Here is a 57,363-nt window from a genome sequence, read left to right as displayed (position 1 = left end):
TGATTGTGGTGGCGCAGGCAGGTTGCCCAATTCCAAAATGCAGTGGTCCAGACGGTGATATCTGGATGGGGCCGTTCGTCTTCAGCTTCATCGGCATTCCGGCTATTCTGCTTTTAGCTTTGATGATTTTTATCAGCCGGCGGCGTTGAGAAGACGGGAACGTCAACGGCAGCAATTAGCTTTGGTGGATGCGCCAAGGCTCTCACTTTAGTGTCTTAGTCATCGGATAACCGGAATTCGTTCCGAAAACGCCGCTTGATGCACCCACTTCAAGATACCCATTCGACCGATAGAATTGACGAGCGGTTTCGGTGCTGGTCAAATTGCACCGGGTATTTCCGCGCTCGCCCGCTCTCTTTTCAAGAGCGCTGAGCAAGGCGCGACTAACCCCTCGAAACCGGGCGTCCGGGGAAACGTAGTTCAAGCTGATGGTTCCAGCATCTGTCACAGCGCCCACCGCGAGAATTTCGCCGTGCTCGACAGCAACGAGAAGCGAGCTGTCGGATCGATTGATCCAAGCCACAAAATTGTCGACCGTCTTGTTGCCGAGCCAACCTGCCAGAATTGCCGGATCGTTCTTGTGGTCCGCCTCGCACAGCTCTGAAATTGACCGCCTCAAAACAATGCAGCCAGCCACGGCATCCTCCGGTATGGCGTCTCGTATTTCCATGCTTCAAAAGACCTTTCGGAAAAAGACGCGTTCCTTGCCCCTTGGATAATCTTGCAGACTGCCGAAGCGCTCATACCCCTGCTTTTCGTAGAACCCCGGAGCCTGGAAACTGAACGTATCCAGCCAGACGCCGACGCAACCCTTCTCCCTGGCGATTTGCTCTGCTTGCGTAAGGAGTGTGGATCCCAATTTTTCACCCCGAAGACTTTCCGGCACGAAGAGCAATTCGACAAATAGCCAATCGTAATAGAGCTTCGCCCATAGCCCGCCGATGGCTTCGCCCGCCTCATCGCGCAGCATAATGCCTATCGGCTCATATCTGTCGTCGCCCGTTTTCGCGTCGTTGAACGCCAGCAGAGGATTAGCTATCGCCTGGCGATCGTCGTCCGATGGATTGTCGAGAATGGAGACGGTAACAGGTGACATGTTGGTTCCCTTGCATAATCGTGATGTTGTAACGAACGGACGGTCGCAGTGCAGACTGCTGGTGCAATCTTAACGGTAGATCTGGACGGTTGTTAAGCGCCCGGCCTTTCAAGATGCAGACGGCGATGAGACTCTCATCGACGCCTCGACGAGGTACTTGGTCCCGTCAGCTATTATTGCGGCCATCGCGGACCATGGCGCGCAACTGATCGAGATCCCGGCGCAACGTCTCGACGAGATCGCCGAGGTCGGCATCGAAGCCGGTTTTCATGGCGCAGGCCAGTGCGAATTCGCCGGAGCGTATAACGTCACGCCAGCGGGGTTGGAGCGGCAAGGTTTCGAGCAGCAGATATTTTTCCAGCGTTCGCGCCTGCAACGAAGAGCGGTCGAAGTTCACGCGCCAGATACCGCTGCTCTCCGCGAAGTCGATTTTGCCTTTGCCGGTCATCCGTTTCCAGAGCTCCAGGCTCTGTTTCATGACGTCGATGACGATCAAACGAAAGGCGCGTTGCTGTTCGGGCTCGCCCTGTGGTTCGATGGGTGAGGTATCAGCGCGTTCCGGCTCAGGTGCCAAAAGGGCCAGGTTGGCGCCGGCGCTGTCGATCGCTCCCAATACGTGGTGGACCATTCGGTCCCTGCGGGGCATGTCGCCAGCCGAAACTGCCGAGACTGGTTGAATAACAAGAGCAAGCCCTCCGCCGGTTCCGATGTCGAACTCGAAGACGTTGAGAGCAAACGCGTGGCCGCCGAGGCGAACGCTTGACAGGTAAAACTCTCCGTCCCGCTTCACGGCCTGATACATGCGTTCCGCGAGCTCGGTGCCCGTCAACGATGAAAGCGCTGTTTCATGCGCGATGATTGGCATGCTTAACATGCCAAGGGCAGCCTGGTTTGTGTAGATGATGCGGTGCTGGCGATCGGTGCAGAGAATTGCCACCTCGAAAATATCGAGAAGCCTCGCCATACGTTGCTGCGACAGCCGAAGCGCATCCTCGACTTCGACCCGCCGCTCGATTTCCGCCCTGAGCGAGCTATTCTCACGGAGCTGGCCGCGTGCACGCGCAGCCTCCAGCAGCGTCGCCACGCGGGCCAAAAGCTCGTCCTTGACGAAGGGTTTGACGACATAATCATTTGCGCCATGTTCGAAGCCAGCGATCACATCGCGCGTCCGGCTGCGCGCCGTCACCATGATGATCGGCACATCGAGCAAGTCGTAGCGCTCGCGGATGGCTTTGGCGACTTCTAGCCCGCTCATGCCCGGCATCATCACGTCGAGCACGACCAGATCGGGTTTCAGTCGATCGATGAAAGCCAGTGCATCCGCCCCGTTTTCGACCGCGCGCACGACATAGCCGACCGGCTGCAGGACATTGCGCAGCACCTGGATGTTGATCGGCTCGTCGTCGACCACAAGGATCAGCGGTACGCCGGGCGCCATCGGCGCATCGGTGGCGATCTGGCTGCGAGCGATCATGTCTACCGTCTCGTGCAGCCGTTTCTGATCGAGTTCCTCGCCGAAATAATCGACATAGGACGGCTCGACTGCCGCAGCGGGCAGGACGAGCGTGAAGCGCGATCCTTCGCCCAGCACGGAATGAGCAGTGAGTTTGCCATTGAGGAAGGTTGCGAGCTGACGGGCGATCGTCAGCCCCAGACCGGTGCCGGCAGGCGGCCGCGTGCCATCCCCGAAACCCGCCTGCTCCAAAGGTTGGAAGATGCGTTCGAGGCTATCGCTGGCAATGCCGACGCCCGTGTCCTCGACGCTGATCGCAACATTCATCCCGGCTGGCGTGGTCACGACGCGGATCGTGCTCTGGCCGGCATATTTGATGGCGTTTCCGAGGAGATTATAGAGGATCTGCTCGAAGCGCACGGGGTCGGCCATCACGAAGGGGATGTCCTCGGGAATGTCGACCTCGAGGGCCACCGGCTCGCCGCGCAAGAGCGGTTCGCACATTTTCAGCACGCTGCTCACGCTGGTTGCAATGTGCACAGGATGGATGTCGAGCCGCATGCGGCCCTGGCGGATGCGGTAGAGATCGAGGAGATCGTCCACGAGGCGCGAAAGCCGCCGGGCGCTGAAGCTGATGAGCTGAAGCTGGTTGCGCTGGGCTGTCGTCAATTCCCCGGCAACGCCCGCCACCAATGTTTCGGAAATGCCGATGATGCCGTTGAGCGGGGTGCGCAGTTCATGCGACGTGTTGGCGACGAAGGCATCCTTCATCCGGTCCGCCTCTTCGAGCGCCTTGTTCTTCTCCTCAATCAGGCCGACATGCTTTTCCAGCTCGGCATTCTTCTGATTGATGAGGTTGAGCTGCTCGCTGACAGCATCGCGCATGCGCGTGAAACTCGCCGTCAGCCTGCCGAGTTCGGACGGGTTCTTGATTGTCGGCATGGCGTGATCGAGATTGCCATCGGCAATCGCGCCTGCCGCGTCGGTCAGGCGCTGCACGGGCCGGGTCATCGTGCCGGAGAGATAGAAGACCAGGGCGGTGAGCACTGGCAGCAGAACCAGAGCCAGCGTGATGACGATTTGCCGAAGCGAATTGCTGTTTGCGAAGGCGACCGAGTCCGGCACTTCGGCAACGAGGCTCCAGGGAACGGCGCCAAAATGCAATTGTGTGCCTGCCGCGAGCGCAGGAACGCCGCCAAGCCCATCCTCTACGAGCGCTGCGCTAGAAGGCGCGCCGTCGGCGCCGGTAGCCGCGGAATTGCTGGGCATGCCCGGTTTGCCGCCTTCCGGCGCCGAAATGTAGAGACTATCGGAATTGAGGAGATAGAGGCTGCTGGTCCCGCCCTGCTGCGATTGAACGATCCGGTTGAGCCCTTTGGGACCGAGGCGGAAGATGACCATGCCGCGCACCTTGTTGTAGAAGGCGACGCGGACGGCGACGTAGGCGGCGAACTTGCCGGTGACCGGATCGGTGGTGAAATCGCCCACCAACATGGTCTGGTCCGGCGACGCTTCCGTCATGGCGCGCGACAGGCGGGAGAGGGGCGTCGCCGCAACCAGCGTCTTCAGGTCCGTACCGAGATAGCGGTCCTTCTCGACCGAATAGACGACACGCTGGTCCGGCGTGATGAGGTAGAGGTTCTCGAATTCGGACGTGGTGACGAAGCTGACGAAATCATCGTGAAACTGCTGATGGGCGTTGGCATATTCCAGCGCCGAGCGCAGCATGGCGTCATTGTCCTTCGGCAGCAGCGCTTCACCGCCGCCATCGCGATCGATTCCGAACATTTGATGCAGGATAGCGGTCGCCCGCTCCGGGGACGGGTCGATCTTCCGGAACGCATAGGCAAAGCCATAGAAATCGCCGATCGAATAGCGCACGGCATTCGACTGGCTGAGGCTTTCCGCCTGCCTTGTGGCAAAGGTCAGATATTGTTCGATCTCGCTGCGCTTGGCGTCGCGAACGAAAGCGAGCTTCGCGAAGGTTTCTGCCGTGACGCTGCGATTGAGGATGTAGAAGAAGGCGGAGGCGGTGGCCAGCAGCGGCAGGAGGCTGATCGCCAGAAGGATGAGCAGAAGGCGGCCGCGAAATCCGGATGGCGATAACACTCTCAGCATCGGCAGCATTTCCGCATCATCTCTGGCACCCGCTCCTCCCGCTCTCCCCATGGCGGATAATTCCGGCCAATCTATACAATTGCGGAAAAAGGGGAGTGGGTTTTTTCGATATGATCGGAATTTCCGGTTTTGACGATTTTGCCGCAACTCCTGCCGGAATTGTCGGGTGACTTTGCCGTTCGCCTCGCGCTGATATGACGTTGCCAACCGGGCCGGGCTAGAACCTGCGCCGTGATAAATGGGGAACGGAAATGAACATCAAGACTATTTTGAAGGCCGCGCTGGTTGCCAGTGTCATGGTGCCGGCATCAGCGCGTGCAGAGGTGACGTTGACTGCACTGCCGGACGAATCGACGGCGTGGGTGGAGAATTTCAATCCTTTCAACACCACGACCCGCGTGCCATCGGTGGAAGACTTCATGTATGAGCCGCTGATTGTCTTCAATGCGCTCAAGGATGGCGAACCGAATTATCGGCTGGCGGAATCCTTTGCCTATTCGGACGATCTGAAAAGCGTCACCTTCAAGCTCAGGAACGCGAAGTGGTCTGACGGCAAGCCGTTTACCGCGAAGGACGTGGTCTTCACATTCAATCTGATCAAGGAGCACAAGGCGCTCGATCTGCAGGCGATCTGGGATCAGATCGATGGAATCGAGGCACCTGACGATCATACGGTGAAGATCAACTACAAAAGCCCGAACAGCGGCCTGATCTTCAAGATCGTGCAGATTTACATCGTTCCGGAACATATCTGGGCGTCCGTCAAGGATCCGGTCACGTTCACCAATCCCAATCCGGTCGGCAGCGGCCCGCTCACAGAAATCCGCCGCTTCACGCCGCAGGAATATGTCCAGTGCCGCAACCCCAATTATTGGGACAACGCCACGCTGAAGGTCGATTGCATGCGTTTCCCGCAGGTCGCGGGCAATGATCAAACGATCGCGCTTGCCGCCAAGGGCGAACTCGACTGGTTCGGCTCCTTCCTTCCGGACATTGAGAAGACTTATGTCGGTACGGACCCCAAACATCATGGCTACTGGTTCCCGGCCGGTTCCATGGTCGCCTTCACCATGAATTTCGAAACGACGAATCCTGGCAATCACGAGGCATTCAACAACCTCGCCTTCCGCCGCGCCTTCTCAATGGCGCTGGATCGCCAGGCGATGGTCGACATTGCCGGCTATGGCTATCCGACGCTCAACGAATATCCCTCCGGCCTCGGACGGGCTTTCCATTCCTGGAATGATCCGAAGGTGGATGAGAAATACGGGGCCTTCTCGAAATATAATGTCGAGGCCGCCAAGGCTGAGCTGGCGAAGGCCGGCTTCAAGGATGTCGATGGCGACGGCTTCGTCGAAAATCCGGATGGCAGCAAGATCAGCTTCGACATCATCGTGCCGAATGGCTGGACGGACTGGGTGAACACCTGCCAGCTTGCGATCGAAGGACTGACGGAGGTCGGCATCCAGGCAAAGCTCGCAACCCCGGATGTCCCCGGCTGGACCGATGCGCTGATCACCGGCAAATACGACGTGGCGATCAACTCTTTCCGAACCGGCATCACGCCGCAGTTCATGTATGACGAGGCGCTCAACTCCAGCAACAAGGGCAAGACACGCTTTGCGTCGGCCCACTACAGCAACCCAGAACTCGATGCATTGCTGAACGAATTCTACACCACCAATGATCACGGCAAGCAGGTCGAGATCATGAACAAGATCCAGGACATTATCGGCGCGAACCTGCCTTTCGTTGCGGTTTACAACAACCCGCTCTGGTACGAATACAACACCAAGCGCTTCACCGGTTGGTTCAGCGCCGACAACCCGGTCGCCCGCCCGGTCGTCTATGGCGGCGTGCCGGAACGGCTCCTGCAGCTTCTGGCATTGCGGCCAGTCACGCAGTAATCGCGCGTCCGACTCTCCCTCTCTGTTTGGACGCACGCATTCGGTTCAGGCGCTCAGCCTGAACCGAATTGATCGCGGACATCCGCCCTGCTCGGTCGCTGCCGGAGACAAACCGATGACCTTCATCTTGCGAAGAGTGATCTTCTATATTGCCGCCTTCTTCACCGCGGCCACGATAAATTTCTTCATACCGCGGCTGATGCCGGGCAATCCGGTGGACGTGATGTTCGCCAAGATGAATTCCTCGCTGCCGCCCGAGGCCAAGGCCGCCTTGATCGAAACCTTCGGCTTCGCCTCGGGGCCGCTTTATCTGCAGTTTCTCGACTACATGAAAAGCGTCTTCACCTGGGATCTGGGGCCATCTATCAAATTCTATCCGCTGACCGTGGGGCAGGTGCTCGGTCATGCGCTTCCCTGGACGCTGACGCTCGCCGGCACGGCCTCGGTCCTCGCCTTCGCAACGGGTTCATGGCTCGGGGTTTCCGCGGCCTGGCGGCGCGGCGGCGTCCTCGATACGATTGCTTCTCCCGGCGCGCTTGCGCTCCAGTCCATCCCCGCGGTCGTGGTGGCCCTGACCGGGCTCTATGTTTTTGGTTTGATCCTCGCCTGGTTTCCGACGAGTTTTGCCTTCGACCCGCAACTCGATCCCGGGCTGACGCCGAGCTTTCTCTCCAGCGCGCTTTACCACGCCGTCATGCCGGTGGTGTCCCTCGCCTTCGTTCATATCGGCGGCTATCTCGTCACCATGCGCAACAACATGATCGGCCAGCTCGGCGAGGATTATGTCGTCATGGGCATGGCCAAGGGCCTTTCCGATCGACGCGTGATGTTCAACTACGCAGCGCGCAATGCCTTGCTTCCGAGCGTGACGGCTTTTGCCATCACCCTCGGCGCCGTGATGGGCGGCTCGCTGGTGACCGAGGTGGTGTTCAACTATCCGGGTCTCGGCCATCTCCTCTATCTCGGCATCGTCGCGCGTGACTATCCGTTGATCCAGGGCCAGTTGCTGATCATGACGCTTGCCATGCTCTCGGCCAATCTCATTGTGGACCTCATCTACGTGCTGCTTGACCCAAGATTGAGGAAGGCCTGATCCATGCAGAGGACCCTCCTTCCCATTCTCAGCAACCGCAAGGCGCTCATCGGCCTTGCCATCGTCCTCCTTTACGTCGCTGTCGCCTTGCTGGCTCCCGTGCTGACCGGTCATGAGCCGATCAAACGGGTCGGCCGGCCGCATGAGGCGCCTTCATTGGACCACATCCTCGGCACCACCCGGATGGGTCGCGACGTCTTCACCCAGTTGATCTGGGGCACGCGTACGTCGCTGTTCATCGGGCTTCTGGCCGGTTCGATCGTCACCGTGATCGGCGTGATCCTGGGCGTCACCGCCGGCTATTTCGGCGGCTGGATCGATGAGGCGATCAACTTCATCACCAATATCGCTCTCGTCATTCCGCAATTGCCCTTGCTGCTCGTCATCGCCGCTTTCGTCGGCGAGGCGAGCCCCTTGGTGATCGTGCTTATCATCGGGCTGACCTCCTGGGCCTGGGGTGCAAGGGTCACGCGGGCGCAGACCATGACGCTCCGGCAACGCGATTTCATCCTCGCCTCGGAGCTGATCGGCGAGCCGAAATGGCGGATGATCGTCGTCGAGCTCATGCCCAATCTGCTTTCGATCATCGGCTTCAATTTCATCGGCTCGGTCATCTATACGATCATCACCGAGGCAACGCTGGAGTTTCTGGGGCTCGGCGATCCGCTCGCCGTTTCCTGGGGCACCATGCTCTATAACGCCCAGACCGCATCGGCGATGAGCGTCGGCGCCTGGTGGGAGGTGTTCGCGCCGGCAACCGCGATCGCCGTTATCGGCATCGGTCTCTCGCTGATCAATTTTGCCGTCGACGAGATTTCCAATCCCCGGCTGCGCACGCTCGGGACAGTCAACGCGGCTGTCAGAAAACAGCGCAAGCTCGATCGCGCCCGGACCGTAGCACACGGACAGGAGGCTTGAAATGAACCTCTCCTCCAATCTCGTGGAAGTGCGTGGGCTGCAGGTGGATTTCCTGACCCAAAACGGTCTCTTCACCGCCGTCAAGGGTGTGGATTTCGACATAAAGCGCGGCGAAGTGATGGGGCTTGCCGGCGAAAGCGGCTGTGGAAAATCGACCATAGCCTTCGCCCTGATGCGGCTGCATCGCCCGCCGGCGATCATCTCGAAGGGCGATATCCGTATCGACGGGACCGATGTGCTCGCGCTTTCCACCCGCGCCCTGGAGCAGTGGCGCTGGCGCAAGGCGTCCATGGTGTTCCAGAGCGCCATGAGCTCTCTCAATCCGGTGCTGACGATCTTCGAGCAGTTCAGGGACGTGCTGTCCAGGCACGACGGAATGGGGAAGGACGAGGCACGGGCGCGCGCCGAGACGCTGATGCGGCTCGTCTCCATCTCCTCTGACCGACTTGACGACTATCCGCATCAATTGTCCGGCGGCATGCGCCAGCGTGTCGTGCTCGCCATCGCGCTCGCGCTCGAACCGCAGCTCGTGATCATGGATGAGCCGACGACTGCACTTGACGTGGTCGTTCAGCGGGAGATCCTGCAGGAGATCGTCACGCTCAAGGAAACGCTCGGCTTTTCCATCCTCTTCATCACCCATGATCTGGCGTTGATGGCACAGTTTGCCGATCGGATTGCCATCATGCTGAAGGGGGAAATCGTCGAAACTGCGCCCGTCGCGGATATCGTTGCCGCACCCCGGCATGAGTATACGCGTCGCCTTTGGGAGGCGATGCCGCGGCTCGGGCACGCGATGGAGGTGGTATGACGGACGATAATTTCTCACCGCTGCTCGAACTCAAGAACGTCAGCAAAACCTTCTTGCTGAAGCCGTTGTTCGGGCAGGAAAAGCGGGTCGATGCGCTTCGGAACGTGTCTTTGAAACTGGAGGCGGGAAGGGCGCTGGCGATCGTCGGCGAATCCGGGTCCGGAAAATCGACCGTGGGACGAGCAGTCACCCGGCTCTTCCAGCCGACATCGGGCAACATCCTGTTTGCGGGTCGGGATATCGGCGGCCTCACCACGGCAGCCGACCAGATGAGTTACCTTCGCATGGTGCAGATGGTGTTCCAGGACCCCTTCGCGGCGCTCAATCCGGCACACAGGATCCGCCATCACCTCTTCCGCCCTCTCATCTTGCATCAAGGCTTAAAGGGCGATGCGTTGAAGGCGGCTGCGCGTCAGACGCTCGCCGATGTCGAACTCGATCCCAACGTGACGCTCGATAAATATCCGCATGAGCTTTCGGGAGGACAGCGCCAGCGTGTCAATCTCGCCCGCGCGCTTGCAGTCGATGCACGGTTGATCGTTGCGGACGAGCCGACATCCATGCTCGACGTCTCGATCCGCCGCTCCGTGCTGGACCTCATGCGCCGGCTGAAGCTCGAACGTGGCATCGGCTTCCTTTACATCACCCACGATATCGCGACGGCGCATTATATTGCCGAGGATACGGCCGTGATGTTTGCCGGTCAGATCGTCGAATATGGCCCGTCGGCCAGCGTGATCCGCAATCCGCAGCATCCCTATACGCGGCTGCTGCTCTCGGCCGTGCCCGATCCGGCCGTCAGGATCGCGGGCCGTAGCGGCGAACAGGGGCAATCATTCTCCACGCATGCCGAGACGGTGCGCGACGCATCTCGCAGGCCGGTCGGGCAATCGGTGGAGGTTACGCCCGGCCATTTCGTCTTTCATCATATCGACATGAACCCATCGACAGGGGAGGCCGCGTAGCATGTCTGATCTTCTGGTCCGTCTTTACGACCTGCCGGCCTATGACGACGCGAAAGTGCGCGCGCATGGCATCGAGATACGCCGGGCGCTGACGCCGGAGCGCAGCCTGGTGCTCGGCTGGATCGAAAAGCATTTTGGCTTGAAATGGGCCGCCGAAAGCGAAACGGGCTTCGGCAGCCATCCGATCACGACCTGGATTGCGGTCAAGGATGGCGAGATGTTGGGCTTTGCCTGCGGCGACGCGATTGCCAAGGGCTTTTTCGGGCCGACTGGGGTCGCGGAGGACCAGCGCGGCAAGGGCGTCGGCGAAGCGCTGTTGTTTGCCGTGCTCTATGGCCTGCGCGAGGCCGGGTATGCCTATGCCATTATCGGCGATCCGGGCCCTGTCGAATTCTACCGCAAGCGCCTCGACATCCTCGAAATCCCCGGATCATGGCCCGGTATCTATCGCGGCATGCTCCGCACTTCCTCCTGACATTCCGCAAGCATTGTTTCGCCCTCACCGAAATCTGAAAGCACCACCATGACGTCAGCACCATGTCATCTCGAAGCCTGCTGGGAACCTATCGAAGGCACGACCGGCCGTTTCGAATTCACGCTCTTCAATTTTACCGATGAGACCCTCACCGGTTTCCGCCTTGCCTATACGTCGCTCACCCGCACGGCCGACACTCATGTGTGTCAGGGCGCGACGCTGCTGCGCCGCAATGCCAATTTTCACGAATATGCGCCGCCGGCCGAGCTTGCGCTCGCACCGGGCGAGCAATGGACCTTTCGTGTGTCCGGCCTGACCCGTCCGGCGAAACATTGCACCGACGGTGTGAAATCCGCCTATATGACCTTGAGCGATGGACGCGCCCTGCCGGTCACATTCGGCGATCTGATGCTCAAAGGCCGAAAGAGCACGGCCGCACCGGCGCTTCTTCCGGAAGGACGGCTCGACCAGCCTTTCTCGCTCTTGCCCTGGCCAGCCGAATGCCGTCTGACGGCAGGCGGTGAGGTGCCGGTGGCGCTCTATCCCGCACCGGGGAGCGGACCTGTGCATCGCAAGACGATGGTGGCCGTGCTCCGGCTTTTCCAGCGGCTCTTTCCCGCCGCGAACGTGCCCTTCAGCCTCACCGCCGTCGAAGGCGGCGTGCCGGTGATATTCGCGTCGTCATCGCTTTCCAAGGAAGGCTACGCGCTTGATTTCTCGCCGGGCGGCATCCGCCTGACAAGCTGGGATGCAGCCGGCCTGCAATATGGGCTGACCACGCTTGCGCAGATGCTGCATGGCGCCCGGACCGAGCCTGCAAGATTCAAATTTCCGGTCGCCGGGCGAATTTCCGACCAGCCGCGCTATGCCTGGCGCGGCTGCCATCTCGATGTCTCCAGGCAATTCTATCCCGCGGCCGATATCTCCCGCCTTCTCGATATCCTGGCCTGGAACAAGCTCAATATCTTCCATTGGCACCTGACCGACGACGAGGCCTGGCGCATCGAGATCAAGGCCTATCCGGCGCTGACCACGATCGGCGCGCGGCGCGGCCCGAATGAAATCCTGGTGCCGCAACTGGGCGATGGCGCCGAGGTTCGCGAGGGGCACTATTCGCAGGAGACCGTCCGGGAGATCGTTGCGCATGCCGCTGCGCTCCATATCGAGATCATCCCGGAAATCGATATTCCGGGCCATTGCACGGCAGCCCTCATGTCCATTCCCGAACTGGCCGATGGCCAGGAGGCGCCCGACAGCTACCGCTCGGTTCAAGGCTATCCCAACAATGCGCTTAACCCGGCAATTCCCGCCACATATGAGTTTCTCGGCAAAGTCTTCGACGAACTGATCGAGCTTTTTCCCTCCGACTACGTCCATGTTGGCGGCGACGAGGTCGCTAATGGCTCATGGCTCGCTTCGCCGCTCTGCCGCAAATTGATGGATCAGGAAGGCATAGAAGGAACGTTCGGCCTCCAGTCCTATTTTCTGGGCAAGGTCAAGGCGATGCTCGATGCGCGCGGCCGAAAGCTCGCCGGCTGGAACGAGGTCGCCCATGGCGGCGGCGTCAATGCGGAAAACACGCTGCTCATGGCATGGGAGAACCAGAAGGTCGGCATCGAGCTTGCCCATGAAGGCTATGACGTGGTGATCACGCCCGGCCAAGCCTATTATCTGGACATGGTCCAGGCCGAGGATTGGCAGGAGCCCGGCGCGAGCTGGGCGGGCACCGTGCCTCTTCATTATACCTACACCTATGAGGCGGAAGGCGATTTCCCGGATGAGCTTAAACATAAGCTCAAAGGCATTCAGGCCTGCATCTGGAGTGAGAATTTCATCTCCAAGGCCTATTTCAACCATCTCGTCTTTCCTCGTTTGAATGCGATTGCGGAAGCGGCCTGGACTCCCAAGCCTCAGAAAGACTGGGAGCGCTTTGCCGCGATAACGCGGCTCAGTCCCTTGCTTTGATTGAATTGGTAGGGATTGCCAGCCGTTCAATGCATAACGATATATGGAAACGATACCACATTTATTGACTCGCAGTCCTGACCCGCATATCCTCCCGTATGGAAACGTTACCATATGGGAGGAAGCGAATGAAATCCGCGCGGCTCAACCGCCTTTTTGGCGTGTCTGGAAATTGCTTCGACGTCGCCATCGATCACGGCATGTTCAACGAGCGGACTTTTCTCGCTGGGATCGAGGACATGAAGACGGCCATCAAGGTGATCGCCGATGCCGCGCCCGATGCCATTCAGCTTCCGCCCGGCACGGCGCCTCTGCTGCAGGCAATCCCCGGCAAGCAGCGCCCAGCATTGGTGCTGCGCACTGACATTGCCAATATCTACGGCAATCCGCTGCCTTCGACGCTGTTTTCCGAAATGATCGACCGGGGCGTCGAGCAGGCCGTGGCGCTGGATGCCGCCTGCGTCGTCGTCAATCTTCTGATGCTGCCGGACCAGCCCGAAGTCTATCGTGCCTGCGTGCGCAACGTGAATAGTCTGAAGCGTGAATGCGAGATCTACGGCATGCCGCTGATGGTCGAACCGCTGGTCATGCAGGACAATTCAAAGGGTGCCTACATGGTCGACGGCGCGATCGACAAGATCCTGCCGCTGGTGCGTCAGGCAGCCGAACTCGGCGCTGACATCATCAAGGCCGACCCATGCGACAATGTCGCGGAATATCATCGCGTCGTCGAAATCGCTCAGGGTCTTCCGGTGCTGGTGCGCGGCGGCGGCCGCGTTTCGGATCAGGAAATCCTGACCCGGACAAAGCAGTTGATGGAACAGGGCGCCCGGGGCATCGTCTATGGCCGCAACGTCATTCAGCACAACAACCCCGCAGGCATGACACGGGCGCTGATGGCGATCGTCCATGACGGGGCTTCGGTCGAAGATGCCTCCCGGCATCTCGCCTGACGCATCTTGGGAGGAGGAGGCATGACAAAAATATTCCGCTTCGGCGTCATCGGCTGTGGTCTGATGGGGCGCGAGTTCGCGAGCGCTGCGGCGCGCTGGCTGCATTTGGCCGATATGAAGGCGCGGCCAGAAATCATCGCCGTCTGCGACACCAATACGACGCTGCTCGACTGGTTCAGGGACAATGTGCCGACGGTTCGGCAATTCACCGCCGACTATAAGGAGCTTCTGGCCAATCCCGAAGTCGATGCGGTCTATTGCGCCGTCCCGCATGTGCTGCACCAGGACTTCTATATCGATGTCCTGAAGGCCGGAAAGCATCTTCTCGGCGAAAAGCCGTTCGGCATGGATGCCGCCCAGAACCGAGCGATCATGGCGGTTCTCGCCGAGCATCCCGAACTCCTGGTCCGCTGCTCGTCGGAAATGCCTTTCTTCCCCGGCGCACAGAAGGTCATCGCGCTCGCTAAAAGCGGTGAGATGGGGGATATCCTCGAAGTCGAGGCGGGCTTCCTGCATTCCTCGGATATCGACCGGCAGAAGCCGATCAACTGGAAGCGCATGGCGGATATCAACGGTGATTACGGCTGCATGGGCGATCTCGGCATGCATGTGCTGCATGTGCCGCTGCGCCTTGGCTGGCGTCCGCAAACCCTGCATGCGCAATTGGTCAAGAAGGTCACCGAACGTCCCGACGGCAAGGGCGGGATGCTGCCTTGCACTACCTGGGACAATGCCACGATCAGCTCCCGCGTGCGCACCGGGGATCAGGATTTCCCCATGGTGTTGAAAACCTGGCGCATAGCGCCGGGTGAATCGAATACCTGGTACATTCGCATTCTCGGCATGAGGAAGAGCGCATTCTTCAGCACAAAGTCGCCGCGCCAGTGGCAGTGGATGGATTATAATGGCGGCGCGCAGGCCTGGAGCACCGAGGATCTCGGATATGGTTCGCTGTTTCCGGCAATCACCGGCAAAATCTTCGAATTCGGCTTTGCCGATGCCATACAGCAGATGTGGGCGGCCTTCGTCGATGAGCTTGCCGGAGGAAATGCCAACGGTTTTGGCTGCGCCACGCCGGCGGAGGCGCAGGCACATCATGCGGTGCTGACGGCCGCTCTCAAATCCGGCCGCGAGGATGCCGTCGTTTCGGTCAACTATGACGGAGCGGCAGTCTGATGAAGCGCTCCGAAATCAACGCCGCGCTGCGGCGCGCAAGCGAGACCCTTGAACGCTGGCATTGGTCTCTGCCGGAGTGGGGCTTTTGGTCGGCGTCGGAATTTGCCTCCCATCCGGAGGCATCGGCCTATCTGCGCGCCCATCAGCTTGGTTGGGATGTCACCGATTTCGGCTCCAACCGCTTCGCCGAATGCGGTCTCGTGTTGTTCTGCCTGCGCAACGGCATTGTTGGTGCCGAGGGCGAGCGCACCTATGCCGAAAAGCTGCTTTTCGTCGAGGAGGGTCAGGTGACGCCGACGCATCGGCACGCGGCGAAGATGGAAGACATCATCAATCGCGCTGGCGGCGATCTCGTCATCAAATTCGCCGCTGCCGATGCTGATGGCAATGCGCTGCAGGATGATGTGATGGTTCCGGTGGATGGGCTGCCGCGCCGGCTCGCCGCATGGGAACCGTTGGTTCTTGCGTCCGGCCAGAGCGTGACGATCCGCACCGGGCTTTATCATCGCTTTTACGGCAGGAAAGGGGGCGGGCCTGTGCTTGTCGGCGAGGTCAGCCAGGTCAACGACGACCATAGCGACAACTTCTTTCTTGAGCCGATCGGGCGCTTTGCCGCGATCGAGGAAGATGAGCCGCCGCTCAGGCCCCTGTGGAACGAGGGAGGAGGCTGATGCGATCGGGGGAGGAGGCTCACGGTGGCGACAGTCAGCAGGGCGGCATCGTCTGCGCGGGAAACTTCATCGTCGATCGCGTCCACACCCTGTCTTATTGGCCCGAACAGGGTAATCTTGCCTACATCGTGCATCAGGATTTGGGTGTCGGCGGTGGGGCGGCCAATGTCGTCACCGACCTCGCCTCGCTCGGGTTTTCCGGAAGGCTGGCGGCGGCGGGATGCATCGGTGCTGATCAGGACGGAGAGATCGTCAAGGCCCGCCTTGCGAATGCCGGCATCAATGTCGAGGGACTTCTGGCGCTCGCAGATCGGGTGACGGCTCACACGCATGTCATGAACGTGCCGGGTCAGAACCGCACCTTCTTCTATCATGGCGGCGCCAACGATGCGCTCACAGATACGCTCATCTCGTCTGCGACCTTTGCTAACGCCGGCTATCGGCTGTTCTATCTCGGCTATCTGATGCTATTGCCCGGGCTCGACCAGATCGGCCCAGACGGTCGTTCGGGGGCATCACGCCTGCTGGAAGCCGCTCGCAGCGCGGGGCTCACGACCTGTGTGGATTTCGTGTCGAGCGAAGATCCGGAATTCGCCGCCAAGGTGGGCGTCGCTCTGCCTTTCTGCGATTTTCTGATCATCAACGAGATGGAGGCGGGTCGGGCAACTGGCGTTACCGTTCGCGATGAAAAGGGAGATCTGAGTGAGGCTGGGCTTTTAAGCGCAGGCAAGCGCCTGCTGGCTGCCGGCGTCACCAAAGGTGTCGTCATCCATGCGCCGGAAATCTGTTTCTGGTTTGCGCCGGACACTTTACCGGTCGTAACGCGCTCGCGGCCCGTCGATCCGCACGATATCGTCAGCACCGTCGGCGCGGGAGACGCTTTCTGCGCTGCCGTGCTCTACGGCCTGCATGAAAACTGGCCTGTCGAGCGTATCTGCGCCGTCGCCCACGCTGCGGCTGCGCGTTGCCTTGCGGGCGCGACGGCCACCGATGGCATCCCCAGCATGAGGGTTCTTCTGGAGGATATGGAGGAGATGAATCCGGTATCCGATTAACCTGTTGAACTCGCATCGGGACCAAGCAAGGAGGAAGCAGGCATGAAGCCAAGCGCAACAGCAGCGGCGAACGAGGAGTTGACACGATGACCTTGGTGCAGACATCTCGACTGTCCGGAAAGGTGGCATTGGTCACGGGAGGCGCGAGCGGTATCGGCAAGGCCGTTTGCGAACGCTTTGCAGCGGAAGGCGCGAAGGTCGTCGTGGCCGATCTGGATGGTGAACGATGCGCGGGGGTCGCGAAGGCGATCGGCCCCGATAGCTGGGGCGTGGCGCTCGACGTGACCAGCCAGGAGAGCATCGACGCCGCGGTGGACTTTTCGATAAAGACCGCCGGCAGGATAGACATACTGGTGAACGCCGCAGGCATCTACGATGTCCAATCCATCCTGGAGATATCGCGCGAGCGCACCGCCAGGGTTTTCCAGGTCAATATCGAAGGCGTGATTTTCATGACGCAGGCGGTTGCCCGGCATATGGTGGAGAGAGGCGAAGGCGGGCGCATCATCAATTTCTCGTCTCAGGCCGGCCGCCGCGGCGAGGGACCGGCCGTCGCTTACTGCGCCTCCAAAGCGGCCGTCATCAGCATCACCCAAAGCTGCGCTCTGGAACTGATCCCATACGGGATCAATGTGAACGCCATCGCCCCCGGCGTGGTCGATACGCCGATGTGGGACGTCGTCGATGCGAAACTTGGGAGTCGCGAAGGATTGCAGCCCGGCGAGGTGAAGCGCCGTGTGGCCGCCGCCGTTCCCGCCGGACGATTTGGGGCGGCGGAAGAACAGGCGGCCATGGCTGCCTTTCTGGCCGGGCCGGATGCGGCATACATCGTCGCGCAGTGCTACAATGTCGATGGCGGCAACGTCATGAGCTGATCATTTAGGCAGTGCGCGCCGGACCGGTGCCGGGTGCGCCATTCTTGCAATGTGGGATCATCAGCGAGGAGGAGAGGAATGAAAGCCGTCCGCTTGGAGTCGATCGCATCCATGACCATGCGCAGCGTCGAGAAACCAGTTGCGCGGCCGGGCGAATTACTCGTCAGGGTCCTTGCCGCCGGCATCTGCGGCTCTGATCGCCACATGTACAAGGGCGAGTATCCGACAGCGATTCCGGTCACGATGGGCCATGAATTCTGCGGCATCGTCGAAGTGGTCGGCGAGGAGGTCATCGGTTTTACCGGCGGTGAGCTGGTGACCGCAGACCCGAATATCGCCTGCGGCCGTTGTCATGCCTGCGCGCGCGGGCGGGTGAACCTGTGCGAGGGTTTGACCGCGATCGGCGTGACGCGAGATGGTGGTTTTGCCGAATATGTGGCGGTGCCGTACCGTCAGGCATTCACGCTGCCTGCCGATCTCAATCCCGTGCACGGCGCTTTCTGCGAGCCGCTTGCCTGCTGCCTTCATGCCATCGACAAGGCCGAGATCCGTGCGGGCGAGAGCGTCGCTATCTTGGGCGGAGGCGTCATCGGCCTGCTCATGGTGCAATTGGCCCGCTTGGCTGGAGCAAGCCAGGTGATTTTGATCACGCGGCAGCTCTCGAGACGGCAGACTGCGCTGCAATTGGGCGCGACGCATGCATTCGACCCGACAGCTTCGGACGCGGTCGCCGCCGTTCGAGACGTCACCCATGGCGGCGCGGATGTCGTCATCGAGTGCGCAGGCGTCCCCGAGACCTTGCAGACCGGTCTGCGGATGGCGCGGCGCGGCGGTAACTTCGTGCTTTTCGGAGTAACGCCTAGAGGGGTCGAGGTGCCTGTCCTGCCGTTCGATCTGCTCGTCAACGAAGTCGATATAAGGCCGGCCTATCTCAATCCGTTCACCCATTCGCGGGCGGCCGCATTGGTCGCGAGCGGGGCGTTGGAGCTGGATATACTGGTGACCAAGACCATAGGTCTCGAAGAGGTCGCGGAGGTGGTGGGTAGCGCGCCATTGCCGGGCGAGATCAAGGTCATTGTCCGACCCTAGCTTGGATCATGCCGTGACCATTCCGCCTCAGCCGCGGGCGGGGCCGGTCGAGTCCCTATGGATTAGGGTGACCGGCACTTTCACGACAGCACCCGCGCGCGGTTCGTGCCCCGCGTGGTGTTCCGCGATCAGCGTTTCCAGGCGCTGTGCCGCCCGCTGCCCGACATCGCGGATCGGCTGTGCGACGGTCGTCAGCCGGGGAAAGATGTAGGCTGCCTCCGGCAGGTCGTCGAAACCGATTACCGAATAATCGCCTGGCACGGAACAACCACGATCCAGAACGGCGTGGATTGCCGCAATCGCCGAAATATCGGTCGTGCCGATGATCGCCGTGATCTCCGGGTGCGCCGTCAGCAGATCCCGCGCCAGTGGGTAGGTTGCCGCGAAGCTGTGTTCCTCGGCCATCGTCACGGCGGCCGGCGCGATCCTGTGTTTCGCCATTTCCTCCGAAATACCCCGGAGGCGAAGCTGAACTGGCTGGCTATGGGCCGGCGCGCCGACGATGCCGATCGACCGGTGGCCGAGGTCGATCAGGTGACGCGCCATCAGGCGGCCGCCTTCCTCATGATCGGCCATGATTGCGTCGTCGGCGATGCCGCTCAGCTCGCGATCGATAGCGACGATCGGAATATGGGCATCCCGCAGGGTCTCGAAGTGCTCGATGCTGCCAAAGGCACTTGCTACGATGACGCCATCGACGCGCTGGGCAAGCAGCATGGACATGTAGCGCGCCTCGTGATCCATGTTCTCCGCTGTGCTGCAGATCAGCGTCTGGTAGCCGCGTTGGAATAATTCCTGTTCGATCGTATGGGCCAGGATGCCGAAGAACGGCACGTCGATCGACGGCAGCATCAGCCCGATCATCCGGCTCGGCGCTCCCCGCAGCATGCGCGCGCCCTTGCTCGGCGTATAGTTCAGCGCGCGAATGGCCGCCTCCACACGCTCCCTGAGCTCGGGCGAGGCATAACCGCTATTGTTGAGCACGCGCGATACTGACGAGACCGATGTTCCGGCGAGTTTGGCGATATGTCTGATGCTGGTCGTCACGTGCTCGTATTCTTTCCCGGGGCTTCGGACAGTCATGAGACGAGCTGCGGAAATTCACCCCACGTCGTCATTGACTTAATCATCAGCAGGGCACGGCATCAAGCATAAGACGAGTCAATCAAGGGCTTTCTGCCGCCGATCAGCAGAGACGGTCCGGCGAACCAACAGGATCGTCAATCGATGCTTCAGCAGCCTCCGAACATAGTCCTATTCGGACTTGTCATCCGCAGTCCATTTGAAATGGTCGCCTTCCGCCGTGATATATCCCACGCCAGGGAACGGAAAATGCGGCGCGAAAATCCTCTCATGACTCTTGGCTAGCGTGTTCAGCGTTTTCACACGGTTCTGCTCCGCTTCCGGCTTGTCACCGTCGAACGATATCGCCCAAGTTGGCTTGGCGAGCGAAATGATGGAGCTGTGAACGGTGTCGCCAATATCGAACAGCCTCTCCTTTCCCGAGGTGATCTGGTAGCCGACATGGCCCGGAGTGTGCCCGCTCATGGCCACGGATGCGATACCGGGGAGAACCTCACCGCCAGGTTTGAACGTCTTCACATGGTCCGCGATGACCTTAACCACGTCGGCCAGTTTTTCATTGGCCTTGGCATAGGACCACTCCGCTTCCGACATGCGGATGGTGGCCTTTGGAAAAGCAAGTTTTCCATCGTGAACCAGTCCGCCAACGTGATCCGGATGAGAATGGGTAATCAGGATTTCGTCGACTGCATCCGCGTGATAACCGGCTTTTGCCAGGCTGCCCTGAAGTGCGCCTCCGACACCGGTATCGATCAGGATGAGGTGCTTGTCCGATTTGACCAGCAGGGTGTCGACGCTAAGCGTGACCGTATCGGTCGGTGCACCCGCCGCTTTCAGCAAATCCGCGACCTCGGTTGGGCTATGGTCGAGACCAAATATCTTCCCGTCATTCGGTTGGACAAACTGGGCGTCGTGCAGGGCGACGATGTCGAGCTTGCCCAATTTGAAGGCCTTCGCATCGGGTTGTTGTTGCGGCATCTGCGCGAAGGCAAGTCCTTGGCTCGCGAACACCAGAGCAGCTACTGCCAGCAATTTTGCTGAAATTTTGCGATCCGTCATGCCAGTTCCCCCTTGAGCGAGAATGTCAGTGCATCCTACCCGACTCTTTTGAGCATGTCACAAATCGGTGTTCCACAAGATCTGAAAAGGATCTGAGGGCGAGCTGAAACTTCGCCATTCGACATCCGACTGATATTCCCGTGCCACGTCATCCTCTTGGCGTAGAGGTGCGGCTCTTTTCACTGCGCGTCGCCGCTCCAAATATCCACTGGTTGTTCGCTCGGACGACGATCCGAGCCTGTGACCTTGATCAAGGAGGCACCCCATGACTGCGCCGCACCCGTCGAAAACCCGTGTCGGAAACCAGATTCTGCATCCGGAAACCCTGATGCTCAACTACGGCTATGATCCCGAACTCTCCGAGGGGGCCGTGAAGCCGCCTGTCTTCCTGACGTCGACCTTCGTTTTCCAGTCCGCCGAGGACGGCCGCGACTTCTTCGACTATGTTTCAGGTCGGAAGGTGCCGCCGGAAGGAAAGGGCGCGGGCCTCGTCTACTCGCGCTTCAATCATCCCAACAGCGAGATCGTCGAGGATCGTCTCGCGGTTTATGAAGGCACGGAAAGCGGCGCGGTGTTCTCTTCCGGCATGTCGGCCATCTCCACCACTCTGCTTACATTCGTCCGTCCGGGTGACGCCATTCTCCATTCGCAGCCTCTCTACGGCGGTACGGAAACCTTGCTCGCCAAGACGTTTTTCAACCTTGGCGTCTCAGCCGTCGGATTCGCTGACGGTGTCGAGGAAGTTTCCATCAGGGCTGCCGCGGAGCAAGCGATGGCCAAGGGACGCGTTTCCATTATTCTGATCGAGACGCCGGCCAATCCGACCAACAGCCTCGTCGATGTCGCAATGATCCGACGTATCGCGGACGCGATCGGTGAGAAGCAGGGGCACAAACCGATCGTCGTGTGCGACAACACGCTTCTCGGGCCGGTCTTCCAGCGTCCGATCGAACATGGTGCGGACCTCTCGCTTTACTCGCTGACGAAGTATGTCGGAGGCCATTCCGACCTCATTGCGGGCGCCGTACTCGGCAGGAAAGCGATCATCGCCCAAGTAAAGGCGCTCAGGGGTTCGATCGGCACCCAGCTCGATCCCCATTCGTGCTGGATGCTGGGGCGATCTTTGGAGACGCTGCAGATCCGCATGGAACGCGCAAATAGCAATGCAATGGCCGTGGCGGACTTCCTGCGGAACCATGCAAAGGTCGAGCAGATTCACTACTTGGCCTATGCCGATGCGAGCTCGGCCACAGGCCGCACGTTCGCAGCCCAGTGCAGCGGCGCCGGCTCGACGTTCTCCTTCGATATCAAGGGCGGTCAGCCTGCCTCGTTCCGGTTTCTGAACGCGTTGCAGGTCTTCAAACTCGCGGTCAGCCTCGGCGGAACGGAATCGCTGGCTTCCCATCCTGCGACGATGACGCATTCGGGCGTGCCGGCCGACGTGCGCCAACGCATCGGCGTATTGGAATCGACCATCCGCCTTTCGATCGGCATCGAGCATCCCGACGATCTCATCGCCGATCTGGGCCAAGCACTCGATGAAGCCTAATGTCAAGCCCCGGTGCGGGCTCTGGCTGAACGCTATCGATTTGGCGTTTTGCTAAGACATGCGGTCGCCCGCTTCTGGGGCAATCCCGCTCAAGCCGCTCCGTGTGAGCGGCTGGGCCGGTCGATTGACCGACCCAGCAAAGTTTCGATCAATAGTAGCGCCAGCCACCGTGCCAGCGCTCACGATGCACCCAATAACGGCGGCCATCCCAGTAGCCGCGTCCATGGTAATAAACACCGACCCTCGGGCCTCCGGGGGGCACGACAACAACCGTGCCGCCGGTCGCGACGTTCGGACGGCAATGGCCATAGGGGCCTCGATGATACCCCGCGCCGCATCCTTGAGCTGCGTTGGCCGTAGAAACGAGTGCGGTTAGTGTTAACGCTGCTGTGGAAGTCAGGGCAATGACAAGTAACTTTTTCATAATGTCTTCCTCTAATCTCCTCCGAAACGCTCCTTGCGCCCGGAATGTCACCGTAACGCCGATTTCTGCATTTTTTTGTCCGAGCTGAAAATTTTTTCGGAATGCTGCCGCAGGCAAGTCCGCTGTTTGATCAGGGGTGGAAGCTCCAGCAAAATCTCGCTCGGTGCGCCGGTGTGTCAGCCGCGCCGCGCCGCCTCGATCGCTGCGACGTCGATCTTCTTCATGGTCATCATCGCATCGAAAGCACGCTTTGCTTCATCACCGCCTATCACGAGCGCTTCCATCAAGACGCGCGGCGTGATCTGCCAGGACACTCCCCACTTGTCTTTGCACCAGCCACACTCACTTTCCTGGCCGCCATTGCCGACGATGGCGTTCCAATAGCGGTCGGTTTCTTCCTGATCGTCCGTTGCGATCTGAAATGAGAAGGCTTCGTTGTGTTTGAACGTGGAGCCGCCGTTCAGGCCGATGCAAGGGACACCCGCAACGGTGAATTCAACCACCAGGACGTCTCCCTGCTTACCCTCCGGATAGTTTCCAGGGGCACGAATGATGGCACCCACTGAACTGTCGGGAAAAGTCTCAGCATAGAAGCGGGCGGCAGCCTCCGCGTCTTTGTCGTACCAAAGGCAGATCGTGTTCTTTGCCGTTGCCATTGCGTAACTCCTTTCGCTGTTCGTTTTTCATTCCCGCTGAGAGCTGAAATAAGAGGCGAACCGTGTTTCTCCAGCCCACATGAGGCATTTTACGCGCCTAAGATGTCCGCTTTGGAATCCAAACGGTCCGGCGTTTCCGACGTAAGCGATCCCGACAAGGATCAATTGATGTCGTCAGGAATAAAGCCGCCGGTCTGGCGTTTCCACAAACGGGCAAACAGCCCGTCCTGTGCGACCAGTTCGTCCGGCCTGCCTTCTTCTATGATGCTTCCCTGATCGAGCACGACGATGCGATCCATCCTAGCAATGGTTGAGAGGCGGTGTGCGATGGCGATCACCGTCTTTCCCTCCATCACCAGGTTGAGCTTTTCCTGGATGGCGGCTTCGGATTCGCTATCGAGGGCGGAGGTCGCCTCATCCAGCACCAGGATCGGCGCGTCCTTCAGCAGAACGCGCGCGATGGCGACACGTTGGCGCTGGCCGCCAGAAAGCTTGATGCCGCGGTCGCCGACGAAGGCATCGTAACCCTTGCGGCCTTCGCCGTCGGCGAGATCGGCAATGAAGGCATCGGCACTTGCCATCGTTGCGACGTGTTCAATCTCGTCCTGCGTCGCCTCCGGCCGGCCGTAACGGATATTGTCGCCGACCGAACGATGCAGCAGCGCGACGTCCTGCGCGATGACCCCGATGTTGCGGCGAAGGCTTGCCTGCGTCACCATGCGGGTGTCCTGTCCGTCGATCAGGATCGTACCGTCCGCGATGTCGTAGAAGCGCAATAGTAGACTTACGAGCGTCGTCTTGCCGGCTCCGGAAAGGCCGACCAGGCCAACCTTCTCGCCGGCCCGGACCGTCAGCGACAGCTCATTGATCACTTGCTTGCCGGACTTATACGCGAAGCGAACGTCTTCGAAACGGATTTCCCCGCGGCTGACGTTCAGCTCGGTAGCGTCTGGTCGATCGATTATGGTCGGCGGCGTCGTCATCACCGGCATGGCGTCCTTGATGGTGCCTATCGCCTGGAAGATCTGCTGGCCCATCTGCAAAAAGGTGAAGGTATGCCCGGACAGCCGTTGGAGGATGTAGACCGCCGCGACGAACTGCCCGACCGTTAGAAAGCCGTTGACGAGGCCGGAAAAACCGATCGAAATCATGGTCAACCAGAGGGCCATGTTGAGTGCCACAACGGTGAGTTCCGCTGTTCGGTAGATGCGTTGTTCCTTGTGTTGCATCCAGACGGCCTTTTGAAGGATGCGGCGGATGGCGCCAGCCTCACTGTCTTCGGCCGCGAACTGTTTGATCATCTGCATGTTGCTGTAGAGATCGGTGATGGCGCCGGAGACGAGGCTACGCTGCTTGGCCGATCGACGCGAGCGTTCCGCAAAGGTTGGCACCAGTCTGACAGCGAACACAACGTTCAGTGCAATCCATATGAGGACCGGTAGCGCGAGCTGCCAGGACAGGGCACTCAGCAAGATCGTCGAGCCGACCATTTGAAAAAGGAAGCGCGGCACCGTTTGGAAGGCGGCAATGATCTGCTGCTGGACCGCCGACGCCACCTGCGACAGTCGCGAGGCGACCTGGCCGGCAAAAAGGTCGTGAAAAAAGGCAAGATCCTGCCGCTCCACCGCCTTGTGACCCTGCCATTGAATGGCGGCAGGCATGGCGACATTGAGCGTATGCGAGTTAAGCGTGTTCAAAAGGAAGGAAGCGACAGGCATGCCCGGAAAGATGAGCAGGCCGAGGACGGTAAGCAGTGGCCATTCGCCGTGCAGAAACGCGACAGCGCCCATATGCGTCACACCGTCAACGATGACCGAAAGCCCCCAGACAATCGTCAGGTTGATAGCCTCGACCGCTATGGAGGCGAGCGCCAGGCCGATCAGAACCCCGCGGAACATCGAGATGAAATGCGGAAGCACGGCCACAGGCCCTTTGGAGGGCAGAGGCCGGTAGGGGATGTCGAGCGGCCGGATCAGTTTTTCGAAGGGACGGTAGATCGCATCTGAAATCGACATGGGCCACTCGGGTCAAAAATCGGAAGGAGGGCGAGGGAGTCAGCTACGCGGACCGCATAGGACCACCTTCCGGATGCAATCTCAATTAGAAATTCTGATGGGTGTAAGTAACGGGAGGTTTGCTGCCGTGACGCCGAAGATCGGCGCAACCGAAGCCTTCGGGGCACGCTGCGGCATGCGGTTGGAACAAGATCCGCTTCTGACCATTTGATGTTCCATGAAAGTCTATGCTGTGATCGCCGTTCTCACGCTCACGCCTTCATTCGGCGGCGCAGCCGTGCAAGCCCTCGGTCCTGAAACGATCAACACAGCGTCCCTTACCTCTGTCGCGCCAAAGCATACCGCCAAGGCGTCCAAGGAGCCGGATCCCGCGATCATCCGCCTCCAGGTGCTGCTCGACCGAGCGGGGTCGTCTCCCGGCGTGATCGACGGCTTCTATGGAAAGAATGTCAGCCACGCCATAGCGGGCTTCGAGGCGATGAACCATCTTCCCATCGACGGAAAGCTTGATCCCGACGTGATCGCACGTCTTGAGACCGACGCATCGATCACCCAAAGTTATCTCGTCACGCCAGAGGATGCCACTGGACTTGTCGACCACATTCCCGATGACTACGGTGAAAAAGCGAAGATGGAGAGCATGGGGTATACCAGCGTGGCGGAGCGGCTGTCGGAGCGGTTCCATATGGATATCGACCTGCTGAACAAGCTCAATCCGGGCTCGGACTTTGCTCCTGGCAAGACGGTTTTGGTCATGGCGCCGGGTTCGCCAAGGGAAGGCCGCGTCAAGCGCATCGAGATCAACAAAAAGACCAGCCAAGTCCTGGCCTATGATCAAAGCGGCGCGCTGCTTGCGGTCTATCCAGCGACCATCGGCAGCCAGGATAATCCTTCGCCGTCAGGGACCCATAAGGTAAAGGGCGTCGCAAGGATGCCGGTCTATCGGTACAATCCGAAACTCAACTTCAAGCAGGGCAGGAATACGAAGATTCTGACCATACCCAAGGGCCCGAATGGGCCGGTCGGCAGCGTATGGATCGATCTCGACAAGCCCACATACGGAATTCATGGAACGCCCGATCCGGAGTTCATCGACAAGGGGCAGTCGCACGGATGCGTGCGCCTTACCAACTGGGACGCCGAGGAACTGGCCGGCATGGTCAAGCCCGGCGTCGTCGTCCACTTCGCCAATTGACGTCGATTCCCATGCGCCCGTCGAGGTAGCGATGCGTGACGCTCGTCAGGCAAGTTTGAACACGCCCGCGGGTTTTGAAACCCCGCGCAACTTGAAGTCTCCCAATTGATCGCATGCAAGGCCGCAGGCAGTTGCGAAGCTTTCGGACAGTAGGAGATGTTCCTGCAGTTCATCGCAGAGTTTTTCGAGCCTGGATGTCTCATTGACCGCTGGCCCAATCACCGTGAAATCCAGCCGTCCACGCGCTCCGATATTGCCGTAAAAAACCTCGCCGAGATGCAAGACGATATCGATGTCGACAGGCGGGCCGGATCGGCGGAGATCGTCATTGTTCAGAGCGGCATTCGCCATAAGCATGTGCCGGGCGGACGCGACAGCGTTCCGGCAGGCTTCCTTCGGGCAATCGATATCGGCCGGGAAGATCGCAAGGACGCTGTCTCCCATGAACTTCAGGATCTCGCCATTGTGTTCCTCGACATTCCGCCCGACCAGTTCGAAACGTTGGTTGAGCATGGCGACGATCTCGTCGCGCGAATGCGATTCCGTCAGGGCGGTGAAGTTGCTGAGATCAGCCAAGAGGATTGCGGCGTAAAGCGCGCCGCCAGCGCCCCTTTGCGTCTCGCCGCCCAGGATATGCACGCTCGTTCTTGCGCCGGTATAGACGGCCAGCATGTCGGTCGCCGTCTTGGTCGCGGCCATGCGGTAGCATGCCAGTCCGAGGCTTGGCAGCAGCGCCTTCAAAGTTTCAAGATGTGCATCGGAGAAGCCGGTGGGACAATCGGTGGTCACGGAGAGGGCCATGCCGCGCAGAGCAACTTCTGTCGGAAAGGACACAAGGTTGACGACGTGGTCGGTCCCGCCTTTTTGCTGGAGCTCGGCCAAGTCAGGGTAGAGATCAACACCGTCTCCCCGCGCGATTTGCCATCTGCCGAAGAGCAGGCCGTTTTCCAGCAGATAAAAGATCGGCGTATGCGTGAAGCTCTCCTCACTGACGCTCTCATATTCGGCATTCTCAGTGACGGCCTCCGCACCTCTGGTAAATCTCGCCGAAACTCCACGGTAAACCGGATGGATGGAAGGCATTGCGATGCTCGCCTGCCATATCGGCAAGCCGTCTGCGATCAGCCGCCGGCATAGTCCGGCGACGAGCTGACCGATGTCGTTGCCGGCCATGCCCTGTTCGATCAGCCATTCGACGTGGTCTTGAATGTTATGTCTCCCCGATAAACCGTCTCATGGCGAACCCGCGCCGTCCGAAGGAGCCGGCGCGGGTTCGCTGTTTCGTATTATGCAGATGCTTTTTCGGCGGCTTCTCTCGGTATCCGGAACCACGTCACGTAAAGGGCGGGCAGGAACAGCAGCGTCAAGACAGTACCGACCACGATGCCGCCCATCATGGCGTAGGCCATCGGTCCCCAGAACACTTCCCGCGAGATGGGGATCAAGGCCAGGGTGGCGGCGGCCGCTGTCAGCATGATCGGCCGCATACGGTGTTCGGTTGCCTCCATCACCGCATGCCAGGCACTCACTCCCGATTTTCTGAGATCCTCGATCTGTACGACGAGAATGACGGAGTTTCGGATCAGGATGCCAATTAGCGCCAGCACGCCCAATATCGCCACGAAGCCGAGCGGCGCATTGCTCATCAGTAGAGCGGCGACCACGCCGATGAGGGCGGTGGGGGCGACCGCAAAGACCAGGAACAGGCGGCTGAAGCTCTGCAACTGGATCATCAGGATTGTCGCCATGACGAAAATCATCATCGGTGCGACAGCGGCGATCGGGCCCTGTGCCTTGGCGCTTTCCTCGACGGCACCGCCGACGACGACCGAGTAACCGACTGGCAGCGTCTTCTTGAATTGCTCGACCTTCTCGTCGAGTTGCTGGACGACGGTCGCCGGCTGGATGTCGCCGGTCACGCCAGCCTTGATCGTGATCGTCGGGATACGCGCGCGGCGCCAGATGGTCGGCTGCTCCAACTCGTAGCGGAAGGTCGCAACGGCTGACAGAGGAACCGCCTTGCCGTTCGAGGCCGGCAATTGCAGGTTCTGGAGCGTTTCGATGGAGCCGCGTTCTGCCGTCTGGGCTCGTCCGATCACATCGATCAGGTAGATGTCATCGCGGATTTGGGTGCTGCTCGATCCTTCGACAATGCCGTTGAGTGCAGTGGCGATGTCTTCGGAGGAGACGCCGAGTTGGCGTGCCTTGTCTTGCAGGACGTCAACCTTGACGACGCGGGCCGGCTCGTTCCAATCGAAGTTGATGCCGTTGAGCGACGGGTTGTCACCCATGATGCCCGCAAAGTCCTGCGCTATGCTGCGGACCTTTTGGATGTCTGGGCCGCTGATCCTGTATTGAACAGGCTTGCCGACCGGCGGACCGATATCCAGCAGCTTTACGAAAGCGTCCGTTCCGGGGAAGGTCTTCTTGAGATAGTCTTGAAGCTCGTCCCGCACCTTGTCGCGCACATCCATTCCCTTCGTGACGATAACTGTCTGACCGAAGGTCACGTCGGGCGTCTGCACGTCGAAGGAGAGGATGAAGCGGGGCGCACCCTGGCCGATATAGCTGGACCAGTGATCAACGCTCGGATTGTTTGCGAGCATCTCCCGTTCGAACTGAGCCATCTGCCGGTTCGTTTCGGTGATCGAGCTGTTGTGCGGCAGGTTCCAGTCGACGATCAGTTCCGGACGGTCCGAAGACGGGAAGAACTGCTGCTGAACATAGCCCATGCCGAAGAGGGAAGACCCAAAGGCAACGATGGTGAGAGCGATGGTCGCCCAGCGGAACCGCATCGCGACCCCGAGAACGCGCGAGAACAGCGAACCGAACCAGCCCTTCTTCTCGTGATGTTTCTTCATGCTTTTCGGCAGGATCGTCACCCCGAGCAGCGGGGTGAAAAGAACCGCGACGATCCAGGAGACGAGCAGCGATACAGCGATCACGACGAAGAGGGTAAAGGTGAACTCGCCGGCGGCACTGTCGTTAAGGCCGATCGGAATGAAGCCCGCGACGGTGACGAGCGTGCCGGTCAGCATGGGGAAGGCGGTCGAGGTGTAAACATAGGTCGCCGCCTTGCGCAGATCGTCGCCGACCTCCAGGCGCGCCACCATCATTTCGACGGCGATCATGGCGTCGTCGACCAGCAGGCCGAGCGCGATAATCAGGGCGCCGAGCGAGATGCGCTGCAGCGAGATGCCCGAATAGCTCATCACCACGAATGTAATGGCAAGGACGAGCGGAATGGAGATTGCAACGACCAGGCCTGCTCTCAGGCCGAGGCTGATGAAGCTGATCGCAAGCACGATAGCGATCGCTTCGAAAAGAGCGCGCGTGAAGCCGGAAACAGCCTCGTCGACCACGGCCGGCTGATCGGAAACCTGATGAACATCGACACCCACCGGCAGAACGCCGACGATCTCGTCAACCTTCTTTTCCAGAGCCTTTCCGAACTCCAGCAGATTGGCGCCCTGCTTCATGCCGATCGCGACGCCAATGGCCGGCTGGCCATTGAAGCGGAAAAGCGCTGATGGAGGATCGACATAGCCGCGCTTGATCGTCGCGACGTCGGTCAGCGGAAAGAAGCGGTCGTTGACCCTGAGATTGATCGACCGCAGGCTATCCTCCGATCTGAACTGGCCGCCTACTCGAAGCGCGATGCGCTCGGGCCCGGCTTCCACGAAGCCGGATTGCGTGACGGCGTTTTGTGCCTGCAGCGTGGAGATGATGGACTGGCGATCGATGCCGAGTGCTGCGATCTTGCGGGTGGAGAATTCGAGATAAACCGCTTCGTCCTGCGCGCCGATGATATCGACCTTGCCGACGTTCGGAACCGTGAGAATTCTGGCGCGCGCATCCTCCACGAGATCGCGAAGCTGTCTCTGGGAGAGACCGTCGCTGGTAAAGGCAAAGATGTTTCCGTAGACGTCGCCGAAGCGATCGTTGAAGAACGGACCCACCACGCCCGACGGGAAATCGCCCTTGATGTCTGCGATCATGTTACGGACGCGAACCCAGGTGCTTTCCACATTCTTGGCTTTTGTCGTCGGAAGCAGATTGACAAAAATGGTCGTCTGCCCGGCAACGGTTTGGCTGCGGGTATAGTCAAGGGACTCGAGTTCTTCGAGCTTCTTCTCGATACGGTCGGTCACCTGCTTGGTGACTTCCTCAGCGGAGGCACCCGGCCATTGCGCCTGGATGACCATGGTCTTGATGGTGAAGGACGGGTCTTCTTCGCGGCCGAGTCCCATATAGGAAAACACGCCGGCGAGAATGAAGACGATCATGAAATACCAGACCATCGAACGGTGTTCGAGCGCCCAGTCGGAGAGGTTGAAGGTCTTCAAAGTTGATTCTCCTGCGTGAGTTTGACCCTCTGGCCTTCGGTCAGGTGATGGACGCCGGCTATCGCGACGCGATCGCCTATATTGAGGCCGCCGACGATCCGCACCCTGTCCGGATCGCTGAAGGCGCTATCCAGAGTTACCGGCTTGCGGAATACCGTCGCTTTCTCGGGATCGATCACCCAGACGCCCGGCTGGCCGTCTTTGTCCAAAATGGCGGTTGATGGGAGAGACGTGGTCGGCGCGCTGTCGACGACAGCACTTGCCGTGATGATCGAGCCCAGGCGAAAAGCGTCCGGCGGGTTGGTAAGCGTTATCTTCGTTCGCCTGGTCCGTGTGGTCGCCTCTGCTTCAGGCGCGATCTCACGCACGATGCCCGTGACCCTTATGGTCGGATCAAGCTGCAGGGCGATCTCGAACGGCGAACCCGGCTTCAGACCGTCAAGGCTTGCTTCCGGAATGTCGATGACAGCTTCGCGAACATCCGGGCGCGCGATGGTCGCTACGGTCTGCCCCGCCGAGACGACCTGGCCGACTTCCGCCGACGTCGCGGTGACGACGCCATCGAACTCCGCTTTCAATTGAGCGTAGCCTAGCTGTTCTTCTGCCTTCGCCAGATTGGCTTGCGCCTTGGCGACGGAGGCAATGGCCGATTTTTGCGCCTGCTCGGCGCTTTCGAGGGCGGCTTCACTGCCAGATCGGGATTCGGCAAGCGCGCGCTGGCGCTCTTCCGACGCCGACGCGTTGGTCAATTGCGCCTGGCTGTTTGAAAGATCGGCGCGGCTGCTTCGGACTGCAAGTTCGAGAGAAAGGGGATCGATGGCGGCGACCACCTGCCCCTTTGTAACGAGGTCGCCGACATTGACGTCGCGCGCTACGACCCGGCCCAGGACACGAAAGCCCAGTTGGGTTTCGATTCTGGGTTCGATCGTGCCGGGCAGGTGCAGGCTGACCACCGGCTCTGGTTTGATAACGGTCGACAAAACCGGCCGCACCTTCTCTTCGGTGTCTGCGGACTTCACCTCGCAGGACGTCAGCATCGATGTGGCCAGCAGCAGCGATGCTGCAATTAAAGAGTTTCTCATTTCGCGGCCTCTTGGGAATGGTCGACATGCTGACCGGGGCGCAGGAATTTGCCGCCTTCGGCAACCACGATTTCATGTGGCTTGAGGCCGGCGCTGACCGCGAACTGTCCGGTGTCATATTCTGCGACTTGAACTTTGCGTAAGGAGACTTCGCTCGTGGTGGGGTCGACGACCCATACCGCCGGCTGTCCACCCGCCGACGCCATGGCGCCCCACGGAAGGACGATTGCCTCTGCCGAGGGCATGCTGAATGTCCCGGTGACAGCCGCTCCGAGCGGCATGCTGGCGCCATCTTCCAGCCCGACCTTGACCTTTATCGTGCCGGTGGCGGCATCGATCGTCGGCGATATTTCCCGCACTGCGGCGGATACCCGCTTGGAAGCGTTGGAGATCAGAGCGACCTCAACCTGCTTGTCGGGCTGGTCCTTGAGAAACAGGGACTCAAAGACATTGAAGACGGCATCGCGGGGCCCGTCATGGGCGAGCGTGAATACCGACTGCACAGCCTGCGCCACTTGGCCGACCTCGGCATTGCGCTCCGTGATGACCCCGTCCGCGTCGGCGCGAAGTTCCGTGTAGGAAAGGGCATCCTTGGCGGTTTCAAGCTGGGCCTTGGCGACCTCCTCGGTCCCCTGAGCCGTCAGAAGCGTCTCACGGGCGGAGTCGTAGGCGGCACGGGTCGTGACTTGGTTTTTGAAGAGGCTTTCCTGGCGCGCGGCCGCCAACTGTGCTTGCGTGAGCTGTGCTTCCGCTGCCTGAAGGCTGGCCGTCGCCACGTCGACGTCTGCCCGCTGCTCTTCGGGATCTATCTTTGCTAGCAGATCGCCCGCTTTGACCTTCGCTCCGACATCGACGTTTCGCTCGATGATCCTTCCGCTGACGCGGAACGAAAGCTCCGATTCAATCCGGGCCTTTACTTCGCCGGTAACGGTCGTCCTTGCCGTCGGTTTGCTGAGCATTGCCTCAACGGTTCTGACACTCTGCGGCGCTTGTGTCGCGTGCTTTTCGTTCTGATCGCACGAGGACAGCGCAAGCGTCAGCGCGAGCCCCATAATGATTGCTAACTTATCCATTTCATCCCCTCGATGGCGGAATTCATGATGATGTTTCCGCCAAATAATATTGACTGACTGATTAGTCAATGAAATAAATGATGACTGTGAAGCTGATTGTGTCGGAATATCCCGAGACAAGGAGGACGTGAGATGTCGGTAGCAAAACAAGCGGGGCTGCGGGCGCAGCGCAAAGCGCAACGGCCCGGGGAAATCCTCGATGCGGCCTTCGAGGAATTCGTCGAACGCGGCTATGTGGCGACACGCGTCGAGGACATCGCCAGTCGCGTTGGCGTGACGAAGGGGACGATTTATTTCTATTTCGAGACGAAGGAACGGCTGTTCGAGGAGGTGATCCGCCGCATCTCCGTTTCATTCGTCGATGTCAGCGCCAAAGCAAAGACGCTGAGCGGGCCTTACTCGCAAAGGATCAGGACCTTCCTCCGGCTGGTTTATGATCGCCTCGTGACGGACCGGAATACGAGGGAACTCATGCGCTTTGTCATCGCGGAAGGGTCACGGTTTCCGCAGGTCGTGGATCGCCATCATGAGGAATTCATCGTCCCGCTTATGGACGCGACGCAGAAGCTCTTTGAAGAGGGGGTTGCTGCCGGTGAACTGCGAGATGCGCCGGCGATCAAGATTCCGGATACGGTGATAGGAGCCGCCGTGATGTTATGCGTCTCGCAGATGATCTTCGCAGATCGCAAACCGCAGGACGTCGAGGCGTTTTTCGAAGCGCATGTCGATCTCATTCTTCGCGGATTGATAACGAAGAACTGAGTTGGCGGGCCATCCATGGCATCGCCGCCGATGCTTGCGGAAGCTTGTTTTCAAGACGCTTTCAGCAGATGCGTGAAATCGCCCTTGCGTGCAAGGACATCAGCCAGGGAATAGCGATCGAGGGTTGTCAGAAAAGATTGCAATGCCTCGTCCAACACGCTGGTCAGACCGCAGGCGGGCGCGATGATGCACGAGCCGCAGCCGACCAGATCAAAGTCGTCTTCCGTGTGGCGGACCAGTGCGCCGACATTGATTTCGGCGGGCGGCTTCGCCAGACGTATGCCGCCATGACGTCCGCGCACGCTCTCAAGATAGCCGGCATTCACCAGATCGTTGACGACTTTCATCAGGTGGTTCTGCGAGATGGCATAGGCCCGGGCGATATCGGCGATCGAGGATAACCTCTCCGGTTCCCTGCCAAGATAAAGCATCACGCGCATGGCGTAGTCAGTGTAGCGCGTCATTCGCATCTGCATATCTCCAAATGATGTATTCTTGTTGCATGTTTTCCTGCCAAGGTATAGATGCATTCTGGATGCATGATTGGAGTTGGGCAATGGCGGGGTTAACGCTTGATGGCTGGGGGCAAAGTCACCTCATTGACGCGTTTTACGCCCGTGTCCCCGGTCGACACGAGGTTTGGCCCGATCTTCAAGGAAATGTCGCCGATCGATGCTCAGCCGCCGATGGCGGCCGATCGCACGTCTTCAGCTTCCCCCGAAATTATTCGATTCATTAGGAGATATCGATGAAACAACCCCTCAGCACGCAGACCATTGCGCTGGTCAAGGCCACCGTTCCCGCGCTCGAAGCCCACGGTCTCGAGATCGTGCGGGAGATGTACGCACGCATGTTCCAGAACCCGGAAATTCGGGATCTGTTCAACCAGTCGCATCACGGTGATGCCGGGTCGCAGCCGCGCGCCCTGACCGGAGCAATCCTCGCCTATGCCAGCAATATCGACAATCTGGGCGCGCTTGCGCCTGCCGTCGAGAGGATCGCGCAGAAGCATGTCGGGCTTCAAATTCTTCCCCAACATTACCCCTATGTCGCGGACGCCCTGCTCGGCGCCATCAAGGCCGTCCTGGGCGATGCCGCGACCGATGATATCCTCGCCGCATGGGGAGAAGCCTACTGGTTCCTTGCTCATATTCTGATTGCGCGTGAGGAGCGCATCTACACTGAACAGAAGGAAATTGCCGGCGGCTGGAACGGTTGGCGGGATTTCCGTGTCGAGAAGGTGATCCGCGAAAGCAGCGTCATCAAGTCGTTCATCTTGCGGCCGGTCGACGGCGGCAGCGTCATGAACCACAAGCCCGGGCAATACCTCACCTTTTGGTTTGATATCCCCGGCCATCCTCCGGTCAAACGTAATTATTCGATTTCGGCGGCACCGAATGGCGAAACCTATCGCATCTCGGTGAAGCGGGAGCCTCTTGGTCTCGCGTCGGGATGGCTCCATGACGAGGCCGTGGCGGGAACGATCCTTAGGGTTGCCGCGCCCGCGGGCGAATTCTTCCTCGCCGATCATCCCGAACGCCCGGTGGTGCTGCTTTCGGGCGGCGTGGGTCTTACGCCGATGGTGGCAATGCTGGAGGCATTGGTCGCCCGCGGCAACCAGGTGCCGGTCCACTATATCCACGGCACGCATGATCGCGAGACGCATGCGATGCGCGACCATGTCCGCACGCTTGCGGCTGCGGACAAGGCGGTACGCGTTACCGATTTCCATCAGACGCCGCTTGCCGATGAAACCGAGGACCGGGATTATGATGTGGCAGGCATTATTACCGACGACTGGCTGATCTCGAATACGCCCGTCGCCGAGGCGGACTATTATATCTGCGGGCCTCGCCTTTTCTTGCGCGCAGCGGTTACGGCGCTATCGCTTGCAGGTGTGCCGTCGAGCCGCATTCACTATGAGTTCTTCGGTCCGGCCGACGAGCTGCTCGCGGCTTGAGGGAATTGTTCAGGTAGAAGCCGTTCTGCGAAGGGAGCCGGTGGCTCCCTTCGCGTTCGAATTTTTGGCTACAACGTGCGCGTTCGCCCGAAGGAACGAAGCAGAAGATTGACGGAGACGGCGACCTTGTCGATGTCGCGGATGTCCTGTGAATATTGACCGGTGTAGAGCTTCACGATCATTTTGTCGCGATCGGATTCGCTGAGTTCGAAATGCAGATGAAGATAGTAAGCTTGCCGATCGCCGCCGCGGGCTATGCTTCTTCGCCGCTGAGTGACCTGTTTGAGTTCCGATCTGAATGGCGTAAAGCCATCAAACTTCAGCATGACGGATCGAGACTGAAACTGGGTTTCAACCGGCACTGCGACGACTGCCTTGTCCAGTGCGAGGCTGACGACCTGGCCAGGAATACCGTCGACCGTAGCAGTCTCTTCAAGTTTGAACGCGTGAAACAATCGCCGGGGTTTTTCAAAGCAGATGAGGGAGGCGATGATCATAACGATAATATTGATACCTGCCCACAAGGCTGCGATCGGCGAAAACAGTCCTTGAACATTGGTCGTCTCCGGCACAATGTTGATCAGCAGGCCGGCGGCGGTGATCGCGACCAGGCTGGCGATACAGATAAAAGTGTATCTATCGAACTGGTTTTCCTCATTGCCGCTTCCCTTCGGCGTCACCCTGAACGGCTTGCCGAACGGGCGGATCACGCTGGAAACGACAGTCGGCAGCATTCGGAACGTTGCAAATGTACCGACCGCACTTGAAATTATAGGCAGGTAGCGCGTCGGCGTTATCCATAGCATGAGCAGGAAATAGGCCGTCAGCAGCGGTATCTGATAGGAAACGTAGTCGGCAATATCGGTGAAATAAAGCGGCAGCAGCCCGAACCAGAGATAGACGATCGGGACGATCAATATCATGAAGCGAACCAGATATTGCACCAGCCACGACGCCGGCAGGAACATGATCCGTTGAAAGAGCGACAATCCCGGGCCGCGCAGCGGACCGTTATGCAGATACAGCGTCTGAATGCCGCCCTGGCACCACCGCTCGCGCTGTACGAAATAGCCGGTTAGATTCTCGGCCGCCAGACCCATCGACAGCCGCTCGTTCAAGTAGCGTGTCTTGTAGCCCACGTTGAGCATAGACAGCGTGGTCAGCAAATCCTCCGTGATGGACTCCGTTGGAAAGCCACCAATTGCGTCAATCGCTTTGCGGCGGGCGATTGAACACGAGCCGCAGCAAAAACTGACATCCCACACGTCTCTGCTAGGAGCGATCTCGTCGAAAAACAGGCGCTGCTCATCCGGCCAGATATTCTCCAGCCCGAGGTTCGACTGCACCGGATCGGCATTGAAAAAATGTTGCGGCGTTTGAACGATGCCGATGCTTTCATCGGAAAAGAAAGGCAGCGTTCGACGCAGAAAATGCCGGTAAGGCACAAAATCCGCGTCGAAAACCGCGACGAAATCGCCCGAACTGACCTTCAGCCCGTTGTTCATATTGCCCGCTTTGGCGTGCGAATTATCGCCACGCGTGACATGAATTGCGTTCTTTTCTTCGCAAAACCTCTTGAGCCAGTCTCGGCGCTGGTCGTCGAGCACGTATACCCTGAGCTTGTCGGCCGGGTAATCGAGCGACAACGCACCGACGATGGTTCTTTCGAGCACGTCGAGCGGTTCGTTATAGGTGGGAATGAAGACGTCCACCGTCGGCAGCTCTCGCTGGTCACGGGCAAAGAAGACACGCGCCAGCTTGTCTGCTTCGGCACTCCGATCGACATAACGGCTCATCAGCACGAGAAAAAGTACAACCTCGGTAAAGGCCAACATCTCCACGAGGAAGACAAACCATACCCAATAGAAATTGAGGCCGTCATAGGGGTAGGGAAGAACGGTTTCCGTCAGCCGCCAAAGGATGTAGCGCAATGCGATGGCTGCAACGAGCGCGCAGGTAACTGCCCGCGTCCAGGTATGGTGACGCGACCAATTGAATGGCCCTAAGAGAAAGAGGGCCAGAACCAGAAAGGTCGGAGCCAGCGCTAGAAGATACTGAACCACAGGTTTTTAACCCAATTCGTCAAGCCAATCCCGTGTTTGGGAAACCGTACCTGCACCGTTCGCCCGACCTGACAGAAATTCGCGAAGTCGTCGTTCATAAAGGACGGCTCGAGGCGAACCCGAATGCGGGCATTACGCTGTGACGATGCTGGCAGACTGGCCGCAAAGGAATCGCTCTCGACAGCCGCCGAACTGCCTTTTACGGAAACGACCGTGCCATCGAAGACATCGGTGCGGCCGAACAGTCGCACCTGCGCGGTAAGTCCAGGATAAATCTCGTCATAGTCGACCTCGGGAACAAGGATATCGACAAATAGCTCTCGGCAGTCGAGTAGGCGCATCAATTCGTTGTTGAGCACGACATTGGAGCCGTTGACGATGGTCCTGCTCCAAATCACACCATCGAATGGTGCTGTTGCGGTTGCGGATTCAAGGTTGCCCACGCGGTTGCGTTCTTCGATCAACTGCTTTTCGACTTCGGCGGCGCGTGTCTCGTTTTCCGCTATGCGTGAGTCCAAGTCACCGATGCGAACAATAACGTCGTCCTGGCGTTGTCGCGAATAGGGCACATCATTCTGCCCGTCGCCGAACACGAAGATGCCCTGGCGAATGGCATCGAGCCTCTGCTCCAACTGATCGACGGTCAAATTGCTGATTTCGACCTCACCGCCGGTCGCAGCTCCGGCGGCACGCGCGGCATCGACCATCCTCTGCGTGAGAATACCTTTTGACTCCAGGTCCATCCGGCGGCTTAGGTCGACCTGCGCGGCAAGATCCTGGGCCTGGGAGACCTCGACTTTCTTTCTCAGGATCTCCACTTCCCGTTCCAGATTGGAAATTGTGGCCTGCTTGAAAATTTCCAACCGTTTGGATAGCTGCTCGCGAAGTCCGGAAAGCTCGTCCCGCTCCTTCTTCAGCGCCACTACACGGTCGCGCGCCGTGTTGCGGTCTGCTTCCAGCGAAGCAAGGATTGCACGATTGACGCGTGGGTTTTTGATATCTGCAAGTGTCTGACCCTCTTTGACAGGGGTACCAACCTTCGCAGGCTCTCCTTCAATCACACCGTCAATAGGGGAATTGACGACAGCGAAGCGGGCATTGACCGTGCCGTCACGGCTCGTAAAGCCGGTGATTGCCGGTAGCGAGACGATAACAGCGATCGCCAGCAGCAGCAGTCCGACACTGATACGTGTAATGCGATGATTTAAGATCATGTTGCCAAACGAAGAAACCGCGTTGAGAGCCCTGCGCGTCGCCGAATCATTTTCGACAACAATTACAACTAAATCTTGCGTAATTTAGCGTAACGAAAATTAGCAGGCAAGTGACGGTCGCAAAATATGGATAACGAAAAGCGGGTGCGGCGCGCGTGCATCAGTTGAACGTTGACGCGTCCTTTATTGCAAGGAAGCCGGCTACGATCGGACATTTTGATGGAAGATGTGGTACAGGAGCAGCCTAAGCCGTTTTGAGGATCTCCGCGCGATCCCTCAGATATGTCATCGTGTCGGAAAATGGCATGGCTTTGCCGAAGAGGTAGCCCTGTCCGATATCGCATCCTGCGCGTAGGAAATATGCCAATTGGGTATTGTCCTCGATGCCTTCGACGGTCGTCTTCACATCCAGGCCTTGGCTCATCATGAGCAGCGCTTGAACAATTTTCTCATGGCGGTCGTCGTGCTCGCGGGCGGATCTGACGAAGCTTTTGTCAATTTTGATCTTGTCGAACTGGTATCGTGCGAGCTGCGCCAAGCTGGAATAGCCGGTGCCGAAATCGTCCAGTGCGATTTGTATGCCCGCGTTGTGAAGATCCCCAATAATTGCGGCAGCGAGATCCGGATCGCGGATCAACGCATTCTCGGTGATCTCGACTTCCAGCCGGGACGACGGCAAGCCTGCGTCATCAAGAATTTCCAGAATTCGAGACACAAGAAGCCGGTCATCCATTTGAACAGCCGAGACGTTGAACGAAAGCGATACGTCCTCCGGCCATGATCTGGCGTTCTCGCACGCTGTCTTGAGGAGCTGCAGAAAAAGCGGCGTCATCAAGCCGGTTTCTTCCGCTATGGGAATGAACAATTGCGGCGAAACGCCCGTGCCGTCGTCGAGCGTCCACCGGGCAAGCGCCTCGAAACCGCACACCTTTCCAGACCGCAGATCGATGAGCGGCTGATAAAATGGCTCGATGCGACCTTCTGTGATCGCCGTTCGAAGTTCGCCCTCAAGCTTTGCACGTGCGGTGACTTTAAGCCGCATTTCCTCGGAGAATCGCAGCGCGATGTTGGCGCCCGCGCTCTTGGCTTCGTAGAGTGCGATATCAGAACGATGGCAAACATCCTGCAGTTCATGGCCATGCTCCGGCCAGCGAGCGTAACCAACGCTCGCTCCGACCTGGCAGGATATCGGCCCGATGTGGATGGGCCGGCTGAGCGCATGGATCAGCAGATTTGCGAACTTTTCGTCTTTCTCTGGGACCAGTCCCCTGGCTATGACGATGAATTCATCGCCTCCGAGACGAAAAACGCATGATTCCTCGGCAAATGCCGATAGTCTTTTTGCGACTTCCTGCAGAAGCCTGTCGCCTCCCTGATGGCCGACCAGATCATTGACCTTCTTGAAGCTGTCCAGGTCAACGGAAAAAATCGTCGCCGTCGGCACCAAATTGTCGTCATCTTCGGTCGCGGGCTTCACGATCTCGAATTTCTCGAAAGCATATCTGTTCGGAAGGCGCGTGAGGTGATCGTGGGTGGCAATCCAGTGTGCCCGCTTTCCCTGTTCTTCCTGACGCAGCATCTCTTTGCGCAGATCGAGGATTCGCAGAAGCGAATAGATAAAGCTTGCGGCGCCGGGGATGATGAATGTCAGGAACAGAACAGCGATCGTGCCGTCGCCAAGGGGTCTCAACCAACCAAAAAATGTTCCATGCCAAAGCAAGCCAATGATCCACAACAGGGATGAACCAGAGGCGAGGACAGCAAGTTGCTTTCCCGCTTTGCTTTCGAAAAATTCACGCATCCTCTTCCCCGCAAGCTATCCGGCATTATGAAAGATGATGTTACATTAGCGTGCAATCATGAGCGCCGGTGTCGCTGTGATTGTGCTACTCTGTGCCCAGCGGATTAAATTTTTCCAAATCATGTCTAGATTTCTTCGAAACTCGGGTCCGAGGGAGTTTCATCACTATTTGCTACCGCTTGCCTAAATTATTGACGATCGACGCTGTCGCGAATGGGAACAATACCAGTCGGAGGGGATTCAAATCTGAGTAAGTCAAGAACTGCGATGGAGGATGAACCAATGACAATCGTGGAGGAATATCGGGCGTTGAAGCGGCAGCCGCGCAATTCTGCAGAGGGGCTGGAAACATTTCGTGGAAAGAAGCCGGTCGTCGTCATTGTCAGTGATCTGGCACGAGAGGCAGGTCGCGAACAAGAGCGGCTCATTCTTAGGGATCGCCGACGCCTTGAAGAGGCCAATCTGGCGGTGGTGCGCGTGCATGACGGCAAGGTGACGCCTCTATTCGGCGCTGGGAGCGGATTGCGGCCCAAGATAGTTCGTGCGCAACTCGACGCCAATTCGGTGGTCGATTTTTGCGTCGCGCTGGTCAGCAAGGAGGGTGAGGTGCTGTTTCGGTCCGCAAAGCCGACCGACAGCGATTTGCTCTTCGCTTTCCTAGAATAATTTTCTCGGCGTTCCAACCGCTGCGGGTGGCAGGCCGGTAAGCGGCGACCGCCGCGTGGCTGATGGAACTCCTCCCAGGATACACTGGTGTTTGCCATGGCTCTCCGCCCTTCGAGAGCACCTGCCGGCTATGCAGTCATTCTACGCGCTGGCGCCACAGGCTCGTGGCGCTGCTGTAGTTTCGGGGCAAGGGTCGCGGCCGTTTGGCTGGCTGCGCCGATCCGGAAGCGGCCGAGAAGATTGAAGAGAGCTTCAGCTTCGTTCGCAAGGCTATGGCTGGCAGCGTTCGATTCCACGACCATGGACGTATTCTGCTGCGTGCCTTGATCTATGGTGTTGACCGCCTGGTTGATTTCCTTGAGGCCGGTTGCCTGTTCTCGCGACGCGTCGACGATTGCCGCCACGTTGACATTTATGGCCTCCACCTGTTGGCCGATCAGATCGAGCGCCTGGCCGGTTTCCCCCACAAGTGTCACGCCGTTTTTCACCTGCTCGCCGGAGGTGTTGATCAAGGTCTTGATCTCCTTGGCGGCGCCGGCCGAGCGTTGCGCAAGCTCGCGGACTTCCTGAGCAACGACGGCAAAACCCTTGCCGGCTTCTCCGGCGCGCGCAGCTTCGACACCCGCATTCAGTGCCAGAAGGTTCGTCTGGAAAGCAATATCGTCGATGACACCGATAATGTTCGAAATCTCGTTCGAGGATGCCTCGATCTCACCCATCGCAGTGATTGCCCGGCGAACGATATCACCCGATTTTTCCGCATTTTCCCGAGCCGTGACGACCAGCCGGCCGGCCTCGTCGGCGCGGCGGCTGGAATCCGTGACGGTCGTGGTGATCTGCTCGAGGGCTGCCGCGGTCTCCTCGACCGAGGCAGCTTGCTGTTCCGTTCGTTTGGATAGATCGCCGGTTGCCGACCGGACACGATTGGAACCGGTTGCGATCGCCTGTGCGTTCTGGCCGACCTTGCGCAAGGCATCCTCAAGCTGCTCCACCGCAGCGTTGAAGTCTCGGCGCACAAGGTCGAGCGGCGGCGCGAAGGCAACGTCTATCCGGTGTGTGAGATTGCCGCTGGCGAGCTGGCCCAACCCGCTGGCGATCGCATCGACCGCGAGCTTGATATCTGCCGCCTCCCGCGCACGGACATGTTCCTGCTCCGCGCGTCCCTGTTCGGAAAGTGTGCGATTGACCTCTGCCTCAGCCTCGAGCCGCTGATGTTCTTGAGCCTTCGCCTTGAACACGGCAACGGACTTCGCCATCGCGCCGATTTCATCGGAGCGTTCGGAATGGGGCACTTCCTTGGTGTAGTCGCCACCGGCAAGCACACCCATATAGGCCCTCATGCTTTCCAGTGGCACGATGGCCCGGCGCCGCAATAGCAATGTTCCGGCAAGCAGCAACAATATGGATCCGCCAGCAGCGGAGAGCGAGAAGATTGTCCAACGATTTATCTCTTCTCGGGCGCCCTTCTCCTGGCCCGACAGAAACTCGTTCGAGCTGGTCACCAGTTCCTCGACGGCATCCTGATGCAGGTGAAACGTGCCCTTGAGATGAACGAGCAGATCCTTGACCTTTGCCGTATCCTTAGCCGCCAAAGCAGGGAGAATCTCCCGGTCCATTTCCTGCCAGAAGACATCGGATTTGGTCAGCACCGTATTGGCCAGCTGATCCTTCAGATTCTGTGGCAAGCTGGAGGTTTGCCAGTAAGCGCGGCGCTCATTGTAGTCGAGGTGGAGTTTGGCGATTTTGGCCGCATTCGCCTCGGCGACCTCCGGAAAATCACTGGCTTCCAAAGCCAGCATGTAGGATTCCACCACGAAAAGCGGCGGGGGCAGAATATCGGCAACGAGATCTTTTCCGTTGACGACCTGCTCATAGATCGGTCCGTTCACTTTGAGCCGGTTCAAGGCGACCTGCTGCAGCCCTGTCGAGCCGGCAAGCCCTATGGTCATCACGACACCGAAAGCAATAAGGCTTTTTGCAATACTAATGCTCATAATGTTCGCCCTAATAAAAATAAAATTTGTATTCGAGTAACTTGCTTAAATTGTGTTTAATAATGGTTTAATTTTCCGGAAATATTCGTCAAATGGATAGGTTCAGCGTCTTTTGTTGTGTCTTTGACAAAGACTTGAACTGTCGGCTGACCGGTCCAGCGGCTTGTTTTGTGCCCCTCGCTGGATTCATCGGCGGCTTCTCCGATCCGAACGGCGCACGAATCTATATTCACTTCCCTGTCGCACGACACGCACTGCGCATTTGCGCCCATGCGCAGGCCAGCCAGCATCTCCTTGAGAGCTGCTGGCCGATCTCAGGTTCGGATTGTCGCCGTCCCCTGGCCTAAAGTCCGCAGGGCGTTCGCGGAAAGCAAAGCGCGTTTCGGCTTTGTCGCTCAGCCTTGCAAGAACTATGAAGCTCGCTTCGGCCGTGCTGGGGTCTGGTACAGGCCGAGGGCTGCCTTTTTCAAGCAGGCGAGATAGCGGTCCCGGTTCGCAAGGCCATCGTCGCGCGGCGTAACGAGGCAGAGCGTTCCGGCTGTATGACCGTCCTCGCCGTGTACCGGTACGGCAAAACAGTGCGTGAAGCTGTCGACGATGCTGTTGAAGGTGAAGAAGCCTTCGCGCTCGGCCTGACGCACCTCGGCGATGAAGGTCTTGGGGTCGAGCCATTCGCCGCTGGGCAGACGAAAATCCTCCGGCGGAATGAAGTTCAGGATTTCCTGATCCGAAAGATGCGCAATAAGCAGGCGGCCGGAGGCCGTCCACGGGATCGGAACCGACTGGCCGATATCCGTCGAGATGCGGAATGGCCGGGCGCCTTCGCGCATGCGAACGACCGTATATTTGTTACCATCCAACATGCAGAACTGCGCCGTCTCCCGCGTCTCGTCGGCAAGCTGCTCCAGCGCCGTCTCACATTCGCGGGTGAAATCGAAATGGTTCTCATAGGCCGCACCCAGGAAATAGAGCTTGCGGCCGAGGTAGACGCGGCCCTCGCCACCCGTAAATTCAAGAATACCGTTGTGCAGCAGCAGGTTGACGAGCTCGTAGACCGATGAGCGCGGCGCGCCGATCTGCGCGGCGATTTCGTTCGGCTTCAAGGCCTGCCGCTTGTGGCGCAGGAATTCGAGGATCTCGAAGGCGCGGTCGAGCCCTCGGGCGCGTTTGCCGATTGCTTCGTCCTGAACTGCATCCATGTTGCCGAATCCCGATTCTAGTCGTGTCAAATTTTTCAAGTCGTCTCCCGCATCTGTCAATCGCTCCTACCATTCGCCGTGAACGAATTTTTTTCACCCCCCTTGCGAGGGGAAAAAATCGGCATAAGATCGCCGACGTCCGGTATATAGATCATATGTACATTATAGCGGACATCACACAAATGGCAAGCCTTAAGGCTGCCACGCACAAAAAGGGGAACGACATGACGAAACTTGAAGACACAGCCTCAGCCTCGCTGCGCAGCCGCCTTCTCGCGGGCGCTGCCGCCGCTGCGGTCCTCCTCGCCTTTTCGGCCGGCACGGCGTCGGCGGCAGCCAACTGCATCAAGGGCGATCGCAAGGCGCCCTATACGATCGGCTGGGCGAACATCTATTCCGTCCCGACCTGGATGAAGCAGACCGAAGGCACGATCACCGATGAGGTGGCGGCTCTGAAGAAGGACGGGCTCGTCAAGGACCTGAAGATCACCGATGCGCAGGGCAATGCCCAGACGCAGATTCAGCAGATCCAATCGATGATCGACGCGAACCTCGATGCCATCATCGTCGAAGCCGGTTCGTCCACCGCGCTCGACCGCGTCATCTCCGATGCCTGCTCCAAGGGCATTGCCGTCGTCAACTTTGACAGCCTCGTGGACACCAACAATCTCACAGCGAAGATCAACACGGACTCCAACGAATGGGGCCAGAGGGCTGCGCAGTGGATGGTCGATCAACTGCATGGCAAGGGGAAGATCATCATCATGAACGGTCCCGCCGGCGTTTCCGTCAGCGATGACCGCCGCAAGGGTGCGCAGCCGGTGCTCGATGCCAACAAGGGCATCCAAGTCATCACCGAAACCAATACGGAATATAACGTCGCGCCTGCCCAGGAAGCGATGACGAGCCTGCTGTTCGCCAACCAGCAGATCGATGGCGTTCTGTCGCTCGGTGGCGCACTGTCGGCGGGGTCCGTCATGGCTTTCGACCGCCAGGGCCGCGAACAGGTTCCGACGACAGGCGAAAACGCCCGGCAATTCCTGGAACTCTGGAAAGAGAAGGGCCTGAAGGGCTGGGCGACCATGCAGCCAAACTGGCTTGGCTCGCTCTCCGTCTATGCAGCCGTGCAGGCGCTGCAAGGCAAGGACGTCCCGGCCTTCGTCAAGGTGCCGCTGCCCGTTATCGACGACAGCACGATCGGTGGCTATCTCGCAAGGGCCGACAAGTTCCCGGCTGACGGTTATATCTACTCGGACTACGACAAGGCGCTCTTCGACAAGCTGCTTGCCAAGTAATCCGTCTTGAAGGAAGCCGTCATGAAGGAAGAAAGGCCCCTGCTGGAAGCCCGGCAGGTGTTCAAGGGATTTTTCGGCAATCCCGTTTTGAAGGGCGTCGACATCGCCCTTCTTCCGGGCAGGGTTCACGCCCTGCTCGGTGAGAACGGCGCCGGCAAGTCCACGCTGATCAATCTGCTGTCCGGTGCCCTCCAGCCCGACGGCGGTTCCATCGCCGTCGACAGCAGGCCCGTTGGGCGCTTTAGCCCGGCGGCCGCGCGTGCGGCGGGCATCGCCGTGGTTCAGCAGGAGCTGAGCCTCACGGCGAATCTCTCGATTGCCGAAAATATCGGGCTCGGCGCGTTTCCGCGCCGGTTCGGTCTCATCGACTATGAAGCTCTTCATCGCGGTGTGCGGGAAGTTTGCGACATGGTGGGGCTTACCGAGCCGATCGACATGCCGGTCGCCGATCTTGCGCTTGGTCGCCGTCAGATGGTGGAGATCGCCAAGGCGCTGTTCCGCAAGCCGCGCGTGCTCATTCTGGATGAGCCTACCTCCTCGCTCTCGGCCCATGAAGCCGGCATTCTTGCCAGCCTGATCGAGACGCTGAGGGATCGCGGCATAGCACTTCTTTATATTTCTCATCGCCTCCATGAGGTGCAGGCGCTTTGCTCGCATGTCACGGTGTTGAAGGACGGCGGGGTCACGGCGGACCAGTCGCTATCCGGCATCGACGGCGAGGGGCTGGTGCGTCTCATGGTCGGCCGCGAGACCGGCGACCTCTTCCCGCCGCGCCGAGCCGCGACGCCCGGCCCGACGCGCATCAGCGTCGAAGATTTTTCCGCCGGCATGGTGCGCAACATCGGCTTCTCCGCCCGTGCCGGCGAGATCGTCGGCATCGGCGGGCTCGTGGGGCAGGGGCAGGAAGACTTGTTGCTCGGCCTTTACGGCGCGATTCCAGCCGCGGCTGCCCGAGCGGAGGTTTCCGGGAAGCCCGGCCTGCCCGCCCATGTCGGCGAGGCGAATGCGGCTGGTATCGTCTATGTCCCGGCCGACCGCAAACATGAGGGGCTGGTATTGCCTCATTCCATTGCATCAAACCTCATCCTGCCTTCGCTCGGACGGCTCGCCAGCAAAGGGCTGCGCGACCTGCAGGCAGAAAGCGGTCTTGTCGCCGATCTTGCGCGCCGCCTGACGATCAAGGGCGACACGGCCCGCCCAGTGCAGGCACTTTCCGGCGGTAACCAGCAGAAGGTGGCGCTCGCCAAATGGCTGCCGCTCGATCCGTCCGTTCTGCTCCTCAACGATCCCACGCGCGGCGTCGACATCGAAACCAAGCGGGAAATCTACCTCATGCTCCGTGCTTTCGCCGCCGAGGGGCGGCTCGTCATCCTGGCCAGTTCCGACACGCCGGAACTGGTGCATCTTTGCGACCGCGTCGTGGTGCTGCGCGAGGGGCGCATCGCGGCGACGCTATCAGGCGCTGCGATCAGCGAAGGGGCGATCGTCGGCGCGGCCATGGGCGTCACGACACAGGAGGCAGCAGCATGAGCACCGTTTCCTCTTCCGCCTGGCTTTATGGCGCGATCCAGCTCCGCCGCAATCGCGGTCTCGGCGGCCTTTATCTGGTCGTTGGCGCTTTTCTTATCCTCTATGTCGTGCTCTTTCCGGGTATCCTTTCCATCAGTGGCTTTTCGAAGTTCACGCAGAACTGGTTCCCGCTCGCGCTCGTCACCATGGCGCAGGCGGTGCTCATGTTGAACGGCGGCATCACGCTGGCGATCGGTCCGCTCGTGAGTCTCGGCGCAGTTATAGCGGCAACGACCATGGAAGGGACATTCGGCGTGCCGGGCGGCATTGTTGCGGTCGCGCTCGCCGGCCTTTCGATCGGCGCTGTCATTGGGGCCATCGTGACGCATCTGCGGCTTCCGGCGATCATCGTCACGCTTGCCGGCTCCTTCATCATAACCGGGGTCGCGCTCATCCTGCTGCCGCGGCCGGGTGGGTTCATTCCCGACTGGCTGTCGGTAACGCTGGCCGGCGATACGCCCGTCGCCTTTCTGCTGCTCGTCGTGACCCTCGTGCTCTGGAAAGCCTTTCTCGCAACGCCGCTCGGCCTCGGCATCTATGCGGCCGGCGACAACCCGATCGGCGCATTCCGTTCCGGTGTCCCGGTCGAGCGGGTGAAGGTTGTCGCCTTTGCGCTCTCCGGTCTTCTGGCGGCGTTGACCGGTCTCTTCGTCGCTGCGCAGACCGGCTCGGGTGATCCGGTGATAGGCACGCCCTTTACACTGAACTCGATTGCTGCCTCCGTGCTTGGCGGCGTCGGCTTTCTTGGCGGCAAGGGCACCATGCGCGGCGCGATCTGCGGCAGCCTGCTGCTTTCGGTCATGATCAACGTCATGTTCTTCCTCGGCTTTCCGCCGGTCGCGCAATATGTCGCGCAGGGCCTGATCATCGTGGGCGCGGTCGCGGTTCCGGAACTTCTCGCACAATGGAAGGTAAGGCGATGAACGTCATCAGGACAGCATTCCGCAACCCGCCGCTCCTGACCTTCCTTCTGGTCTCGCTCGTCTGGATCGTCGCAAGCTTCATGTTGCGCGGGTTCGGTGCCTATGGTCACCTGCGCTATCTGCTGGAGCTCTCAGCGGTGATCGGCATTGTGGCCGCCGGCCAGACGCTCGTCATCCTGATGGGCGGCATCGATCTTTCCGTCGGCGCGGTTATCACCGTGACCGCGATCCTGCTGCCGCTCCTCTCGCCTGCTTGGGATGCGAGCGGCGTCATCGGTATCGCTGCAGCACTTGCCATCGCCGCCGGCATTGGCCTCATGAACGGTGCGGGTGCGGCCTATCTTCGCGTACCGCCAATCATCATGACGCTTGCCATGGCGACCTTCTTGCAAGGCTTGCTCGTCATCGTTGCCGGCGGCAGTGCGGTTACCGTCAGCAATCCGGCGGTCATTCTGCTTGGCCAGGCGCGGCCGCTCGGCATCCCGGCTGGTATCGTCCTTTGGATTGTGGTCTCGGTTGTCGTCCTGCTGCTCATCCACCGCATGCCGATCGGCGCGCGTTTCCTTGCGCTTGGGGCAAACCCGCTGGCTGCCCGGCTCTCCGGTGTCCGCGTCGGTCGCAACACGCTGATTGTCCATACGCTCTCGGGCTTTTTCGCGGGGCTTGCGGGTATTCTCGTGCTGGGCATGAACCGGCAAGGCTATGTCGGCATCGGCGATCCTTATCTGCTGACCTCGATCGCAGCCGTCGTGCTCGGCGGTACGTCCATCCTCGGCGGCCGCGGCACCTATGCAGGTACTATTCCCGGCGCGATCCTGCTCGTGACGACGACGGCACTGATCACCGTCGTCAATGCCTCGCCCGGTTGGCGCTCCATCATGTTCGGCACGCTGATCCTTGCCCTCTTGCTCGTATCCGGTCGTGAGGGGCGCAGATGACCGAGCGCTATGACGGGCCGTTGATCGACCCGCATCATCACCTCTGGGATCTCAAGCTGGAGCGACACCCTTGGCTTAAAAAAGCGCAGGCGACCGGCGGGGAGACGGCTTTCGGGAGTCTCGCACCGATCCTGCGCAACTACGGCATCGAAGATTATCGCGCCGATGCCGCACGCCAGAACGTGGTTGCAACCGTCCATGTGGAGGCCGGCTGGTCCGATGCACATCCGCTGGAAGAGAGCCGCTGGCTGGATAGCCTCAACCGTAGCTCCGGCGTGGCACGCCGTTATGTTGCGCGGGTTCCTCTCGACGCGCCGGGCGCCATGCGCCTGCTCGAGATGGAAGCGGCAAACCCGAACGTCGTCGGCATCCGCGATATCGTTAGCTGGCATCCGGAACCGGCGAAGCGTTTTGCCCGGCGCGCGGATCTCATGGGTGATCCTGCCTGGCGGGCGGGGCTTGCCCACGCTACGCGGCTCGGGCTTATCTTCGACCTGATGCTTTATCCATGGCAGATGAAGGACGCGCTTGCGCTGGTGCGCGCTTTCCCGCAAACGCTTTTCGTGCTCAACCACGGCGGAAGCCCTGTCGACCGCACGGATGATGGCATGGCGCTCTGGCGCGAAGGCCTGCGGGCGTTTGGCAACGAGCCGAATGTGCGCCTGAAGATTTCCGACCTCGTGGCCTACGACAGCGGGTGGACACTCGAAAGCCTGCGACCGGTGATCGAGCATTGCCTCGATTGTTTCGGCCCGACGCGCTCGATGTTCGCGAGCGATTTCCCGGTGGCGGGGTTATACGCCTCCTTCGACGAGGTCTATCGGGCCTTTCGCACCGTCGCCTCGCAATTCTCTCTCGACGAGCAACGCGCCCTGTTCTTCGCCACGGCCAACGACACCTATCGCCTCGGCATAGCCGATCCGGTCGAGCCCCAGGGAGGCTGCGATGTCTGACCTTCATGCCGCATCCGAAACCGTGCTGATCGATGACCGGGTGCGCGGCTTTCCGCCGGGCAACCCACCGCTCCCGCTTGCGGCAATCGGCAAGCAGGGATGGAAACCTTATGACGGCAGGATGGCCCTGCCGCTGATTTCGCTCGATCGGCAGGCTTTCTCCAGCAATGTCGAGCTGATGATGGCCTATGTGAAGAGCCATGGCGCCGAAATCGCGCCGCACGCCAAGACGCCGATGTCGACGGCATTGGCAGATGCACTTATTGCAGCGGGCGCCTGGGGCACGACGGTTGCCGATATCCGCCAGACTGCGGTTCTGCTCAAGGCAGGACAGCGCCGTCTGATCCTTGCCAATGAGATCGGCGGAGCCGCCGCCGCACGTCGGCTTGCCGCGCTGCTTGCCGGTTATCCTGATGCGGAAGTCCATGTTTTCGTGGATTCGACGGCGCTCGTCGATGCTCTGCGGTCGGCGTGGCGCGAACGTGGAGATCTGCCGCCGCTGGGGCTGATGGTGGAGTTCGGCGCCGGTCGGGCCGGTGTGCGCAGCTCCGACGCTGCGGCAGCAATTCTCGATGCGATCGTTGCTGCCGAAACGCCGACCTTCCGGCTGACCGGCATTGCCGCTTATGAAGGCGCCGCCGCGACCAGCGATGCGGAAGAGACGATGCTTCGCATCACGGCGCTGATGGCGATGACGGCCGAGTTCCTGCCGAAGGTGCGTTCTCGCATAGGCACCGAGCGGCCGCTCCTCGTCACGGCCGGCGGTTCGGTCTTTTTCGACATGGTTGTTGTGGGGCTTTCGTCCGCCGTTGCTGCCGATCCCGCTTGCCGTCTCGTGCTGCGCAGCGGTGCCATCTTCTTTCACGATCACGGCATTTACGAGCGCGGTCTTGCTGGTCTCGATGCGCGCGGTGGCTTCCGCATTGGTGCCGAATTAGCTTCCGCCGCGTCCGGCTTTCGTCCGGCGCTGCGGGTCTGGGCCGAGGTCCTGTCCCGGCCGGAGCCAAGGCTGGCGATCTGCGGCTTGGGCATGCGTGACGTGGCCATGGATCAGGGCATGCCGCGGCCGCTGGCGCTCTATCGTAACGGTGCGCGTCTTGCCGATCTCAGGGGCGCCGAAGTTCTCCGCCTCAATGATCAGCACGCTTTCGTGGCACTTGCAGACGGCAGCGACGTTTCCGTTGGCGACGTGGTCGAATGCGGTATTTCGCATCCCTGCACCTGCCTTGACCGCCACGCAATCCTCTATGGCCTCGACCCGGATCATTCGGTGACGGCGGCCTATCTCACCAGCTTCGGCTGAACCTCCCTCCCAAAGCAAGAAAAGGAAAAACCTTCCATGATCCAACGTTACCAGAAGGGTTCGCGTATGAGCCAAGCCGTCAGCTATGGCGGGCTCGTCTATATTGCCGGCCAGGTCGCGGAAAATCGCAAGGCGGGCATCGAGGAGCAGACCCTCGATGTGCTCGGCAAGATCGACACCCTTTTGAAAGAAGCCGGTACGGACCGCTCGCGCCTGCTCGCCGTCAACGTCTTCCTGCCGGCGATCACCGATTTCGAGGCGATGAACGGCGTCTATGATGGCTGGATCGACATCGAAAACCCGCCGGCCCGCGCCTGCGTCGAGGCACGCCTCGCCGATCCGGACCTGCGCGTCGAAATGACTGCGGTCGCCGCCCTCTGACGGCAAGGCAACAGCCCGGACTGGAGACATCATGCATAGCGGCCTCGTCAATCCGATCGACTTTTCGCGCGAGGGCCGGCAGGCCGGTCATCTCGCCATTCCCTATTCGATCGACCGTTCGCCTTATTATCAGATCCGCATTCCAGTTCTTCGCCTGAAGAATGGCGAGGGGCCGTCCCTGCTTCTGATGGCGGGCAACCATGGCGACGAATATGAGGGCGAACTCCAACTCGGGCGGCTGATGCGCCGGTTGGATGTTGCGGAAATCCGCGGCGCCGTCACCATCCTGCCAATGGCGAACCTGCCGGCGGTGATGGCGGCGAGGCGCTGCTCGCCGTTCGATGGCGGCAATCTCAACCGGGCGTTTCCCGGCGATCCGACGGGATCGCCGACGGCGCGCCTCGCCCATTTTCTCGAACATGAACTCTTTCCGCGCCATGACGTCGTGCTCGATCTGCATTCGGGCGGCACGTCCATGGCGCACCTGCCCTGCACGCTGATCGAGCGGCAGGCCGATACGGCCCGCTTCCAGCGGTCGGTCTCGCTGATGCGCGCCATGGGCGCGTCACATGCCTTCATCGCCGACAATGGGCCGACCGCGCCGACATCGATGGGTGCTGCCGGACGGGCGGGGACCGTGGGTCTTTCCGGCGAATTCGGCGGCGGCGGAACCGTGACGCCGGAGACAATGGCTTTCACGGCGGCGGCGATCGACCGGCTGCTTATCGCGCTCGGCATTGTCGAGCGTCCGGTTCTCTCCCGCGCACCGCTCTCCGAGCCGGGACCATCGCTGCTTCTCTCGTTGTCTCGGCACAGCCAGGGCATCTATGCGAACCACAGAGGCTGGTTCGAGCCAGCCGTCGCACTCGGCGCAACCGTTTCTGCCGGCGATCTTGCCGGTTGGTACCATGATCTGGAACGTCTGGATCAGCCGGAGGAAGAGCTGCGCTTTGCGGAGGGCGGCATCGTCATTTCCCATAGGCTGCATTGCGACAGCCAGGCCGGCGACTGCCTGATCCAGGTCGCCGAACCCATCGCCTGCTGACGAGGGGTCAGGTGATTGCGTCGACCGCCGCCTTGACCCAGTCAAGGCGCTTGGCCGGTATGAGGCCGTAATTGTAGAAGTTCACGCCGTCAGCGCCGGCATCAACAGCGGCTTTGGCGCGCTCTGCGAGGATCGCCGGTCCGTCGACTTCAGGATAGAAGACGCGCAGACCCACGCCGAGGAACTTTCCCGGTCCGATCGCCGCCCGCCCGCTCCGGATGACCTCGCCGACAGCCTCCGGCTCCATGTCGTAGCAGCAGAGGATCGCCCCATCGCAAAGCTTGCCGGCTGCAACGAGATCAACGCCGCCGAGCCAGCCGTCCTTCAGGTCGATAAGCACGATGCGTGTCTCCGGATCAGCCGCAGCTTTGATCTCGCCAATCAGGCTGGTCACCGGTTCGGTGCGCCAGACGAGATAGGCGTACAGATCCGGATGGTCGCGAAATGCATCAATCCCGGCCGCGGGAAAGTCCGGGAATTGCCGCTCCGGGACGGCCCGTTCGCAGAGTTCCGCGATGAAGCGCGTGACCGATTGGCGCGCGCCTTCCACCGGCACGCCGGCCTTCATGGCGCGCGCCGTACAATGATCGCAAAAGCAGAGCGACAGCAGGAAATCGTCTTCGGCGTTAAGGCCGACGCCGTCTTTCTCGTGGTGATATTCGTGCGCGAACCCCATGAAATTCGGGCTCTCGAGCTCCAGCATGTCTGGCCGGTAGTTTGTCGTGATGTCGCGGATCAGAGTGACCACATAGGCCCGCGCCGCGGGGCTTGAGGGGCAAAGATTATAATAGTTGGGATTGCCAAAGGCGTTCCGAGTGACGTGATCGGGATGCAGCATGCCGAGGCGGGTATTATGGAGGCAGACCGTCCAGCACGAGACCTTGAGGCCTGTCGCGTCGCGCCCTTTGACGAGCGCTTCCAGCATGTCGCCGCGCTCGGCTACATTCCTGGCCATCAGCGGCCGGATCACCTTGTCCTGCCACAGTCTTTCGTCCGGCCGGAAGTAGACCGTCCCGTCTTCGGGAAAATAGGCCTTCTGTTGCGGACTTCTCGGCTGAAAGAACCGGCCGGCATGATAGGAGGTGGCCATGCTGATCGTGGTGAGGCCTGCGCGGCCGCGAAGGTCGGCGGCAAGCGCTTCAAGCCCCTGATCCTGAATGTCCCAGGGGTAGGTCCACATGGAAAAATGCATGGCGTGCTCCCGCTAATCTGTCCACTTTTTAGAACATGTGTCCATAATAGTGTCCAGGCCGATCTTTGGGTATGCGTTGCCGTTGCACGCTTGCTTGCGGCCTTGTCGTGAGAAGAATGCTGTTTAGTCAGCTATCGACGATCAGATCGCGGTAAAGCCATTGTCGACGAAGAGATGGATACCGTTGACGAAGTTGGATTCGTCCGAGGCGAGATAGAGGGCGGCGCGCGCCACATCTTCCGGCTCTCCGATCCGGCCTTGCTGCGCCGCGATTGCTTCATCCGAAACATCAACGCCGAGGGCCTGCAGCTCAGCCACCTCGCGCAGACCGTGCGGCGTGCGGATGAAGCCGGGGCAAACGGCGTTGCAGCGAATATTGCGATCGCGGAACTCGACGGCAATGGCGCGGGCGAACATGTGCACAGCGCCCTTCGTCGTATCGTAGAGCACTTCCATCGGCGTCGCCGCGACCGCCGAGATCGACGACGTGCAGACGATGGAGCCGCCGCCGGCTGCGATCATGCCCGGAAGCACGGCTTTGGTCATCAGGAACATCGAGCGCACGTTGACGCCGTGCAGCCATTCCCATTCCTGCAGTGTCGTTTCGAGAAACGGTTTGATGACGATGGTGCCGGCGTGATTGAAAAGGACGGTCACGGCGCCGAAACGGTCCTCGATGCCCTTCACTGCCGCATTGACGGCTGCTTCGTCCGATACGTCGGCAACCCAATAGTCAGCAACGCCGCCGGCATCCCGGATCGCCCGCACTGTCTCCTCAGCCGCGTCGCCATTTCGGTCGATAATCGCAACCGTTGCGCCTTCCGCCGCAAACAAGCGTGAAGCCGCCCCGCCCATTCCGGTGGCTCCGCCGGAAATGATGGCAATCTTGTTCTTGAGCCTATCCGTCATTTATTCCCCCGCATGTCATTGTCAGTTTTGAAGAATCTCGCAAGTCCGCGAACTTGTCGACGCCATTTCCGGAAACTGCGCTTGGATTCCTTTCGAGACAAGCCCTTTGTATCAACTCGGCTCAATCATGTTACAGCCCGATGTGCGCCAGCCTCGCGCATCGGTGCCGGCAGTGTTTCCCATGCCCGGATCAGTTCGCCGATAGAGGCTGCCTCCATCTTGTGCATGACATTGCTGCGATGCAGCTTGACCGTCACTTCGCTAATGCCGAGATCGAAGGCGATCTGCTTGTTGAGGCGTCCGTGCGCCACTTCATAGAGAACCTCGCGCTCGCGCTGTGTCAGCGTCTCGAGGCGTTCGATGTTCCGATTGGCGATCGCGGCTTGCGCCCGTCGTTCGGCATCCATGGCAATGCCCGCCGTCACGGCGTCGAGCAATGTTTGGTCCCGCACCGGTTTGGTGAGAAAATCCACGGCGCCGGCCTTCATCGCCTCGACGGTCATCGGAATGTCGCCATGCCCGGTCAGGAAGATGATCGGTTTGGGATTGCCGTTTTCGGCCAGATGACGCTGCAGATGGAGACCACTCGTCCCCGGCATGCGCACATCGAGGATCAAGCAGCCGGGATTGTCCAGGATATCGGCATCAAGCACTTCGCGGGTCGAGGCAAAACTGATGGGCCGGAAGCCCGCCGACAGGATCAACTCCGAGAGTGCCTCCCGAACGGATGCGTCATCATCGACAATGATGACGAGCGGCTGATCTTCTTCGCTTCTCCGCCGCGGTGATGGCGGTGCCGATCTCCGCGGGAAAGATTGTTCAACTTTCATCTTACCCTCCATCTCTTGACTGATGCAAAGCATTGGCGATGGCCGCGAGCAGGGCCTGGGCATCGAATGGTTTCCGGAAAAATCCGCTGATGCCTTGAGCGCGGCCCTGATCCGCTATCTCGTGGCGGCCTGTGATCAGGAAGACCGGCAGCTCCGGACGCAGCTTCCTCACCAGGTCACGAAGCTCAAAGCCATCCATGCCGGGCATCCCGATGTCGGTGATGAGCACGTCTAGGTCCGATAGCCCGTCGACGAGCAATGATCCCGCCGACGGGAAGCTGCGGGCCGCATAGCCAGCGGATTCCAGAAGATCGCCCACCGATTCCAGTAGCCTTGGATCGTCATCAACGATTGCCACTACATGTCTTGTCTTGTTCATATTCAATTTCCTCCCACGCGGCGCGAGTGGGTAATCGGGATTTCCAATCTCTCCGCAATACGCACGAGATCGGCGAGCGATGCCGCCGCCATTTTCTGCATGACGTTCCTTCTATGGATTTGCAGCGTGACTTCGCTAATCCCCAGTTCAGCCGCCGCCTGTTTGTTGAGAAGGCCACTCACGACGAGCGGCAAGACCTCGCGCTCTCGTGGCGTCAGGTCGAGGTAGCGTTGCCTCAGCATGCCGAGTTCGGCGCGTTCCGATCTCTTTTCCCGATCCTGGGCGATCGCGGCGTGGATCGCTGCCATCAGATCGGCGTCGCTGAAAGGCTTGGTCAGGAAATCCACGGCGCCGTGTTTGATCGCACGTACCGACGACGGAATGTCGCCGTGCCCCGTAATGAAGACGATCGGCGGATGATCTCCCTCTGCGATCTGCCCCTGCAGATCGAGGCCGTTGATATCAGGCAGCTCGATATCGAGGATGAGGCAGGCCGGGAAATCCGGTTTGTCCGCGCTCACATAATCGCCGGCCGATCCGAACGCGATGGCGCGCATGCCGTGCGAGTCCAGCAGATCGCCGAGCGCCTCCCGAATGCGTTCATCATCGTCCACGATGAAGACAATATGATCGTCCGTCGTCATTGCGCTGCCTTCATTTCAACCGGCAGGGTGAAGATGAATGTCGCCCCACTCGGTTCATTCTTTTCGGTCCACAATCGTCCGCCGTGTAACTCGACGATCGAGCGGCAGATCGCCAGCCCCATGCCCATGCCGTTTGCTTTTGTCGTGAAGAAAGGTTCGAATATTCTCTCGGGAAATTCGATGCCCTGGCCGTGATCGCTGATTTCGGTCCGGACGACATCGCCCATATGGCGCACGCGCA

Annotated in this window: 51 protein-coding genes (2 of these 51 cut by a window edge); 27 read left to right on the top strand and 24 right to left on the bottom strand. The window is 59.8% G+C overall.

Annotated features, from left to right (window positions below; translation table 11 throughout):
• A protein-coding gene (locus PH547_RS15760) for a hypothetical protein (protein ID WP_104826213.1) crosses the window boundary here: on the top strand, positions 1-149 show its 3' portion. The gene continues 76 nt to the left of window position 1, outside the view; the window shows 149 of its 225 coding nt (coding positions 77-225); the start codon falls outside the window, past its left edge; it ends in the stop codon at positions 147-149.
• A 53-nt stretch (positions 150-202) separates the two neighbouring features.
• Here PH547_RS15760 and PH547_RS15755 read toward each other — a convergent pair whose 3' ends face one another.
• The 3 genes from PH547_RS15755 to PH547_RS15745 form a co-directional block, all read right to left on the bottom strand.
• The gene (locus tag PH547_RS15755) at positions 203-637 is read right to left on the bottom strand and encodes a GNAT family N-acetyltransferase (protein WP_348632778.1); all 435 of its coding nucleotides are present in this window, start codon (positions 635-637) and stop codon (positions 203-205) included.
• 36 nt (positions 638-673) lie between these two features.
• Positions 674-1,096 (bottom strand): GNAT family N-acetyltransferase, encoded by a 423-nt coding sequence (locus PH547_RS15750; RefSeq protein ID WP_285168789.1) that lies wholly within the window; start codon positions 1,094-1,096, stop codon positions 674-676.
• A 166-nt stretch (positions 1,097-1,262) separates the two neighbouring features.
• Positions 1,263-4,667 (bottom strand): hybrid sensor histidine kinase/response regulator, encoded by a 3,405-nt coding sequence (locus PH547_RS15745; protein WP_260304761.1) that lies wholly within the window; start codon positions 4,665-4,667, stop codon positions 1,263-1,265.
• A 251-nt stretch (positions 4,668-4,918) separates the two neighbouring features.
• Between PH547_RS15745 and PH547_RS15740 the strand changes: the two genes are divergently transcribed.
• From PH547_RS15740 to PH547_RS15680, 13 genes are all read left to right on the top strand, one after another.
• The gene (locus PH547_RS15740; protein ID WP_260304762.1) at positions 4,919-6,574 is read left to right on the top strand and encodes an ABC transporter substrate-binding protein; all 1,656 of its coding nucleotides are present in this window, start codon (positions 4,919-4,921) and stop codon (positions 6,572-6,574) included.
• Positions 6,575-6,689: 115 nt separating this feature from the next.
• The gene (locus tag PH547_RS15735; protein WP_285168788.1) at positions 6,690-7,667 is read left to right on the top strand and encodes an ABC transporter permease; all 978 of its coding nucleotides are present in this window, start codon (positions 6,690-6,692) and stop codon (positions 7,665-7,667) included.
• Between the two features lie 3 nt (positions 7,668-7,670).
• Positions 7,671-8,585 (top strand): ABC transporter permease, encoded by a 915-nt coding sequence (locus PH547_RS15730; RefSeq protein ID WP_104826219.1) that lies wholly within the window; start codon positions 7,671-7,673, stop codon positions 8,583-8,585.
• A 1-nt stretch (position 8,586) separates the two neighbouring features.
• On the top strand, positions 8,587-9,396 hold the full coding sequence (locus tag PH547_RS15725) for an ABC transporter ATP-binding protein (RefSeq protein WP_260304764.1): 810 nt from the start codon (positions 8,587-8,589) through the stop codon (positions 9,394-9,396).
• Positions 9,393-10,361 carry an ABC transporter ATP-binding protein gene (locus tag PH547_RS15720; RefSeq protein ID WP_260304765.1) on the top strand — a complete coding sequence of 323 codons (969 nt, stop codon included), beginning with the start codon at positions 9,393-9,395 and terminating at the stop codon, positions 10,359-10,361. The genes PH547_RS15725 and PH547_RS15720 overlap by 4 nt, the downstream gene beginning before the upstream one ends.
• Before the next feature lies 1 nt (position 10,362).
• Complete coding sequence (locus tag PH547_RS15715; RefSeq protein WP_285168787.1) at positions 10,363-10,836, top strand: GNAT family N-acetyltransferase; 474 nt, start codon at positions 10,363-10,365, stop codon at positions 10,834-10,836.
• 48 nt (positions 10,837-10,884) lie between these two features.
• Positions 10,885-12,801, top strand: coding sequence for a beta-N-acetylhexosaminidase (locus PH547_RS15710; protein ID WP_285168786.1), 1,917 nt, complete (start codon positions 10,885-10,887; stop codon positions 12,799-12,801).
• 128 nt (positions 12,802-12,929) lie between these two features.
• Positions 12,930-13,754 carry a class I fructose-bisphosphate aldolase gene (locus PH547_RS15705; RefSeq protein WP_285168785.1) on the top strand — a complete coding sequence of 275 codons (825 nt, stop codon included), beginning with the start codon at positions 12,930-12,932 and terminating at the stop codon, positions 13,752-13,754.
• Between the two features lie 21 nt (positions 13,755-13,775).
• Positions 13,776-14,930 carry a Gfo/Idh/MocA family protein gene (locus tag PH547_RS15700; RefSeq protein WP_260304769.1) on the top strand — a complete coding sequence of 385 codons (1,155 nt, stop codon included), beginning with the start codon at positions 13,776-13,778 and terminating at the stop codon, positions 14,928-14,930.
• Complete coding sequence (locus PH547_RS15695) at positions 14,930-15,601, top strand: D-lyxose/D-mannose family sugar isomerase (protein WP_260304770.1); 672 nt, start codon at positions 14,930-14,932, stop codon at positions 15,599-15,601. Before PH547_RS15700 ends, PH547_RS15695 begins: the two co-directional genes overlap by 1 nt.
• Entirely contained in the window at positions 15,601-16,656 is a 1,056-nt protein-coding gene (locus PH547_RS15690; protein ID WP_260304771.1) for a carbohydrate kinase family protein, read from the top strand. Before PH547_RS15695 ends, PH547_RS15690 begins: the two co-directional genes overlap by 1 nt.
• Positions 16,657-16,742: 86 nt before the next feature.
• Positions 16,743-17,531 carry an L-iditol 2-dehydrogenase gene (locus PH547_RS15685; protein WP_260304772.1) on the top strand — a complete coding sequence of 263 codons (789 nt, stop codon included), beginning with the start codon at positions 16,743-16,745 and terminating at the stop codon, positions 17,529-17,531.
• Between the two features lie 78 nt (positions 17,532-17,609).
• A complete protein-coding gene (locus PH547_RS15680; protein WP_260304773.1) occupies positions 17,610-18,620 on the top strand; it encodes a zinc-dependent alcohol dehydrogenase family protein in 1,011 nt (336 codons plus the stop codon).
• 27 nt (positions 18,621-18,647) lie between these two features.
• Here the strand turns inward: PH547_RS15680 and PH547_RS15675 are convergent, their stop codons facing one another.
• Entirely contained in the window at positions 18,648-19,667 is a 1,020-nt protein-coding gene (locus PH547_RS15675; RefSeq protein ID WP_260304774.1) for a LacI family DNA-binding transcriptional regulator, read from the bottom strand.
• A 207-nt stretch (positions 19,668-19,874) separates the two neighbouring features.
• Entirely contained in the window at positions 19,875-20,762 is an 888-nt protein-coding gene (locus tag PH547_RS15670; RefSeq protein WP_260304775.1) for an MBL fold metallo-hydrolase, read from the bottom strand.
• Between the two features lie 265 nt (positions 20,763-21,027).
• Between PH547_RS15670 and PH547_RS15665 the strand changes: the two genes are divergently transcribed.
• Positions 21,028-22,311, top strand: a complete 1,284-nt coding sequence (locus tag PH547_RS15665) for a cystathionine gamma-synthase family protein (protein ID WP_260304776.1) — start codon at positions 21,028-21,030, stop codon at positions 22,309-22,311.
• Between the two features lie 148 nt (positions 22,312-22,459).
• Here PH547_RS15665 and PH547_RS33945 read toward each other — a convergent pair whose 3' ends face one another.
• From PH547_RS33945 to PH547_RS15655, 3 genes are all read right to left on the bottom strand, one after another.
• Positions 22,460-22,735: a GCG_CRPN prefix-to-repeats domain-containing protein gene (locus PH547_RS33945; RefSeq protein ID WP_104826233.1), complete on the bottom strand. Its 276-nt coding sequence runs from the start codon at positions 22,733-22,735 to the stop codon at positions 22,460-22,462.
• Between the two features lie 176 nt (positions 22,736-22,911).
• Complete coding sequence (locus PH547_RS15660) at positions 22,912-23,391, bottom strand: VOC family protein (protein ID WP_260304777.1); 480 nt, start codon at positions 23,389-23,391, stop codon at positions 22,912-22,914.
• Between the two features lie 161 nt (positions 23,392-23,552).
• Positions 23,553-25,406 (bottom strand): ABC transporter ATP-binding protein, encoded by a 1,854-nt coding sequence (locus PH547_RS15655; protein ID WP_285168784.1) that lies wholly within the window; start codon positions 25,404-25,406, stop codon positions 23,553-23,555.
• 217 nt (positions 25,407-25,623) lie between these two features.
• Here PH547_RS15655 and PH547_RS15650 point away from each other — a divergent pair, with 217 nt between their 5' ends.
• Entirely contained in the window at positions 25,624-26,601 is a 978-nt protein-coding gene (locus tag PH547_RS15650; protein ID WP_260304779.1) for a L,D-transpeptidase family protein, read from the top strand.
• Between the two features lie 45 nt (positions 26,602-26,646).
• On the opposite strand, the gene PH547_RS15645 is transcribed toward PH547_RS15650, so the two are convergent.
• From PH547_RS15645 to PH547_RS15630, 4 genes are all read right to left on the bottom strand, one after another.
• On the bottom strand, positions 26,647-27,774 hold the full coding sequence (locus tag PH547_RS15645) for an adenylate/guanylate cyclase domain-containing protein (protein WP_104826237.1): 1,128 nt from the start codon (positions 27,772-27,774) through the stop codon (positions 26,647-26,649).
• A 113-nt stretch (positions 27,775-27,887) separates the two neighbouring features.
• Positions 27,888-30,947: an efflux RND transporter permease subunit gene (locus PH547_RS15640; RefSeq protein WP_260304780.1), complete on the bottom strand. Its 3,060-nt coding sequence runs from the start codon at positions 30,945-30,947 to the stop codon at positions 27,888-27,890.
• Positions 30,944-32,029 carry an efflux RND transporter periplasmic adaptor subunit gene (locus PH547_RS15635; protein WP_104826239.1) on the bottom strand — a complete coding sequence of 362 codons (1,086 nt, stop codon included), beginning with the start codon at positions 32,027-32,029 and terminating at the stop codon, positions 30,944-30,946. Before PH547_RS15635 ends, PH547_RS15640 begins: the two co-directional genes overlap by 4 nt.
• Positions 32,026-33,102 carry an efflux RND transporter periplasmic adaptor subunit gene (locus tag PH547_RS15630; RefSeq protein ID WP_260304782.1) on the bottom strand — a complete coding sequence of 359 codons (1,077 nt, stop codon included), beginning with the start codon at positions 33,100-33,102 and terminating at the stop codon, positions 32,026-32,028. Before PH547_RS15630 ends, PH547_RS15635 begins: the two co-directional genes overlap by 4 nt.
• A 132-nt stretch (positions 33,103-33,234) precedes the next feature.
• Here PH547_RS15630 and PH547_RS15625 point away from each other — a divergent pair, with 132 nt between their 5' ends.
• Entirely contained in the window at positions 33,235-33,864 is a 630-nt protein-coding gene (locus PH547_RS15625; RefSeq protein WP_104826241.1) for a TetR/AcrR family transcriptional regulator, read from the top strand.
• Between the two features lie 50 nt (positions 33,865-33,914).
• Here the strand turns inward: PH547_RS15625 and PH547_RS15620 are convergent, their stop codons facing one another.
• Positions 33,915-34,334, bottom strand: a complete 420-nt coding sequence (locus PH547_RS15620; protein ID WP_260304783.1) for an RrF2 family transcriptional regulator — start codon at positions 34,332-34,334, stop codon at positions 33,915-33,917.
• A gap of 278 nt (positions 34,335-34,612) precedes the next feature.
• Between PH547_RS15620 and hmpA the strand changes: the two genes are divergently transcribed.
• Positions 34,613-35,824, top strand: a complete 1,212-nt coding sequence (hmpA, locus tag PH547_RS15615) for an NO-inducible flavohemoprotein (protein WP_260304784.1) — start codon at positions 34,613-34,615, stop codon at positions 35,822-35,824.
• A gap of 68 nt (positions 35,825-35,892) precedes the next feature.
• Here the strand turns inward: hmpA and PH547_RS15610 are convergent, their stop codons facing one another.
• From PH547_RS15610 to PH547_RS15600, 3 genes are all read right to left on the bottom strand, one after another.
• Positions 35,893-37,887: a glycosyltransferase gene (locus tag PH547_RS15610; RefSeq protein ID WP_260304785.1), complete on the bottom strand. Its 1,995-nt coding sequence runs from the start codon at positions 37,885-37,887 to the stop codon at positions 35,893-35,895.
• A complete protein-coding gene (locus tag PH547_RS15605) occupies positions 37,869-39,101 on the bottom strand; it encodes an HlyD family secretion protein (RefSeq protein WP_260304786.1) in 1,233 nt (410 codons plus the stop codon). The genes PH547_RS15610 and PH547_RS15605 overlap by 19 nt, the downstream gene beginning before the upstream one ends.
• Positions 39,102-39,345: 244 nt before the next feature.
• A complete protein-coding gene (locus PH547_RS15600; protein ID WP_260304787.1) occupies positions 39,346-40,902 on the bottom strand; it encodes a putative bifunctional diguanylate cyclase/phosphodiesterase in 1,557 nt (518 codons plus the stop codon).
• A 282-nt stretch (positions 40,903-41,184) separates the two neighbouring features.
• Here PH547_RS15600 and PH547_RS15595 point away from each other — a divergent pair, with 282 nt between their 5' ends.
• The gene (locus tag PH547_RS15595; RefSeq protein WP_285168783.1) at positions 41,185-41,568 is read left to right on the top strand and encodes a hypothetical protein; all 384 of its coding nucleotides are present in this window, start codon (positions 41,185-41,187) and stop codon (positions 41,566-41,568) included.
• A gap of 128 nt (positions 41,569-41,696) precedes the next feature.
• Here the strand turns inward: PH547_RS15595 and PH547_RS15590 are convergent, their stop codons facing one another.
• Positions 41,697-43,562 carry a methyl-accepting chemotaxis protein gene (locus tag PH547_RS15590; protein WP_285168782.1) on the bottom strand — a complete coding sequence of 622 codons (1,866 nt, stop codon included), beginning with the start codon at positions 43,560-43,562 and terminating at the stop codon, positions 41,697-41,699.
• A gap of 410 nt (positions 43,563-43,972) precedes the next feature.
• Positions 43,973-44,761: an IclR family transcriptional regulator gene (locus PH547_RS15585; RefSeq protein WP_260304790.1), complete on the bottom strand. Its 789-nt coding sequence runs from the start codon at positions 44,759-44,761 to the stop codon at positions 43,973-43,975.
• A 182-nt stretch (positions 44,762-44,943) separates the two neighbouring features.
• On the opposite strand from PH547_RS15585, the gene PH547_RS15580 reads away from it, so the two are divergent.
• The 8 genes from PH547_RS15580 to PH547_RS15545 are packed head-to-tail and all read left to right on the top strand — an operon-like array spanning position 44,944 to position 53,168.
• Positions 44,944-46,056, top strand: coding sequence for a substrate-binding domain-containing protein (locus PH547_RS15580; protein WP_483315546.1), 1,113 nt, complete (start codon positions 44,944-44,946; stop codon positions 46,054-46,056).
• A 21-nt stretch (positions 46,057-46,077) separates the two neighbouring features.
• Positions 46,078-47,586 (top strand): sugar ABC transporter ATP-binding protein, encoded by a 1,509-nt coding sequence (locus tag PH547_RS15575; protein ID WP_104826250.1) that lies wholly within the window; start codon positions 46,078-46,080, stop codon positions 47,584-47,586.
• Positions 47,583-48,548 (top strand): ABC transporter permease, encoded by a 966-nt coding sequence (locus PH547_RS15570; protein ID WP_104826251.1) that lies wholly within the window; start codon positions 47,583-47,585, stop codon positions 48,546-48,548. The genes PH547_RS15575 and PH547_RS15570 overlap by 4 nt, the downstream gene beginning before the upstream one ends.
• Positions 48,545-49,486 carry an ABC transporter permease gene (locus tag PH547_RS15565; protein ID WP_260304794.1) on the top strand — a complete coding sequence of 314 codons (942 nt, stop codon included), beginning with the start codon at positions 48,545-48,547 and terminating at the stop codon, positions 49,484-49,486. The genes PH547_RS15570 and PH547_RS15565 overlap by 4 nt, the downstream gene beginning before the upstream one ends.
• Positions 49,483-50,439 (top strand): amidohydrolase family protein, encoded by a 957-nt coding sequence (locus PH547_RS15560; protein WP_260304795.1) that lies wholly within the window; start codon positions 49,483-49,485, stop codon positions 50,437-50,439. The genes PH547_RS15565 and PH547_RS15560 overlap by 4 nt, the downstream gene beginning before the upstream one ends.
• Complete coding sequence (locus PH547_RS15555) at positions 50,432-51,742, top strand: alanine racemase (RefSeq protein ID WP_260304796.1); 1,311 nt, start codon at positions 50,432-50,434, stop codon at positions 51,740-51,742. The genes PH547_RS15560 and PH547_RS15555 overlap by 8 nt, the downstream gene beginning before the upstream one ends.
• 36 nt (positions 51,743-51,778) lie before the next feature.
• Positions 51,779-52,123 (top strand): RidA family protein, encoded by a 345-nt coding sequence (locus PH547_RS15550; protein ID WP_104826255.1) that lies wholly within the window; start codon positions 51,779-51,781, stop codon positions 52,121-52,123.
• A gap of 31 nt (positions 52,124-52,154) precedes the next feature.
• A complete protein-coding gene (locus PH547_RS15545) occupies positions 52,155-53,168 on the top strand; it encodes a succinylglutamate desuccinylase/aspartoacylase family protein (RefSeq protein WP_260304797.1) in 1,014 nt (337 codons plus the stop codon).
• A 7-nt stretch (positions 53,169-53,175) separates the two neighbouring features.
• Here the strand turns inward: PH547_RS15545 and PH547_RS15540 are convergent, their stop codons facing one another.
• The 6 genes from PH547_RS15540 to PH547_RS15515 form a co-directional block, all read right to left on the bottom strand.
• Entirely contained in the window at positions 53,176-54,360 is a 1,185-nt protein-coding gene (locus PH547_RS15540) for a hypothetical protein (RefSeq protein WP_260304798.1), read from the bottom strand.
• Positions 54,361-54,501: 141 nt separating this feature from the next.
• Entirely contained in the window at positions 54,502-55,269 is a 768-nt protein-coding gene (locus PH547_RS15535) for an SDR family NAD(P)-dependent oxidoreductase (RefSeq protein ID WP_260304799.1), read from the bottom strand.
• 125 nt (positions 55,270-55,394) lie between these two features.
• Positions 55,395-56,099 (bottom strand): response regulator transcription factor, encoded by a 705-nt coding sequence (locus PH547_RS15530; RefSeq protein ID WP_260304800.1) that lies wholly within the window; start codon positions 56,097-56,099, stop codon positions 55,395-55,397.
• 1 nt (position 56,100) lies between these two features.
• A complete protein-coding gene (locus tag PH547_RS15525) occupies positions 56,101-56,478 on the bottom strand; it encodes a response regulator (protein WP_260305285.1) in 378 nt (125 codons plus the stop codon).
• A gap of 2 nt (positions 56,479-56,480) precedes the next feature.
• On the bottom strand, positions 56,481-57,122 hold the full coding sequence (locus PH547_RS15520; protein ID WP_104826261.1) for a response regulator transcription factor: 642 nt from the start codon (positions 57,120-57,122) through the stop codon (positions 56,481-56,483).
• Positions 57,119-57,363, bottom strand: the 3' end of a protein-coding gene (locus tag PH547_RS15515; protein WP_285168779.1) for a PAS domain-containing protein. The gene runs 3,448 nt beyond the window's last position; only the last 245 of its 3,693 coding nucleotides appear in the window; its start codon lies beyond the right edge, outside the window; the stop codon is at positions 57,119-57,121. Before PH547_RS15515 ends, PH547_RS15520 begins: the two co-directional genes overlap by 4 nt.

Origin of the sequence: Rhizobium cerradonense (assembly GCF_030182455.1) — a bacterium.
Classification (GTDB): Bacteria; Pseudomonadota; Alphaproteobacteria; order Rhizobiales; family Rhizobiaceae; genus Rhizobium.
This window is presented reverse-complemented; position numbering and strand designations above follow the sequence as displayed.

What these genes read in the sequence shown, in the direction of transcription:
- PH547_RS15750 (WP_285168789.1), bottom strand. Translation starts at nt 1,096, where the DNA reads ATGTCACCTGTTACCGTCTCCATTCTCGACAATCCATCGGACGACGAT.
- PH547_RS15745 (WP_260304761.1), bottom strand. Translation starts at nt 4,667, where the DNA reads ATGCTGAGAGTGTTATCGCCATCCGGATTTCGCGGCCGCCTTCTGCTC.
- PH547_RS15740 (WP_260304762.1), top strand. Translation starts at nt 4,919, where the DNA reads ATGAACATCAAGACTATTTTGAAGGCCGCGCTGGTTGCCAGTGTCATG.
- PH547_RS15735 (WP_285168788.1), top strand. Translation starts at nt 6,690, where the DNA reads ATGACCTTCATCTTGCGAAGAGTGATCTTCTATATTGCCGCCTTCTTC.
- PH547_RS15730 (WP_104826219.1), top strand. Translation starts at nt 7,671, where the DNA reads ATGCAGAGGACCCTCCTTCCCATTCTCAGCAACCGCAAGGCGCTCATC.
- PH547_RS15725 (WP_260304764.1), top strand. Translation starts at nt 8,587, where the DNA reads ATGAACCTCTCCTCCAATCTCGTGGAAGTGCGTGGGCTGCAGGTGGAT.
- PH547_RS15720 (WP_260304765.1), top strand. Translation starts at nt 9,393, where the DNA reads ATGACGGACGATAATTTCTCACCGCTGCTCGAACTCAAGAACGTCAGC.
- PH547_RS15715 (WP_285168787.1), top strand. Translation starts at nt 10,363, where the DNA reads ATGTCTGATCTTCTGGTCCGTCTTTACGACCTGCCGGCCTATGACGAC.
- PH547_RS15710 (WP_285168786.1), top strand. Translation starts at nt 10,885, where the DNA reads ATGACGTCAGCACCATGTCATCTCGAAGCCTGCTGGGAACCTATCGAA.
- PH547_RS15705 (WP_285168785.1), top strand. Translation starts at nt 12,930, where the DNA reads ATGAAATCCGCGCGGCTCAACCGCCTTTTTGGCGTGTCTGGAAATTGC.
- PH547_RS15700 (WP_260304769.1), top strand. Translation starts at nt 13,776, where the DNA reads ATGACAAAAATATTCCGCTTCGGCGTCATCGGCTGTGGTCTGATGGGG.
- PH547_RS15695 (WP_260304770.1), top strand. Translation starts at nt 14,930, where the DNA reads ATGAAGCGCTCCGAAATCAACGCCGCGCTGCGGCGCGCAAGCGAGACC.
- PH547_RS15690 (WP_260304771.1), top strand. Translation starts at nt 15,601, where the DNA reads ATGCGATCGGGGGAGGAGGCTCACGGTGGCGACAGTCAGCAGGGCGGC.
- PH547_RS15685 (WP_260304772.1), top strand. Translation starts at nt 16,743, where the DNA reads ATGACCTTGGTGCAGACATCTCGACTGTCCGGAAAGGTGGCATTGGTC.
- PH547_RS15680 (WP_260304773.1), top strand. Translation starts at nt 17,610, where the DNA reads ATGAAAGCCGTCCGCTTGGAGTCGATCGCATCCATGACCATGCGCAGC.
- PH547_RS15670 (WP_260304775.1), bottom strand. Translation starts at nt 20,762, where the DNA reads ATGACGGATCGCAAAATTTCAGCAAAATTGCTGGCAGTAGCTGCTCTG.
- PH547_RS15665 (WP_260304776.1), top strand. Translation starts at nt 21,028, where the DNA reads ATGACTGCGCCGCACCCGTCGAAAACCCGTGTCGGAAACCAGATTCTG.
- PH547_RS33945 (WP_104826233.1), bottom strand. Translation starts at nt 22,735, where the DNA reads ATGAAAAAGTTACTTGTCATTGCCCTGACTTCCACAGCAGCGTTAACA.
- PH547_RS15660 (WP_260304777.1), bottom strand. Translation starts at nt 23,391, where the DNA reads ATGGCAACGGCAAAGAACACGATCTGCCTTTGGTACGACAAAGACGCG.
- PH547_RS15655 (WP_285168784.1), bottom strand. Translation starts at nt 25,406, where the DNA reads ATGTCGATTTCAGATGCGATCTACCGTCCCTTCGAAAAACTGATCCGG.
- PH547_RS15650 (WP_260304779.1), top strand. Translation starts at nt 25,624, where the DNA reads ATGAAAGTCTATGCTGTGATCGCCGTTCTCACGCTCACGCCTTCATTC.
- PH547_RS15645 (WP_104826237.1), bottom strand. Translation starts at nt 27,774, where the DNA reads ATGGCCGGCAACGACATCGGTCAGCTCGTCGCCGGACTATGCCGGCGG.
- PH547_RS15635 (WP_104826239.1), bottom strand. Translation starts at nt 32,029, where the DNA reads ATGAGAAACTCTTTAATTGCAGCATCGCTGCTGCTGGCCACATCGATG.
- PH547_RS15630 (WP_260304782.1), bottom strand. Translation starts at nt 33,102, where the DNA reads ATGGATAAGTTAGCAATCATTATGGGGCTCGCGCTGACGCTTGCGCTG.
- PH547_RS15625 (WP_104826241.1), top strand. Translation starts at nt 33,235, where the DNA reads ATGTCGGTAGCAAAACAAGCGGGGCTGCGGGCGCAGCGCAAAGCGCAA.
- PH547_RS15620 (WP_260304783.1), bottom strand. Translation starts at nt 34,334, where the DNA reads ATGCGAATGACGCGCTACACTGACTACGCCATGCGCGTGATGCTTTAT.
- hmpA (WP_260304784.1), top strand. Translation starts at nt 34,613, where the DNA reads ATGAAACAACCCCTCAGCACGCAGACCATTGCGCTGGTCAAGGCCACC.
- PH547_RS15605 (WP_260304786.1), bottom strand. Translation starts at nt 39,101, where the DNA reads ATGATCTTAAATCATCGCATTACACGTATCAGTGTCGGACTGCTGCTG.
- PH547_RS15600 (WP_260304787.1), bottom strand. Translation starts at nt 40,902, where the DNA reads ATGCGTGAATTTTTCGAAAGCAAAGCGGGAAAGCAACTTGCTGTCCTC.
- PH547_RS15595 (WP_285168783.1), top strand. Translation starts at nt 41,185, where the DNA reads ATGACAATCGTGGAGGAATATCGGGCGTTGAAGCGGCAGCCGCGCAAT.
- PH547_RS15590 (WP_285168782.1), bottom strand. Translation starts at nt 43,562, where the DNA reads ATGAGCATTAGTATTGCAAAAAGCCTTATTGCTTTCGGTGTCGTGATG.
- PH547_RS15585 (WP_260304790.1), bottom strand. Translation starts at nt 44,761, where the DNA reads ATGGATGCAGTTCAGGACGAAGCAATCGGCAAACGCGCCCGAGGGCTC.
- PH547_RS15580 (WP_483315546.1), top strand. Translation starts at nt 44,944, where the DNA reads ATGGCAAGCCTTAAGGCTGCCACGCACAAAAAGGGGAACGACATGACG.
- PH547_RS15575 (WP_104826250.1), top strand. Translation starts at nt 46,078, where the DNA reads ATGAAGGAAGAAAGGCCCCTGCTGGAAGCCCGGCAGGTGTTCAAGGGA.
- PH547_RS15570 (WP_104826251.1), top strand. Translation starts at nt 47,583, where the DNA reads ATGAGCACCGTTTCCTCTTCCGCCTGGCTTTATGGCGCGATCCAGCTC.
- PH547_RS15565 (WP_260304794.1), top strand. Translation starts at nt 48,545, where the DNA reads ATGAACGTCATCAGGACAGCATTCCGCAACCCGCCGCTCCTGACCTTC.
- PH547_RS15560 (WP_260304795.1), top strand. Translation starts at nt 49,483, where the DNA reads ATGACCGAGCGCTATGACGGGCCGTTGATCGACCCGCATCATCACCTC.
- PH547_RS15555 (WP_260304796.1), top strand. Translation starts at nt 50,432, where the DNA reads ATGTCTGACCTTCATGCCGCATCCGAAACCGTGCTGATCGATGACCGG.
- PH547_RS15550 (WP_104826255.1), top strand. Translation starts at nt 51,779, where the DNA reads ATGATCCAACGTTACCAGAAGGGTTCGCGTATGAGCCAAGCCGTCAGC.
- PH547_RS15545 (WP_260304797.1), top strand. Translation starts at nt 52,155, where the DNA reads ATGCATAGCGGCCTCGTCAATCCGATCGACTTTTCGCGCGAGGGCCGG.
- PH547_RS15540 (WP_260304798.1), bottom strand. Translation starts at nt 54,360, where the DNA reads ATGCATTTTTCCATGTGGACCTACCCCTGGGACATTCAGGATCAGGGG.
- PH547_RS15535 (WP_260304799.1), bottom strand. Translation starts at nt 55,269, where the DNA reads ATGACGGATAGGCTCAAGAACAAGATTGCCATCATTTCCGGCGGAGCC.
- PH547_RS15530 (WP_260304800.1), bottom strand. Translation starts at nt 56,099, where the DNA reads ATGAAAGTTGAACAATCTTTCCCGCGGAGATCGGCACCGCCATCACCG.
- PH547_RS15525 (WP_260305285.1), bottom strand. Translation starts at nt 56,478, where the DNA reads ATGAACAAGACAAGACATGTAGTGGCAATCGTTGATGACGATCCAAGG.
- PH547_RS15520 (WP_104826261.1), bottom strand. Translation starts at nt 57,122, where the DNA reads ATGACGACGGACGATCATATTGTCTTCATCGTGGACGATGATGAACGC.